Genomic DNA, 56,893 nt, shown 5'->3' with positions numbered 1-56,893 from the left:
ATGATGGAGAAACCGAAGCCCTGCTGGATTTTGGAAATTTTCGCGTTGATCTCAGCGTTGATTTCCGCCGCAGTGCGGCTGCGCTCGCTGAACGGCTTCAGACCGAAGAACACCGTACCGGTATTCGGCGTATTGGTGAACTGCAGCGCATTCAGGCCGGGGAAGGCGACGGAGTAGGCCACGCCTTCGGTGTTCATGCCGATTTCGCTCATCTTACGAATCACTTCATCGGTACGCGCCAGCGATGAGCCTTCCGGCATCTTTACGCCACCAATCAGGTACAGCTTATCCTGCGTCGGAATAAAGCCGCCTGGCACGGTATGGAACATGAAGCCGGCACCGGCCAGCAGCAGCACGTACACGCCAAACACCGCGCCGCGCCGGCGCAGGGTTTTGCCGACCATCGATTCATAGCCGTCCGAGCTGCGCTGGAAGAAGCGGTTAAACGGCCGGAACACCCAGCCCAGCAGGCGATCGATCAGGCGCGTCGGCAGGTCCTTCGGCGCACCGTGCGCCTTCAGCAGTTTCGCCGCCAGCGCCGGAGAGAGCGTCAGCGAGTTAATCGCCGAAATCACCGTCGAAATGGCAATGGTCACGGCAAACTGCTTATAGAACTGACCGGTTACGCCCGAGAGGAAGGCCATCGGCACAAACACTGCACACAGCACCAGCGCGATGGCGATAATCGGCCCGGAAACCTCGCGCATCGCCTGGTGAGCCGCCGCCACCGGTGTTAAGCCCTGTTCAATGTTACGCTCGACGTTCTCCACCACCACGATGGCGTCATCGACCACGATCCCAATCGCCAGCACCAGCCCGAACAGGCTCAGGGTATTGAGCGAAAAGCCCAGCAGGTAGAGCACGCTGAAGGTACCGACCACCGACACCGGCACGGCCAGCAGCGGGATGATCGAGGCGCGCCACGTCTGCAGGAACAGAATCACTACTAACACCACCAGCACGATGGCTTCGAACAGCGTCTGAACCACGGCGCGGATTGAGTCACGCACAAACACCGTTGGGTCGTACGGCGCGGCCCACTGCACGTCATCCGGGAAGCGCGTTGCCAGCTCGGCCATCTTGGCGCGTACCGCATTCGACAGGTCGATGGCGTTTGCACCCGGCGACTGGAAGATACCGATACCAACCGCATCCTTGTTGTTCAGCTGCGAACGCAGGGCATAGCTGCCGGAGCCCATCTCGATGCGCGCCACGTCACGCAGGCGCACCAGCGTGCCGTCATCGGCGGTTTTCAGGATGATGTTGCCAAACTGCGCCTCATCTTCCAGCCGCCCCTGGGTGTTGATCGACAGCAGGAAATCGCTCTCTTTCTTCGTCGGCTCAGCGCCCAGCTGGCCGGCAGAAACCTGCACGTTCTGCTCCTGCATGGCGCTGACCACGTCGCCGGCGGTCATGCCGCGCGCCGCCACTTTGTTCGGGTCGAGCCAGACGCGCATCGCGTAGTCACCGGCACCGAAGATCTGAATCTGGCCGACGCCCGGCAGGCGCGCCAGCTCATCTTTCACCTTCAGCGTGGCGTAGTTACGCAGATAGAGCGAATCGTACTTGCCGTGGGGCGAGAACAGATGCACCACCAGCGTCAGGGTAGGTGACTGCTTCTGGGTGGTCAGGCCGAGCTGACGCACCTCTTCCGGCAGACGCGCTTCAGCCTGCGCCACGCGGTTTTGCACCTGGACCTGCGCCTGGTCGGGATCGGTCCCCGGGCGGAAGGTCACGGTGGTAACCAGCACGCCATCTGAGCCGGCCACCGACTTCATGTACATCATGTTTTCCACCCCGTTGATCGCTTCTTCCAGCGGCGTTGCCACCGAATCAGCAATCACTTTGGGGTTGGCACCGGGATATTCTGCGCGCACCTGCACGCTGGGTGGTACCACGTTGGGGTATTCACTGATCGGCAAGAGTGGAATGGCGATCAGTCCGGTGGTAAATATCAAAATCGACAGCACCGCGGCGAAAATCGGTCGGTCGATAAAAAAGCGGGAGAAATCCATAACGGGCAGTCTCGATTATTATTGAGCGGAGCGCATGGCCACCGGCTGCGCTTTTACCGGCATACCGGGCATGAACACTTTCTGCAGACCGTTGACAATGACCTTGTCACCTGGCTTCAGACCCTGCTGCACAATACGCAGGCCGTTAGCCAGATCGCCCAGCTGAACATCGCGGCGTTCGGCTTTGCCCTGCGCATCAACCACGTAAACGTATTTACGATCCTGGTCGGTTAGTACCGCGCGGTCGTCGACCAGCAGCGCGTTGAATTCTGCGCTGCCCGGCAGCCGCACGCGGGCAAACAGGCCTGGGGTAAACTGACGCTGCTGATTGTCGAGCGTGGCGCGCATGCGAATGGTGCCGGTGCTGGCGGTCAGCTGGTTATCGAGAAAATCGACGGTGCCGCGGTGCGGATAGCCCTGTTCGCCGGTCAGCGCAATCTCTACCGGCAGCGAACCGCGGTTCTGGCCCTGACGCGCCATCGCCTGGTACTGCAGATAAATCGCTTCGTCGACGTCAAAGTAGACATACATGCGGTCCTGCGAAACCAGCGTGGTGAGAACGCTGGCGCTGTCGCCGGCGGTCACCAGGTTACCGGTGGTGATCATCGCCCGGCTGGCGCGACCATCAATTGGCGCGGTGACGCGGGTAAAGTCGAGGTTCAGCTGCGCCATATCGACTGCCGCCTGGGCGGCCAGCACGCTGGCCTGCGCCTGACTGGCGGTCGAACGCCGCTGTTCCCACTCTTCGCGCGACACCACCTGGGTGCCGATCAGCTTGTCGGTACGGGCCGACTCGCTGCGGGCCAGCGCCGCCTGGCTACGCGCGCTGGCCAGTTCGGCCTGCGCCTGCTCCAGCGTGGCGCGGTAGGTGCGGTCATCAATGGTAAACAGCACCTGACCTTTCTTCACCTCATCGCCTTCGCGATAGTTAACCTGATCGATGTAGCCCGAAACGCGCGGACGCAGCTGCACGCTTTGCACCGCTTCAATGCGGCCATTGAAGCTATCCCACTGGCTGACTTTTTGTTGCACCACCTGCGCGACACTCACTTCGGGCGGAGGCGGCGGCGCATTTTGCGCCACACCGCGATCACAACCGGCCAGCAGGCTTCCCAGCAACATCACTCCTGACAGGCTTACGGCCCGACGAACCCCATATGTTTGCAGATGCATTGTTGTTATTCCGCGTTGGTGAAAAAGAAAGGAGACGTACGAAAAATCTGCAACTTTTAAGATTGCATTAAAACCACAGGAGTGTAGGCTTGGGCGAACTGCATCTGCAAGAATATCTGATACACTTTATGTGCGGTTTTGATCAATTCGTAACAGGTAGCGAAAGCCCCTACGGCGAGTGCGGCATTTAATGCAATAATAAAACTTGCATTAAGTGCGATAGTCAGTCACCCTTAAAGTGTAATTGCAACTGATACTGATACTGTTCGCCATGGCGACGGGAGAGAATGGGATGATGAGCGACGCTTTTATTCACGATCTGATCGACTGGATTGATAACAACATTGAAGCACGTCTGGATCTGGACACCGTAGCGGGGCGCGCCGGCTATTCGAAGTGGCACCTGCAGCGTATGTTCAAAGAGCACACCGGCTATCCGCTTGGTGAGTACATCCGGGCTAAGAAGCTGAAAAAATCGGCCGACCGCCTGACCACCACCAACGAACCGATCCTCAACGTGGCGATTTCGCTGGGCTTCGATTCACAGCAGTCGTTTAACCGCAGCTTCAAGCGCCAGTATGGCGTGGCACCGGGCGCATGGCGTCGTCACGCCGCGCACACCCCGAGCGCGATGCAGCAGTAAACCTCCGCCAGGGCCAGCCATGCTGGCCCGCGTTTTTCCCCGCCTGAAACCTGCTATTATCGGCGTCCTGCTTTTCAGGATGTCACTATGTCGAAAAAACTCTGGATTGGATTACTGTTTGCGCTGGTGGTTTGCTGGATCGGGCTGAAGCCCCATCTGAGCGGTACTGCGCCAGAAAAACAGACGGATATTGCGCAACTGACCGATGCAAAGCGCGTGGCGCGCTGGCTGCAACAGCATCACCGTTTGCCTGATTTTTATCTCACCAAAAGCGCGGCACGTCGTCAGGGCTGGAACCCGGCGCAGGGCAACCTGTGTGAAGTGTTGCCGGGGCGCGTGATTGGCGGCGATCGCTTCAGTAACCGCGAACGGCGACTGCCGATGCAGGCGGGACGCCAGTGGTATGAAGCGGACGTCAATTATGACTGCGGCCACCGCGATGCCGATCGTCTGCTTTACTCTTCCGATGGGCTGATCTTTCTCACCACCGATCACTATCGCAGCTTCACGCCGGTACCCTGACTATGCTGACACTCCATTTTGATTTTCGCACGCTGGGCACGCGCCAGGCCTTTTATCAGGCGCTGGTCGAACAGAGCGGCTGCGGTGAATGCTTTGGCTACAATCTGGATGCGCTGTGGGACTGGCTGACCGGCGGCATGGCGCTGCCGGCAACGCTGCATCTGCAGCATGTCGCCGAGGTCAGCACCAGCGCGGAGTTTGCCCCGGTGCTGGCGCTGCTGGAAGAGGCGGCGCAGCAGCTGGCGGGTGAGCTGCGCCTGATTACTCACTGACTACGCGTGCAGCGGCAGCAGCATAATCGCCAGCGTCTGGCGTGCGCTGGCCGACAAATCGCCGCCGCCGGTGTAGCCGTTATTCTCGACGATCAGCGAATTTAACCCCACCAGCCAGTCATAAATGTAATAGGCGGTGTGGTTAGCCGGCGCGGCAGACAGCCGCGTCAGACGCTGGCCTGACGAAAAGCTGACGCTGGGCGCCGGCGGGCGGGCGAAAATCGGGCTGCCGCGATTGACGCGACTCTGCGGCCGTTCACGTTCATCCCGCTGCAGGAAGCCGAGCCAGGCGACAAAGTCACCCAGCACCGTCATGGCACGCGACACCTGGCGATCGGTGCGCGCTTCATGGGCACTGGCCTGCGTCTCCGTTTCGTTCAGCGCGCTTTGCAGTTTGCTCAGCACCTGCAGACGGAAGCTGGCGGTGATGAGCTCCTCCACCAGCAGTTCCAGCGTCGGCTTATCAACGTTGAGCAGCGCCAGCAGGCTCTGGCTCTCCGGCAGCTGACGCAGGTGCGCCAGCCACAGCGCGAACACCTGCTGAGGAAACTGCTGATCGCGCTGGCCGCTGCTGCTGCGCGGTTCGGCGGTGGTTACCGGCTCATCGTTAAACAGGTCAAACTCAAAACCAATACCAAAATAGCTCTGCTCCACCGCGGCTGGCTGGCCGCCGGTGGACGGCGTGCTGCCGTGGCTCTGACTCAGCCACAGCTGGCGCACCGCCTCGCGCGACGGCTGCAGACGCTCAAGCAGCTCGCCGTGCAGGCCGGTGCGATGCTGTAAACACTTCAGCAGCGTATCGGCGATGGCCTGTTTCCGCGCGGCCTGTTCCGGCGTGGCGCTGGCTTCGGTCCACGGCTGCAGACGCTCCACCAGTTTCTGCTGCAGCGTGCTGAGCTGCAGCGCCAGCCGGTCGCGCCGTGCCTCTGGCTGCATCTCATCCTGCAGCCAGCTGCTCATGCGGTCGACGCCGGCGCGATCGCGCGCCAGCATTGAGCCCCAGCTCTGGCCCGGCTGACCAATCTGCCGCTGTACCGCTTCATCGACGTTAATTTGCGACTGCTGATAGCGCGCATCGTGCGGCGTAATCGCCCAAATCAGGCGCGGCTTGTCTGCGCTGGCCGTCGCACTCTGCTGCAGTTGCCACTCGCGCAGCGCGCTGGCGGCGAGATCCGCATCCTGACGCTGGCTGGCGGCGGTACAAATCAGCATTAAATCGATGCCCTGACGCGCGGCATAGAAGCCCGGCAGCAGGGCACGTTTCTGTTCCAGCAGACTGGCGCGCAGCGCATCACGCGCCTGCAGCCTTGCGCGCTCATCCTGCTGATCGCGGTCGGCGGGCGTGCCCGGTGCGGGCAGTTCCAGCATATCGGCTTCGTCATACAGCGCCTGACGCGGCGTCGAACTGAGCGGGAGGGTGATTTCCAGCGTCAGCAGCGCCAGCCAGCCGAGCGGTACTGACTGCGGTTTGCCCACGCGGTTGGCGACAACCGGACACACTTCAATCAATTCGTTCAGGTCGGCGTCATGGCCGATGAGCTTTTCAGCGGGCAGCGAGGCGTCATCCACCAGCAGGCTGAGCGGTGCCAGCACGCGCGGCGCGTGCCGCAGCTGATGGCGCAGATGCAGCAGGCTGCGCAGGGTTTCATTCAGCGCCGGACGCTGCGGCCACAGCAGCGCAAACAGCTGCACGCGGTCGTCTACGTTGAGCCACGGTGCCAGCTCAATCGCCTGCGGCCAGAAATGACGGTCCAGCACCTCGGCGTGGTCGGGCTGGCGGCGATGCCACGCCCACAGCGTCACCAGCGCGTCGCTGTCGAGGCCGGGCTGCATCTCGCTCTGGCGATGGCGCTGCAGGCGCTGCAGCGCGGCATCAATCGCCGCGCTGTCCGGCTGGGTGTCCGCGCTGGCACCGGCCAGCATCAGACGAATCAGCTCGGCTTCGCTCAGCAGCGTCATCTCCAGCGGCCACGCGCCTGACTGCGCTTCACGCTGATGGCTGAAACGGGTGGCGATGGCAAAATCGAGATTGCCGGGATTGATGTGCTGAAAATAGTTCAGGGTTTTGTCGCCGAGACGGGCGATCAGCTGGCCCTGCGCGTCGCCGACCATTTCACTCAGCAGCCAGGCTTTACCCGCCTGCGACTGACCAAACAGCGCCAGGGTGACCGGCCGCGCCAGCTGTCGCGCCAGCGCGTGGCTTTCAACGCGGGCGCGCCGCAGCTGGAGCCGCAGCGTATCGGCTTCCAGCGCCAGACGCGGCGAGTGCGCCTGGTGGCTCTCCACCCAGTTCAGCGCGCCGTCAACCGTCTCCTGCAGCAGACCCAGGCGTTTAGCAGGCGTCGCCGGCGTGGCTTTTTTGGCAGTTCTCATCGTTTACACACGCTCCCGCTGTCGATCCAGTATTGCGCATTGGCGTTGCCGGTGGCCGACAGCGTATTCAGTTTCAGACTCAGTTGCTCCAGCGGCACGCGCGTGCCATCGTCCATGCGCGCCTCGCTCAGCACCAGCCGCTCCGGGCCGAGGTTATCCGGGCCCGGTTGTACCGCCAGCCTGATGCGCAGCACGCTTTCGCCCGCTACCTGGCGCGCCAGCTGCGGATCGGTAATGCTCAGGCTGTAGAGCGGTGTCGCCGGCCAGCGGTCGTTCTCCAGCTGGCGGAAACCGAGGCAGACGTTACCGCGAATGCGGAAGCTGCTTTTACGGTCCAGCGCGAAGCTGTGGCTATCGAGATCAATCTCGCTGTAGCACAGATTGTCATCGCTCAGCGTGGCGTTTTCATCCAGTACGCCAAGATAGCGAATGGTCGAGTAGGGTTCAAAATCGCCGGCGCGGAACCAGAAGCTGCTGAGACGCAGATCGAGTGCCAGCAGACACAGCATGGCACCGACCGCCGCGGTGGATTTCGGGTTATCAATGCGTCCCTGTTTGTTGAACGGATACCAGTCGCTGGTGTGATACCCCTCCAGCGACAAAATGCGGCTGCCCGGCAGCGGCTGCAAATGACGCACAAGCGCCTGAATGCCCGGGAAGCGCGACGGGCGACCGGTCAGCAGCAGCACATCGCACTGATAGAGGGAAACCACTTCGCACATGGCGCGCAGCGCCGGGATAATCGCCATCCGGTGCTGCAGGAACTCAGCATGCAACTGCGCCATGCTCACCACCAGCGGCACGTCAAGCAGATCGAAACGGCTGTCGCCGCCGAGCGTGCGCTGAATCTCTCCGTTGACAAACGCCAGCACGCTACTGGCTGGCTTCTGCGGCACCAGCTCGCCAAACAGCGCGTTAATTTCGCTGTGGCTGTCGAGTGGATTCCAGTTTTCATAGCGTTCCAGCACCGCCTGCGCCAGCGGAATAAACAGCTGCAGGGTGACCTGCTGGCGCAACGTGGCCTGACCGTCCATACGGCTGTCGTGCCCAAACAGCTTGTTCATCAGTGGTTCCGCCAGCGCCAGGCCGGCTTTTTGCAGGCTCTGCTGTAGCGCCGGCAGGATCCACAGCTGAATCACGTCCAGCAGAATGTCATCGCCGGCCACTTTAAACCCTTCCCGGAACAGCAGGCGCGGGGTGATTTTCACGTTGTTGCCCTGACCATCATCCAGACGATACTGGGTGATGGCGAGGTCGGTGGTGCCGCCGCCGATATCAATCGAGGCGATGCGCAGGCTTTTGCCCGGCAGCTCATCCGCTTCGCGCGGGCGATCCGGGCGCGCCATGCTGCTGAAGAAATCTTCCGCGCGACCGGCAAAATTCACCTGGGTTTCGTTAAACAGCCACACCATCTGACCGCAGGTGGCTTCATCCCACTCCATCTGCACATCCGGTACCGGCCGCAGGCTGTGTGCCTGGCTGGCGGCGTCAAACGCGGCGTCGGCCGGATGCCAGCCTTCGGCTTTCCACACCAGCGCGATGGCTTCCTGCATGCGGCGACGGAAAATTTCCCGCTCCGGCTTCGGCATGGCCGACGGCAGCGTCAGGATCACATGACGCAGCTGGCGCGGCGCCTGGCTTTGCGGCATACGCTGGCGCTGGGCCACGCTGTTCATCTGCATCATGGCCTGCGCCAGCAGTTCACACAGCATAAAGGTCATCAGCGAGCTGCGGCTGTAGCTGGCAGAAAACACCGGCAGGCGGTCATCTTCCGGCAGGGCATGCAGCGGCTGCCCCTCATCGTTGAGCAACAGGGTAAACGGCAGCGCGGTGGCCTGCGGCTCGTCGCTGCCGCCGCTGGCGTTGAAGCGCCAGCCTGGCTGATAACGCGCTTCGTCCCATAAGTAGCGGCGCGGGCTGGAGAGGCCGGTGCTGCCCTCAGTGCCGGCGCGCTGCAGCGCCAGGCGGCTGGCTTCGCGACCGACGCGGGTCAGCGAGGGCCACATAAACGCGTTTTCGCGGCCGCTCTCCAGCGAGAAGTTGGCTTTGCCAAAGTGCGTTTCGGCAAACTCCAGTCGGCTATCGAACAGCTCGTTGTAGACCTGGTGCGGCTGCGACAGATCGCGCAGCTGCAGCTCATAGGTCTGGCGCAGGCCGTTGCTCTCTTCAGGGTGATCTTCCACCAGAATGCCGCAGGTGTGCGAGTTGCCGACGTCGAGAATGATATCCACGTTGACCGCCGGCGTTTGCGGTGAGGCCGCCTGGATAGTGATTTCTGCCAGATCGAGCTGTTCGCCCAGCAGTTCCAGCACGTTGAGATAGTGCGCCTGATATTCAAATTCGCGCAGCGCCTGGTTCACTTCCTGCTCGCGGCGTGATTCCAGCGCATACACCTGCTGGCTGAACGTCTCGCGCAGCCAGCCGTCAACCCAGGTGAGATCGAGGAACTCGCCCAGTTCATAGTTGTGCCACGCCAGCGCGAAGCTGACGCCGTTCTGCGCATCGGCTTTGCTCAACCCCAACTGCTCACCGCCGTCCGCGTCGGCCACCAGGCGCGTATCGAAGGCGAGGGTGATGCGATGGGTATTGCCCGCCGCGTCGGGCTGGCTAAGCGGCGCAAGGCGCAGACGCGCCCAGTTATCCGGGCCACCGATGAAACGACGGCCGCTGGAACAGCGCAGCACCGGCAGCGGCAGCCACTGCCCGGCCAGCAGCGTCAGGGAATCGGCCAGCGCGATATCGGTTTCCGGACGCACCACCTCAGCGGCACCGCCATCCAGCGGATAGAGCAGAAACTTGCCGCTGTTGCCATCAACGTTGAGGCGCAGCAACGGACCATTGGCGGTCTGGCGCACAAACTGCCGCCGCGCCTGAAGCGCGGGCAGGCGCAAACCAAAATCAAGAAACTGCACACCGCTGTCTTCGATCAGCGTGATTTTCTGTTTGTCATCAATCAGGGGAGCCAACATGGTTACTTACTCTCACGCTTAATCGTCAACGGGAACACCTGATCGGCGCCATACTGCGCCGTACAGCTGGCAATGCCATCACCGGCTTTGCACACCAGCTCCGGCATGCGATAGCGTGATTTATCGCTGCAGCTGGCAGTATAGCGGCTGCGCACTACCATGGTGCCGGCGCTGGTCATGGCGGCAGTGACATCGGCTTTACAGCGAATATTGTCGCCCTGGGTAATCACTGCGCTGCCTTTACCGTTGCGGATCTGATAGCGCAGGCTCGGCGGCTTGCCGGTCGGCAGATTGGTCTGACGCAGCGTCACGCGCCAGGTACCATTGATAAATTTCACCGAGCCGAGGCGCGCGTCATCGGCCGTCATCACCAGATCGTCCGCTTTGGCCGGTTCGGTATGTTCCGCTACGACCTCCGGCGTTGCCGGTGGGGCAGCCGGTGCCGGCGCAGGCGTCACCGTCGCACTGCTGTGTGGCAGCGTGGCGGCCAGCGTCTGTGCTTTCGCCAGCATCGCCGGGGCCAGCGCGGGCGCGGCGCTGACCACAGGCGCGGTTTCGGTTTCTGCCGGCTGGACCGGCGCGTCGTGTAACCAGAAGGCCACGCCCGCTGCGGCGACAGCGGCCAGAGGCAGCACCAGCAGCAGCGGGCGCAGTGCGGATTTCTTCCGCGCGGGCGTGTCGGCGACAACGCTCAGCGGTGCGGGTTCGGGCTGTGGTTCGGGTTCCGCCAGCCGTTCCGGCTCGGGCTCCGCCACAACGGGGGCCGCAACCGGTTCAGGCGCGGCAGCCCTTTCTGGCTCCGGCGCGGGCACCACCAGCGGCGGCAGTTCTTCATCAAGGCTGTCGCGCAGGCAGGCCAGCGCATCATCACGCGTGCGCGCCTGCGGGTCGACAAAGCCCCAGAAGGTGATCACCGGCTTGCCATCCACCAGATAGACGTATTGCTGATCGGGAAACTGCAGCGTCTTTGCCAGCAGCGCCCCAAACAGGCGCATCGCCGGATTGTCGGCATCCCGGGCGCGCAGGCTGAGCGCCTGCAAATCCTGCTGATTAAGGGTGAGCTGATCCAGCGCCTGACGCTTTTCGCGATCGCTGGCCGCCAGCCAGGATTTCACTTTGCCGCTGAATGGCGCGTACCAGTCAAGGCGGTCACCGCGCTCGTTGGCCTGCGGGATCGCGAGGCAGTTGGCCAGAGTCGTCTGGCGGCGCAAACGTAATGTTTCGCGAATTTGCAGGGCAGAAGCCCAGACCGGCTGGCCGTTCTCCCCCAGAGCCAGTAACGCGTCGAGATTGCCGCTGCGCAGAAAAGTTTTTGCCACTCGTTGGGCCCTTATCGGTGGTTATCTGAAGCCAAACATCGGGTGTGATGGGCGATGGTAGTGATCTTAAGCCAAATGCGCCGCAATCAAACGGGGGAAAAAGGGGGGAAAACAGGGCGTTATTCCCCCCACGGTACGCGGGGGGGTGAAATGTTAACCGTTCCGGCGCGGGCTGAGCAGCAAATGGCTGAGGACGCCCCCGATCAGGCCCCAGAACGCCGAACCGACGCCGAGCAGGGAGATGCCGCTGGCGGTGATCAGGAATGCCACGATGGCGCTGTCGCGCTGCGCCGGTTCCGCCAGCGCGCGCTGCAGGCTGCCCGCCAGCGTGGCCAGCAGTGCCAGACCGGCCAGCGTGGCGATCAGCACCGGCGGCAATGCGCTGAGCATCACGGCGATCAGCGCGCCGGTAAAGCCGGTCAGCAGATAGAACACGCCCGCCAGCGCGGAAGCCACCCAGCGGCGCGCCGGGTCCGGATCGACATCATCGCCCATGCAGATCGCGGCGGTGATCGCCGCAATACACACCGAGAAGCCGCCGAACGGCGACAGCAGCAGCGCGATCAGGCCGGTCCAGCCGGTGAGCGCGGAGACCGGCGGCCGGTAGCCATGCGCCTGCAGCGTGGCAATACCGGGCGCATTCTGCGACGCCATGGTCACCAGGAAGTAGGGCAAGCCGACGCCAATCAGCGCGGCAGGATTAAAGTGCGGCATGATAAATTCCGGCACGCTTAGCGTTAGCGCATGAGGCGGAAAGTGGATGGCGCGCTGACCCAGCGCCACCAGCACGCCCGTCACCAGCGCCAGCAGAATGGCATAACGTGGCAGCCAGCGGCGGCCCAGCAGCCACACCAGACACATGCTGCCGCACAGGGCAAAATGATCCTGTAAGCCGCTGAAGGTGCCGATGCCAAAACGCAGCAGAATCCCCGCCAGCATCGCGGCCGCCAGCGACTGGGGAATGTGGTTCATCAGCCGGGCAAACAGGCCGGTCACGCCGCTCAGCACAATCAGCAGATTGGTCGCGACAAACACCCCGACCACTTCATTCAGCGTCAGACCGTGCACGCTGGTGGCCAGCAGCGCGGCACCCGGCGTCGACCAGGCGGCGAGCACCGGCATCCGCGTCCACAGCGACAGACCGAGTGACGCCAGCCCCATGCCCACGCCCAGCATCGACAGCCAGCCGCCAATCTGCGCCGGTGAGGCGCCTGCAGCCTGCGCCGCCTGGAAGATCAGCGCCGCGGTGCTGCTGTAGCCGACCAGCACGGCGATCAGGCCGGAAATCAGCATCGGAAAGGAAAAAGCCGGACGAACAGTTGCAGTGGTCATGGAATCACATCCTGTTGTGCGTTATAACGCACATTGTGGCACGCACGGTATGGCGCGCACAAGTGGTACACTGCGCGCCCGCTTTTCAGGAGAATTCATGGAAAATCTGCATCAACATCTCAGCCAGGCGCTGAAGCAGCTGCGTCAGGCCAATGGCTGGAGCCTGACGCTGGCGGCGGCGCGCACCGGCGTGAGTAAAGCCATGCTCGGTCAGATTGAGCGCGGCGAGTCGAGTCCAACGATCGCCACGCTATGGAAAATCGCCACCGGCTTTAATGTGCCGTTCTCCTTTTTTGTGCAGAGCGGGGCGCAGCCGTCGGGCGACGTGGCGACCTTCAGCCAGCCCAATGCACAAATGCAGGTGAAGCCGCTGCTGCCGTATGACGCGCGTTTGCGCTTCGATCTGCTGGAAGTGACGCTGGCGGCGGGCGCGCAAAGCGATTCGTCAGCGCACGAAAGCGGGGTGATTGAGCAGGTGGTGGTGCTGGAAGGTGAGCTGTTGCTGGGCATGGCGGGCAGCTGGCGTCGCCTGCAGGCCGGAGAAGCCAGCCAGTTCGCCGCCGATCAGCCGCACAGCTACCGCAATCCGCTGGCCAGCCCGTTGCGCTTTCATAGCCTGATTCACTATTTGCAGCGCAGCTGAGCGGCGGGATGTGCAATTACAAATTGATACGAAGGCAAACTACACAGTTTGCCTGCGTATTTATATACTGCGGTCTCATCAGTAAAGGAGAAGGGCGATGAGCGAGCTGATTAGCGCCGCTGCCGCGTTACGCAGCATCAATGGCAAACTGATGCGCCGCCTGCGTGAATCGGCCCCGCCGGGCGATCTCACCTGGCCGCAGGTTTCCGTGCTGGGATATCTGGTGCGCGACGGCGCAATGACGGTGACCGAGCTGGCCGCGCGCGAAGGGGTGCGCAGCCAGTCAATGAGTGCCACGGTCGCCAGCCTGCAGACGCTGGGCCTGGTACAGGGCGTGGCCGATGCGCAGGATGGCCGCAAAACCCGTTATCAGCCTACCGCTGCCTGCCTGCAGCTCATCGCCAGCAATCGCGCCCAGCGTGACGACTGGCTGCTGCACAGTATCAGCAGCCTGCTCAGTCCGCAGGAGCAGCAAACGCTGCTGGCCGCCATTCCCTTACTGCAACGACTCGCTGACCACTAATTTGAGAGGACTCACCATGGCTGTCACCACGTTAGATGCCCAAACCGCCCTGATTGTCATCGACCTGCAGCACGGCATCGTCCGCCTGCCGGTTACGCCGCACCATCCGGATGAAGTGATTGCACGCGCCACGCAGCTGACGCAGGCGTTTCGCGCGAAACAGCTGCCGGTGGTGCTGGTGAACGTGGCGGGCGGCGCCCCGGGCCGCAATCAGCAGCCGCGCCACGATGCTGCTCTGCCGGCAGACTGGGCGGTGCTGGTGCCGGAAATGACACCGCAGCCGGGCGATATCAGCGTAACGAAAAAAACCTGGGGCGCGTTCCACAATACCGATCTGCACCAGCAGCTGCAGCAGCGTGGCGTGACGCAGGTGGTGGTGTGCGGGATTGCCACCAGTATCGGCGTGGAATCCACGGCGCGTCAGGCATACGAGCTGGGCTACAACGTTACGCTGGCGACTGATGCGATGAGCTGCCTGAACGCTGAAACCCACCACAACAGCATTGAGCGCATCTTCCCGCGCCTCGGCGAAACCGGCACCACTGACGAAATCCTCGCGCTGCTGAACTGATCTTTTCCCTCCAGGGCTGGTGCTGCCGGCCCTTATCTTTGCGGCTCCCTGAAGGCTGTCTGGCGATGCTGGATGTTAGGCTGGCGATGAATAGTTTATTTAATAAAAAATCAGCCCAAAATGTGAGCTTTAAAGTTGCACAGTAACCATTTTTATCAGGCTCATTACCACAAAAACCGCATATAAAAGTAATGAAAATATTGACAGGTAATAATAAGTGTCAAGCCACTTTGTTACGTTTACATCGATAGCATTAAGAAAGGTAGAAATAGCCGCCTGCTCTTTGGGTTGAAAAATAATTTTCTGGCCTTTTTTAAGCCTGGAGAAGAAGTAGGACATGCCAAAAGAGCCAAAAAAACCCATGGAGCCGTAGAATCTATACAGTGGTGGTAATTCGAATGCGCTGTCGAGATATCGCGATAACAAAGTGTTATATTTGCGTTTGTTGATTAAATAAATAATAAACTGTAGCGTAGTTATAAAAAAAGGGATGATCGCGCATCCGAGAGCAACATAAGAAAGAGTCGTGTTCATGCTATTTCAACCATAGATCCATAAGATAATCACTTGCTGAGCTGGCAGCAGTCCCAGCCACTAATGAACCTACAGCGGCGCAAGCAACCCCTCCGGCTCCTGCAGTGGCTATGCCTATAGCAAAACAGATACCGATACCAGCAGATGCACCCAGCGTCCCTCCAGTCATACCAGCAAATGTACCGCTGGCGAATTTACTATATTCTTTAAAGGCAGAGAAGCGGATAAAAATTTTTCAGGTAAGACATCCATTGCAAGAGTGCGGATGAGAAATCAGAAACTCTCTTTGGTTCCAGATTCAGTTAGCAAAGGCCATGCCAAATTCGCTCGCCAGGGTCGTATGAACGGGCCTCTTTCATTCGTGCTGATGTGGTTGTGTGGCAGAGCGCCTATCTTTTAAGCAACACGTTAGTAAAGCAATCCCTTTCCTGGCACTTAATCATAAAAACAAACGTTTAACGATTGAGTGAGGTCATAGTTATATGAGTATCTACTTCACGTTTTTCAAACTCAGTTATAAGATTCCCTACACAATAATTATCTGAGGATGGTGAATGAAGAGTGGATTGGCGATTTTGATATTGGCGGCATTGCTTGTAGGCTGCGCCTCTGATGACATAGAGGATATGCCGAGGGATGCAAGGGTAAAGTTTGCCAATATGGAAGGTTACTCCAACAATCCTTATCCAAAAGCCAGAATTCTTGGTGAGGTTATGGGGATGAGTTGCGCTCGTCGTGCCGGTAGTTCAACAATGGTGACCGAGATGAGCGGAAATATTTTCGCAACCACCACTGGACCAGATGTCGCGACCGGTTCTGAAGCACTGGAGAATATGCGTTATAAAGCTGCCATTATGGGTGGCGATGCAGTTGTCAATGCCGTATGTAAATCTGGAGGAGTTGATTGGGCTCATAACTGCTGGTCGACTGTAAAATGCGTCGGCGATGTAGTATCTAAAAACTAAAGTTGGATACATCAAATAAAACAAATGGGTCACTTCTTCGGGTGCCCTATTTGTTTTCGTCCCTGCACATCTGATTATTGACAAACATGGCACCGGCTACTCTTATGCACTTTATGCACTAAAAATCCGCATTCAGGAAAAATTTTTCTCATTAAATAACTAATTGCAACAGGGCTTTAGTGTCTTGATGACTTAAAAAGCTAAACGAACTAGCCCGGTTCAGAAAGTAGACAATTCCTTATTGGATAAGTCTCCTATTCGGATGGATATGTTTCTCATGAATCAACAAGCAGACACCGCAATTAGCGGAGGACCTGGGTGAAATGGTTGCACTTGCCATACAGTTGACGCAGGCGTTTCGCGCGAACAACTGCCGGGTATGTTGGTCCCGAAATGACACCGCAGCCGGGCGAAATCAACGTGGAGTAACTCAGGTGGTGGTGTGCGGGATTGCCACCAGTATTGGCGTGGAATCCACGGCGCGTCAGGCGTACGAGCTGGGCTACAACGTTACGCTGGCGACCGATGCGATGAGCTGCCTGAACGCCGAAACCCACCACAACAGCATTGAGCGCATCTTCCCGCGCCTCGGCGAAACCGGCACCACTGACGAAATTCTCGCGCTGCTGAACTGATCTTTTCCCTCCAGGGCTGGTGCTGCCGGCCCTGTTCTCAATATTTTCCTGCCGCAGCCAACCGTCTTCTGGCAGATGTCATCCTGCTGTTAAGCATTTTCCTGTTACGGGAATGCTGCGTCAGGTCTGAATCAGAAATCGGTCCTGTTATGGAAAAAATCTCGCTTTTAACTCAAGTGCAGCACCCAGAAGGGCTATCAATACACCACAGATGAAACTGGTGATATGTGCGTAATAAAGTGCAGATATCCATCCGATAGATTTGCCCTTGTTATCATCAAAAAAATCATATGCGCTGCTATCGCGGTTAAGGAAAAAAACTTTCTTTTTTTTCATAATGCCCATAAAAAAATATGACATGGGCGCAGCGCCAAAAAATCCCACAAGGCAATGAAATGAGTAGGGGGCCGGGAATACGTGTTTTTTTTGAAACTCTTCCAAAAGCGTGTAATATTTCTTTCTGTTATAAGCATAAATCAATATGGATAATAAGAAGCTGGCTAAACATAGCCCAATGATAAATATGCCAAGAAATTTAATTGTCATTTATAAGCCCATATGATTATAAAAAGCGTCGACACCCCAGTTCATAAACTCCCCGGCTGCATAACCCGCAGCAACTGAACCGACCGCTGCGCAGGCAACGCCTCCCACTCCTGCCGTGGCTATCCCGATAGCCGTGCAAAAACCCAGGCCAATCGCCGATCCTGCAGCGCCAGCGCCAATACCCGCAGTGGTTGAGAGTCCAAATTTCGAATACTCCCTAAACGCAGATCTACTGCACTCACCCTCACGTCCAACCGTACAGGCCTTCATAACATCATTCGTCGCCCCGGCAAAAGAAAACGCAATACCCACATAGCCGCCCATCTTAAGAAAACGTGCCGCTTTGGCGGCATTGCCGACATAGGTTGAATAGCCTGGTATGCCTCCCAAACCCACAGTCGACCACTCATGTACTATTGAGCGGCTTGAAAGATTTAGCGCTCGTTTCATATTTTCGTACTGCTGGAATTTAATGGTATAGCGGGAGAGGTTTTTGAGTACAGGCTTATTGACTAGTTCTTTTAATTGATTCAGCAATTGATTACGCTCAACAAAGAACTGCTGGCTAATGAGGGTTCCCTGTGCGCGAAACTGATTCTGATAACTGGCCTCTATTTTTATTAACGTCTGCTCTATTGCACTGAAATATTTTGCTCCGGCATCCCCTGTGATACCAAAAATCTGATTGCCGGCACTCGTTAATGCAGCAATGGTGGCATAATGTTTTTGCATAAAATCCGCTTCATTAACACTGACGCCAATTAATGCATTGTTAATTCTGTGCTTAGCCTGTCTCAAAGCTGTCAAGGCATGCAGCGTCAGAGGAGCCTGAGTTTCAGGATCGGCGACGATTAATATCTGTCCCGGCCTTAACCAGGGCGTGTCAGCGTTCAACTGCATAAACATGGTAACTGCTGGAGCACGGGTGTCGCGAAACAATTCTCTGGCCTGGTACTCCAGCGATCCAGCGCGTTCGACAACACAATATCCCGGGGCGATGTTACGTGTCATGAATCCTTTCTCCCTTACCTGACTAACATCCTGCATGCCTGACTGCAGCAAACAATATAAGTAATTCTATTGCGCGGCGCAAAATGTGTTGGCTAACAAATGAGGTGTGAGCACTCAGATGCGTAAACGCGAAACCGGCACCACTGACGAAATTCTCGCGCTGCTGAACTGATCTTTTCCCTCCAGGGCTGGTACTGCCGGCCCTTGTCTTTGCCGCTCCCTGACACTGGTTATTCTGCTGCGCCTCGCTTTCGCTGCTGCCGTTGAGAATTGGTTGTAACAGCGCTGGTTACTGTCACAGTATGCACAGCAACACGATAACCAATATTTAGCCTGACTTTACGATTTTATTAACACCAGTGAGCAGCAGGATCGGGCAGAGCAGTACAGCGCTATTCTGCTGCAGGGAGGTAGGGATGCTAAAAAAATTAAACGTGCTTTATCTCATCGCCAGCCTGTTTTTTCTGGGCACCGGTATTACCTTAGGTCTGGTGCTGTCACCGTTAATTACCGCGGAAGTGAATGCCACGCAAAAGGAGGTTGATCTGGTGAAACAGCAGGCGCTATATAGCGGTGAGTTTGATCGCCATCAGCCGGGCAGTGATGCGCTTTACTGGGCCAGCGGTAAGGTCTATCTCAATGAAAATGTCATCGCCTTTGAGGGGGAAATTGCCCCCGGTCCACACTATAAAATTTACCTCACCAAAACTCAGGCGTTTGATCAGCATTCATTTCTGCAAATAAAGCATCAGTCGGCGTTGATTGGCGATTTAAATAACTTTGGTGATTTTATTAAATCGCTGCCGGAAGGCATCGATCCGCAGGAATATTGTGCCGTGCAAATCTGGAGTGAGCAATTTTCGAAATTTGTCGGCTCAGCGCGTTATCGCACCTGAATAAGGCACCGACGTGCGCCGGTGCCCGCTTTAGATTACTGGAAAGCGTAGCTTAGTGTCAGGCCGACGCTGTAATTACGCCCCGGTGCGGGTTCGTAATACCGGCCATTGCTCTCATTAACGATGACCGAGCCGATATAGTGGCGATCGAGCAGATTATCCACGCGGCCAAACAGATCCAGCGTCCAGTTCTGCACCAGCCATTTATAGCCGCTGTTCAGTCCCACCACCGTATACGCCGGCGCTTTGACATCATTCTGGTCGTTGGCCGCAATGTCGCTCAGGTAGCGCAGGTCGCCGCCGGCATACCAGCCTTGCTCCGGCGCGTATGCCAGTCCGGCGTAGGCCATATTGCGTGCAATACCGGGGATGCGCTTGCCGTCACAGCTGTCGCTGCCGCAGGCGTTACTGCGGTAGCGTGCGTCGAGCAGCGTCCACGCGGCTTTCAGGTGCCAGTCATAGCCAAACTGCTGATCGAGCCCAAGTTCCAGGCCTCGGCGGCGCGTCTCACCGGCATTTTTGTAGCTGGTGCGGCCTTCGTAACTGCTGTCTGACACGATCTCGTTTTTGGTATCGGTCTGAAACAGCGCGGCGGTCAGCAGACCGTTGCCGAGGCGTTTTTTGCTGCCGAGCTCCACGGTATTGCTGGTGGCCGGCTGCAGGTTGAGATTGAGCCCGGCCTGATCCGCCGCGCGGTAGGAGAGTTCATTGAGCGTCGGCGTTTCGAAGCCGCGACCGGCGGAAACATAGGCATTCCAGCCATCATCAATCGCGTATTTCAGCGAGGCCGCAGGCAGCCAGCGGTGGTAGCGGCGATTGCCGCTGTCATCCGGATCGCTGGCGGTCACGTAATAGTCGTTAGCATCGAAATTGACCGTGCTAAAGCGCACGCCGGCGTCCAGCGACCAGCGATCGCTCAGCTGCCACGCGGTCTGCAGATAGGGATCGAGGTTCCACATCAGGTTGCGCTCGTTGCGGCGCAGATCACCCTGCACGCCGTAGTCGGTGGCGCCGTCATTGCGGGTGAAGTTCTGATAGCCTTTGCGCTTCTCGCTCATGGTTTCATAGTCGAGGCCGCCGGTCAGGGTCACCGGCAGCGTCAACAGCGTCGCGCGGTGCGTCCAGCGCGTATCGATGCCCTGATAGTGGCGCGCCAGTGAAATGACACCACCGGGATAGCCGGCTTTCAGCTGGGTCGCCATCGGGATGGACTGATACTGGGTGGTTTCCCGTTCACCGGCATAGAGCATCACGCTGAGGTCGTCGTTATCGCTCATCTGGCGCTGGTAGTGCAGGCCCGCCTGGGTCTGGTCGACCGTTTTGCGCGCGTTGTACAGCGCGACGTTGCTGGCCACCTGGCGCGGATTATCATGCCACTGTGCTGGCGTCAGGCCGCCCGGATCCTGCGCCTCAACGTGAACGCTGTTGAACAGCAGCGTCAGGGTGCTGTCATCGTCAATGCGCACGCCAAGCCTGGCATTGCCGAGGTTCTTCTGCGCGGCGCTGTGGTCGCGATAGCCGTGCGTGGTGAAGCGCGAAGCCGACACCGTATAGTCAACATCGCCGGCGTGGCTGCCATCACCGGTGGCACCGCTCGCTTTCACGCTGTTGCGCCAGCTGCCGTAGCTGCCGTACCAGCTGCTGGCTTCCAGCGTGGTCGGCTGCTGGCCGCGCTGGGTTTCCACATTGATCACGCCGCCCGATGCGTTACCGTACAGCGCGGAGAACGGACCGCGCAGCACCTCCACGCGATCGATGGAACCGATATCGATATTCGAGGTTTGCCCCTGGCCATCCGGCATGCTGGCCGGAATGCCGTCAACGTAGAGGCGAATGCCGCGCAGGCCGAAGGTGGAACGCGAACCAAAGCCGCGCACCGAAATCTGCAGGTCCTGCGCATAATTTTGCCGGTTCTGGATTTGCAGACCCGGTACGCTGGTGAGGTTTTCAGACAGGTTAACGCGCGGTGCGGCGTGGCGCATATCGTCGCCGCTGACAACGCTGACCGCCGCCGGAGTATCCAGCTCAGAAAGTCCACTGGCCGCAGGCGCGGCGCTCACCACCAGGGTATTGCTGGCATTGTCCGCCGCCAGGAGCGGCAGCGGCAGGAGTGCAGGCAGCATCAGCAACGGCGCCTGTCGCAAAAGAGCAATTTTCATTTTAATAACCGTAAAAGACGTGAAATGAACCAATCGGGACATTTATCGCGCGTATGTTAATCGTTTTAGCGCGGGTTTGAAAAGCGTTAATAGTAGGGCGGTACCCTGTTGAGTGTGGCATGAAAAATGTCCTTTCACCGCACCTCTGGCCTGGCTGTCAGCCCCAATTTCTGTCAGTGTGATCGTTTTGCCTGTGGTAAGAAGAAGGAGAAAACATGAGTCAGCAACCCGTAGTGGCGGTACTGGGATTAGGCGCGATGGGACACGCATTTGCCGCCAATTTGTTGAAGAAGGGCTTTACCGTGCGCGGCTGGAACCGCACGCGTGCCAAAGGCGAAGATCTGGTGGCCGCAGGCCTGACGCTGAGCGACAGCGCCGCGCAGGCTGTGGAAGGCGCAGACGTGGTGATTGCCATGCTGGCGGACGGCGCTACCACGCGCACCACGCTAAACCAGGTGCAGAACGCACTGCAGCAGGGGGCTACCGTGGCGCAGATGGGCACCATCGGTGTTGAAGCGACCGACGCGCTGATCGCCGAGCTGGCGGCCGCACGGCCGGACGTGGTGTTTATTGATGCGCCGGTCTCCGGTACCAAAGCGCCGGCTGAAAACGCGCAGATTCTGGTGATGGCCAGCGGCGACCGGCAGCGCGCCCAGGCGGCGGAGCAGGTGTTTGCCGCAATTGGTAAAGGGACGCAGTGGCTGGGTGCCGCCGGCGCCAGCTCGCGCATGAAGCTGGTGGTGAACAGCTGGCTGATTGGCCTGATGCAGAGTCTTGCCGAAAGCACCCGGCTGGCAGAGCAGTTCGGTTTCACTACCGACGATCTCTGGCAGGTGCTGGAAGGCGGTCCGCTGGCAGCGCCGTACGCCAAAATGAAACTCGGCATGATTGCCAGCGGCGACTTTACCCCGCAGATGCATCTGATCTGGGCGCTGAAGGATGCGCGGCTGGCGCTGGACGCCGCCGGCGACGCTTCTCTGCCGGCGCTGGAAAACATCGTCGATGTCTGGCAGCAGGCGGTCGATGCCGGTTACGGCGAGCAGGATCTGGCGGCGGTTTATCAGTACCTGAAACGCTAAATGAGTCAGCGGCTCGACTTTGACTTCTCTCAGCGTCCGCTGGTGCCGTATGCGCATGATTACGCGCACGGCGATGCGGAGCCGTGGCACTATCACCACTGCGCGCAGCTGATACATACTTTGAGCGGCGTGGTCAAAGTGGAAACGCAACACGGCAGCTGGATTGTGCCGCCCAGCCGCGGCGTGTGGCTGCCGGCCGGCACGCGTCATGCGCTGCACATCGTTGGCAGCGTGGCGGCGCGCACGCTGTTTGTCGACCCGCTGGCGCGCGCAGATCTGCCTGCCAGCTGTCAGGTGGTGCAGATATCGCCGCTGCTGCGGGAGCTGATTGTCAGCGCGCTCACGCTGCCGGAGCATTACGCGTCTGGCAGTCGCGCCGAGCGCATTTACGAGCTGATTCTCGATGAGATTCGCGTGATGGACGTGCTGCCGTTTGGCCTGCCACTGCCGTACAGCGACCGGCTGCTGGCGCTGTGCCAGCAGATTCAGCAGGCACCGGGCGAGAGCTGGACGCTGGCGCGCGCGGCGGCGCAGCTGTGTGTGGCGGAGCGGACACTGGCGCGCCATTTCAGTCGCGAAACCGGTTTGCAGTTTAGCGACTGGCTGCGGCGTGCCCGGCTGAGCGTGGCGCTGACCCGGCTGGCACAGGGCGATACGGTGCTGGCCGTGGCGCTCGATCTCGGTTATGACAGCCCGAGCGCCTTCAGCGCCATGTTTCGTCGCGTGCTGGGCGTTACGCCAGCGAACTACTTTCCGGCGGCAGAAAAGCGCCCGCCGCGTTAAGCAATGCCTGCAGCGAGGCGCGCGTTACGTCATTATCAATACCCACCCCCCACGCACGCTCGCCACGCGGCGTGATGCAGCTGATATAGCACACCGAACGACTGTCGCTGCGTTTGCCCAGTGTGTGTTCATGATAATCCTCAATGGTTACGGCCAGATCGAAGCGCTGACGCAGCGCGGCGACCGCCGCTGACAGCAGACCGTTGCCGCGCCCTTCCAGGGTTAGCTGCTGCGGACCCTGCTGCAGGCGCGCTTTAATCCGCGTCTCGCCCTGATCATCGCTATGGCTCTCCGCCTGCAGCAGGCGACACCGCGGCTGTTGCAGGCCGTACTGCTGACAGAACAGCTGCCACAGCGCGTGGTGCGTCATCTCCTGGCCGTGAGCATCGGTCTGCTGCTGCACGCAGCGGCTGAAATCCTGCTGCAGGCCGCGCGGCAGTTGCAGGCCGTGATTTTGTTCCAGCAGCCAGGCGGCACCGCCTTTACCGGACTGGCTATTCACGCGGATCACCGCTTCATAGCTGCAGCCGATGTCCAGCGGGTCGAGTGGCAGGTAGGGCATTTGCCATACCACTTCATGACGCGCGCTGCGTTCGGCAAAGCCTTTGCGAATGGCATCCTGATGCGAGCCGGAGAAGGCGGTAAACACCAGTTCGCCGGCGTAAGGATGGCGCGGATGGACTGGCAGCTGGTTACAGCGCGTCACCACTTCCAGCACCTCGCGCATATCGCTAAAGTCCAGCTCAGGCGTCACGCCCTGGGTATAGAGATTCAGCGCCAGCGTCACCAGATCGACGTTACCGGTGCGCTCGCCGTTACCAAACAGACAGCCTTCAACGCGATCGGCCCCGGCCAGCAGCGCCAGCTCGGCGCAGGCGATGCCGGTGCCGCGATCGTTATGCGGATGGACGCTGATGGCCACCTGCGAGCGCTGGCTGAAGTGGCGACAGAAATACTCGATCTGGTCGGCATACACGTTAGGCGTATTGACTTCCACCGTGGCGGGCAGGTTGATGATCATCGGCCGCTGCGGTCCCGGCTGCCAGATGGCGGCGACCGCTTCACAGATTTCCAGCGCAAACACCGGCTCGGTAAAGCAGAAGGTTTCCGGCGAGTACTGAAAGGTCCAGCGCGTGGCGGGCTGCGCCGCACAGCGTGCGCGGATTTGCCGCGCGGCGGCGCAGGCCAGCTCGACGATCTCAGCTTTGCTCTGACGAAATACGCGCTCACGGAACAGCGGGGCGGTGGCGTTATACAGATGGACAATCGCCTGCGGCGCACCACGCAGCGCTGCAAAGGTGCGATCGATTAAATCGCCGCGCGCCTGGGTTAATACCTGAATAGTGACGTCGTGAGGGATGTGCTGCTGTTCAATCAGCAGGCGCACAAAGTCAAAATCGGTTTGCGAGGCGGCGGGAAACGCCACTTCAATCTCTTTAAAGCCGCAGCGCAGCAGCAGTTGCCAGAATGCTAATTTGCGCGCGCTGTCCATCGGCGTAGCCAGCGCCTGATTGCCATCACGCAAATCGGTTGAGAGCCAGCGCGGCGTGCGGGTGATCTGGCGTGACGGCCACTGGCGATCCGCCAGATTGATGACAGGCCACGGGCGATATTTTTCAGCAGGTTGAGTCAGCATGAGGGTCTCCTTGAGGTCTGCCTGTAGTCTGCAGTAACCTGCCGGACGCGGCTCACGCATAGCTGACAACCCGGCGTGCAAAACTGACAGCTGCCGCAGCGATACCCGTCAGTTAAACCCTACTGTGCTTCGATCCCGTGTTTTTTCATCATCGCGCGCAGCTGATGATAAGTGACGCGCAACAGTTCAGCGGCGCGGCGCTGGTTGTATCGCGCCTGTTGCAGACTGGCTTCGACCAGGGCGCACTCCTGCTGGTTTTGCCACTGGCGTAAATCCAGCGGCAGCGCCGGCAGGGCATTTTCACGCTGTTCTGCTTCCGCTTCGGTTACCGCAGGAGCACTGCGTGGCGCAAACGGATTGATGATGATGGTGTCGAGCGCCTGTTCGGTGCTGTGATGACGGTACACCGAGCGCTCCACCACGTTTTTCAGTTCACGCACGTTGCCCGGCCAGCTGTGCTGCAACAGGGTGAGCTGAGCGTGCTCGCTAAAGCCGGGAAACAGCGCCAGGCCCAGCTCGCGGCACATCTGAATGGCAAAATGCTCGGCCATCACCAGGATATCGCTGCGGCGCTCGCGCAGCGGCGGCAGCTGGACAACATCGAACGCCAGGCGATCGAGCAGGTCGGCGCGAAAACGGCCGGCGGCGGCCAATGCGGGCAGATCCTCGTTGGTGGCGCACACCAGCCGCACGTTAACCTGCAGCGACTGATTGCCGCCAACGCGTTCCAGCTGGCCATACTCAATCACGCGCAGCAGTTTCTCCTGCACCAGCATTGGCGCAGTGGCAAGCTCATCCAGAAACAGCGTGCCGCCATCGGCGCGCTCAAAGCGGCCAAGGTGGCGCTTCTGGGCGCCGGTAAAGGCTCCGGCTTCATGGCCGAACAGCTCGGAATCCAGCAGGTTTTCATTCAGCGCGGCGCAGTTGAGCGAAATAAACGGCCCCTGCCAGCGGTCGGAGAGGTAGTGCAGGCGGCTGGCAATCAGCTCTTTACCGGTACCGCGTTCGCCAGTCACCAGCACCGGTTTCTCCAGCGGTGCCAGTTTCGATACCTGTTCCAGCACCTCTAAAAAGTTATTCGACTCGCCCAGCAGATTGTCTTTACCGTTTGCCATGATGAAATTCACCACTGATTAATTAATTTCACTACCTTAACGGATTGCGCGGCGCGTGTAAAATACTCAAATTCATTAAAATCAATACGTTAAAAACTGGCACGCATCTTGTATTAGATATGGGCGTAAAGACATGACAACCAGAGGAACATCATTATGGGTATTTTTTCTCGTTTCGCCGATATCGTGAACGCTAACATCAACTCGCTGCTGGAGCGTGCCGAAGATCCGCAGAAACTGGTACGCCTGATGATTCAGGAAATGGAAGACACGCTGGTGGAAGTGCGCTCCACCTCGGCCCGCGCGCTGGCAGAAAAGAAACAGTTGCTGCGCCGTATTGAGCAGGCCGAAATTCAGCAGGCGGAATGGCAGGAAAAAGCTGAGCTGGCGCTGAGTAAAGAGAAAGAAGACTTAGCCCGTTCGGCGCTGATTGAGAAACAGAAGCTGACCGACCTGATCGCTGCGCTGCAGCAGGAAGCCAGCCACGTTGAAGAGACGCTGGATCGCATGAAAGGCGAGATTGGCGAGCTGGAGAAAAAACTCAGCGAAACCCGCGCCCGTCAGCAGGCCCTGACGCTGCGTCACCAGGCGGCTTCATCGTCACGCGATGTGCGTCGTCAGCTCGACAGCGGCAAGCTGGATGAGGCGATGGCACGCTTCGAATCTTTTGAGCGCCGCATCGATCACATGGAAGCAGAAGCGGAAAGCCAGCGCTTCGGTAAAAGCAAAACGCTGGACCAGCAGTTTGCCGATCTGAAAGCCGATGACGAAATCAGCCAGCAGCTGGCTGCGCTGAAAGCCAAAATGAACCGCAGCGAGTGATCGCCCCGGGCCTGCTAACGGGCCCGGATTGCCGGGTGTACTGAAAAAGGAGAGTCAATGAGCGCACTATTTCTGGCCATACCGTTAACGATCTTCGTGCTGTTTGTGGCACCGATCTGGTTATGGCTGCACTACAGCAACAAACGCAACGGCGGGACGCTTTCGTCCGGTGACCTGCAGCGCCTGCAGCAGCTGACGCAGGAAGCGCGCCGCATGCGTGACCGGGTCGAGGCGCTGGAAGCGATCCTCGATGCCGAACACCCGAACTGGAGGCAGCCATGATGAACGGACGCAAACTGTGGCGTATTCCGCAGCAGGGCAAAGTGCGCGGCGTGTGTGCCGGGCTGGCCGAGTACCTGGATATTCCGGTGCGGCTGCTGCGTGTGATTGTGGTGCTGTCACTGTTTTTCGGTCTGTTTATGATCACCGTGACCGCCTACTTTATCCTCGGCTACGTGCTGGATGAAAAACCGCTGGACGCACCCTCTGAGCGCACACCAACGGCGCGCGAACTGCTGGATGAGCTGGAAAATACGCTCACCGCGGATGAGCGTAACGTACGCGATATTGAGCGTTATGTGACCTCAGAAACCTTCAGCGTACGCAGCCGTTTCCGCCAGATTTAATTCCTGTCGCGGGCCCGTCAGCGGGTCCGCTGCTCTAAGAGAGGCGCTATGCATACGCAACGTTTTACTGCTCTGCGCCGCCGCGCAACGCCTGCGTTGAAGTCGGCGGGAAAATTCATCATCATCAGTGCAGTAACCTATGCGCCCGGCGGCCTGGCCGGCTGGGCAGTGAAATCGGTGGCGCGCCGTCCGCTGCGCCTGTTGCTGGCGGCCGCCCTGGAACCGTTGCTGAGTAAGGCGTTTAACCGCCTGTCGGCACGTTTCATCAGGGAGAGCGATGAAAAGACTGCAAAATGAGTTGATGGGGCTGATGAACCGCGGTGTGGATCGCCATCTGCGCCTCGCCGTCACCGGCCTGAGCCGCAGCGGCAAAACCGCCTTTATCACCTCGCTGGTTAACCAGCTGCTCAATGTCCACAGCGGCGCGCGTCTGCCGCTGTTTTCCGTGGTACGCGAAGAGCGGCTGCTGGGCGTGAAGCGCGTGCCCCAGCGTGAGCTGGGTACGCCGCGCTTTACCTATGACGAAGGGCTGGCCCAGCTGTACGGCACGCCGCCGATGTGGCCGACCCCGACGCGTGGCGTCAGCGAAATGCGCCTGGCGCTGCGCTACCGGCCGGATCAGTCTCTGCTGCGTCATTTCAAAGATACCGCCACCCTTTACCTCGAAATTGTCGATTATCCCGGCGAGTGGCTGCTCGATCTGCCGATGCTGGCGCAGGATTATCTCAGCTGGTCACGCCAGATGGTCGGCCTGCTGCAGGGCGATCGTCAGCAATGGGCCGCGCGCTGGCACAGCCTGAGCGCCGATCTCGACCCGTTCGCGCCCGCCGATGAAAACCGCCTGGCGGAGATCGCCGCCGCCTGGACCGACTACCTGCATCAGTGCAAAACCGAAGGATTGCACTTCATCCAGCCGGGACGTTTTGTGTTGCCGGGTGACATGGCTGGCGCGCCGGCACTGCAGTTTTTCCCGTGGCCCAACGTCGATGAACAGCAGGCCGGCAAGCTGTTACAGGCGCCGGCCGGCAGCAATTTCGCCATGCTGCAGCAGCGTTTCCACTACTACTGTCAGCATGTGGTGAAAGGGTTTTATAAAAATCACTTCCTGCGCTTCGATCGCCAGATCGTGCTGGTCGATTGCCTGCAGCCGCTCAACAGTGGACCGCAGGCGTTCAATGATATGCGGCTGGCGCTGACCCAGCTGATGCAAAGTTTTCACTATGGTCAGCGCACGCTGTTCCGCCGTTTGTTCTCGCCGGTCATCGATAAGTTGCTGTTTGCCGCCACCAAGACCGATCACATTACCGCCGATCAGCACGCCAATATGGTGTCGCTGCTGCAGCAGCTGGTACAGGACGCGTGGCAGAACGCCGCGTTTGAAGGCATCAGCATGGATTGTCTGGGGCTGGCGTCGGTGCAGGCGACCGAGAGCGGGCTGGTGGATCATCGCGGAGAAAAATTACCGGCGCTGCGCGGTCATCGCCTCGCCGACGGTGAACCGCTGACCATTTACCCGGGCGAAGTACCGCCGCGCCTGCCGGGCAATAGCTTCTGGCAGCAGCAGGGGTTTCAGTTTGAACAGTTCCGGCCGCAGCAGCTGGATGTCGATCGGCCGTTGCCGCATATCCGCATGGATGCTGCGCTGGAATTTTTACTGGGAGATAAGTTGCGATGAGCGATGAAACGCCACTCAAACCACGGATAGATTTTGCCCGCCCGTTGCAGGAGCCTGTGGAGACGACCCTGCGCGCGGCCCACACCTTTAGCAGCGACGCGCAACAGGGGTTTCTGGTGACGCCTGACGCGGAGCCGCTGGAAGAGGGCGCCGGCGAGAAAGTGGTGGAAGCCGCGCTGCGGCCAAAGCGCAGCCTGTGGCGCAAAATGGTGGGCGTCGGGCTGGGTATTTTTGGCATCAGCGTGGTGGCGCAGGGCGCCCAGTGGCTGCACGATGCCTGGCTGACGCGCGACTGGTTTGCACTGGGCAGCGGCGTGGCCGGTGGGCTGATTGTCGCCGCTGGCGCGGGCGCGCTGATTGGCGAATGGCGTCGGCTGTATCGTCTGCGTCAGCGGGCGGAAGAGCGGGACGTTGGCCGTGAGCTGTTGGCCAGCCACGGCATCGGCAAAGGCCGGGCGTTCTGTGAAAAGCTTGCGCGCCAGGCGCAGCTGGATCAGGCGCATCCGGCACTGCAGCGCTGGCACGCGGCACTGCACGAAACCCATAACGACCGCGAAATTGTCACGCTGTATGCCCAGCTGGTGCAGCCGGTGCTGGACCGTCAGGCGCGGCGCGAAATCAGCCGCCACGCGGCAGAATCGACGCTGATGATTGCCGTCAGTCCGCTGGCGCTGGTGGACATGGCGTTTATCGCCTGGCGTAACCTGCGGCTGGTGAACCGCATCGCGGCCATCTACGGCATTGAACTCGGCTACTTCAGCCGCATCCGGCTGTTCCGGCTGGTATTGCTGAATATGGCGTTTGCCGGTGCGTCAGAGCTGGTGCGTGAGGTCGGCATGGACTGGATGTCGCAGGACATCGCTGCCCGTCTCTCGGCGCGTGCGGCGCAGGGCATCGGTGCCGGGCTGCTCACCGCCCGGCTGGGGATCAAAGCGATGGAATTATGCCGTCCGCTGCCGTGGCTGGCGGAGGACAAACCGCGGCTCGGCGATTTCCGTCGTGAACTGGTGGGTCAGCTTAAAGAATCGCTGGCCAAAAGTGGTGAGAAAGCAGGTCAGGCTGCTAAATAATCTCACCTTGCCTGCCTTTCACGCTGCTGATGGCGTGAAAGGTGAAATTATCTGTGCTCAGGGTGATTTCTGGCGGGATTATTGTTGGTTGTTCCGCTACACTTCTCTTCGTCACCTGCCTCAGAGTGTCAACTTTTCATGACAGAACCCTTCTGAGGCGCTGCAAGTTAGCGTATTATCTCTAAAATCAAAACCTGACTAAGGCTCATCGCAATGCGTTTGGAAGTTTTCTGCCAGGACCGTATCGGTCTGGCGCGCGAGCTACTCGACCTGCTGGTTGCCCGTAATATTGACCTGCGCGGCATTGAAATTGCCTCGCTGGGCCGCATCTATCTCAACTTTTCTGCGCTGGAATTTGACGCATTCAGTAACTTGATGGCGGAGATTCGCCGTACACCGGGCGTGACAGATGTCCGCACCGTGTCATTCATGCCGTCTGAGCGTGAACATCGCGCGCTGAGCGCGCTGCTGGTGGCGATGCCCGAGCCGGTGTTCTCCCTCGACCTGAAAGGTAAAGTCGAACTGGCGAATCCGGCGGCGCAGAACCTGTTTAACCTCGACGAACAGAAGATCCGTAATCAGAACGCCGGCACGCTGATTGCCGGTTTTAATTTCCAGCGCTGGCTGGAGAGTGAACGTGTTGACGCGCAGGCGCAGCATGTGGTGATCCAGGGGCGTGATTTTCTCATGGAAGCGCGCCCGATCTATCTGGCGCAGGAAGATGAGCAGAACGACCAGCCGGTAGGCGCGATGATCACTCTGAAATCCACCGCACGCATGGGGCGGCAGTTGCAGAATCTCAGCGTTACCGATGACTCCGAATTCGATCACATCGTGGCGGTGACGCCGAAAATGCGTCAGGTGATCGACCAGGCGCGCAAGCTGGCGATGCACGATGCGCCGCTGCTGATTGTCGGCGACACCGGCACCGGTAAAGATATGCTGGCGCGCGCCTGCCATCTGCGCAGCGCACGCGGTAAAAAACCGTTCCTTGCGCTCAACTGCGGCTCGATTCCGGATGACGTCGCTGAGAGCGAGCTGTTTGGTCACGCGGCGGGCGCGTATCCCAACGCGCTGGAAGGGAAGAAGGGCTTCTTTGAGCAGGCGAACGGCGGCTCGGTGCTGCTGGATGAAATCGGCGAGATGTCGCCGCGCATGCAGACCAAACTGCTGCGCTTCCTGAACGATGGCACCTTCCGCCGCGTCGGCGAAGATCATGAAGTGCATGTGGATGTGCGCGTGATCTGCGCCACGCAAAAGAACCTGATTGAGCTGGTGCAGCGCGGTGAGTTCCGCGAAGACCTGTTCTATCGTCTGAACGTGCTGACGCTGAATCTGCCGCCGCTGCGCGAACGTCCGCTGGATATTCTGCCGCTTACCGAAATGTTTGTGGCGCGCTTTGCGGATGAGCAGGGACTGCCGCGCCCGCGTTTGTCACCGCAGCTGACGCCGTTCCTGACGCGCTATAACTGGCCGGGCAACGTGCGCCAGTTAAAAAATGCGCTGTATCGCGCGCTCACGCAGCTGGAAGATTATGAACTGCGTCCGCAGGATATCGTACTGCCGGAGCAGGCGCTGGATGTGTCGCTGGGCGAAGAGGCAATGGAAGGGTCGCTGGATGAAATAACCAGCCGTTTCGAGCGTTCAGTGCTGACTCGTCTCTATCTGTCGTATCCCAGCACGCGTAAACTGGCGAAACGCCTTGGGGTGTCACACACCGCGATCGCCAACAAGCTGCGCGAATATGGCCTCGGCCAGAAACGCAGCGAAGGCGAATAATCCGCGTTCTGCATCAACAAGCCGTCTGTGACAGACGGCTTTTTTATCAGCAGTGACCTTACTTCAGCGCTGCCAGTGCCGCTTCATAGTTCGGCTCTTCGGTGATTTCATTCACCAGCTCGCTGTACAGCACCTTGTCGTTCTCATCCAGCACCACCACCGCGCGGGCGGTCAGGCCTTTCAGCGGGCCATCGGCGATCGCGACGCCGTAATTTTCAATAAATTCTGCACCGCGCAGCGTAGACAGCGTCACTACGTTGTTAACGTTCTCGGCGCCGCAGAAGCGCGACTGCGCAAACGGCAGATCGGCAGAGATGCACAGCACCACGGTGTTGTCAGCTTCGCCAGAACGCTCGTTGAATTTGCGCACCGACGCGGCGCACACGCCGGTATCAATGCTTGGGAAAATGTTCAGAACTTTGCGTTTGCCTGCATACTGAGAAAGGGACACATCACTGAGATCTTTCGCTACCAGGTTGAACGGTTTTGCCTGCTCGCCAGCCTGCGGGAAGTGGCCGGCAACCGGCACCGGATTGCCCTGAAAGTGAACATTCTGCGACATACAATTTCCTTTTAACGATGAAATATCTGGCGTTAACCCCACCAGAACAGGTATAGCGTTTGTTTATGACATAAATTTTAAGGGTTTACGAGCCTAATTCAACGTGGAGCTGCACCAGCACGTTATGACGTCATGGATTTGAGGAGTCAGTATGAGAACAGTGAAAAGTTATCCGGAAGCCTGGCCGCTGCACTCGCCGTTTGTGATTTCGCGCGGCAGCCGCACCGAGGCGCACGTGGTGGTGGTGGAGATTGAGCAGGATGGCCTCAAAGGGATTGGCGAGGCCACGCCCTATGCGCGCTATGGCGAAAGTGAGGCTTCGGTGCTGCAGCAGATTGCTTCACAGCTCGGTGCGTTACAAAACGGCATGACGCGGGCAGCGCTGCAACAGGCGTTGCCGGCCGGTGCCGCGCGCAACGCGATTGATTGCGCGCTGTGGGATCTGGAGCGCCAGCAGCAGCGCACCAGCCTGGCGGCGCTGTGTGAGGCGGTGCCGGCACAGGAGATCGTCACGGCGCATACCGTCAGCATTGATACGCCAGAAGCGATGGCCAGCAGCGCGCTGGCGCTATGGCAGCACGGCGCGCGCCTGCTGAAAATTAAGCTGGATAACCATCTGATCAGCGAACGACTGGTGGCGATCCGCAGTGCGGTGCCGGACGCCACGCTGATCGTCGATGCCAATGAGTCCTGGCAGGCAGAAGGGCTGGCGGCGCGTTGCCAGCTGCTGGCGGATTTGCAGGTGGCGATGCTGGAGCAGCCGCTGCCTGCCGCGCAGGATGCGGCGCTGGCCCATTTTATCCATCCGCTACCGATCTGTGCGGATGAGAGCTGCCACACGCGCGACAGCCTGGCAGCCCTGCACGGGCGCTACGACATGGTGAATATCAAACTGGATAAAACCGGTGGGCTGACCGAAGCGCTGGCGCTGGCCACGGCCGCGCGCGCGCAGGGATTTGCCATCATGCTGGGCTGTATGTTGTGTACCTCACGCGCCATTCGCGCCGCGCTACCGTTAACGCCGCAGGCCACGTTTGCTGACCTCGACGGTCCGACGTGGCTGGCGGCCGATGTGGAACCGTCGCTGCACTTCTCGCACGGCGTGCTTAAGACGACGGCTGCCAGCGCAGCAGGTTGATCATCGCATCAAGATACACCTCGGTGGCTTCATCCACCGAGATGGCGGGCATTTCGGCGGTGATGCAGGGCAGACGGAGATCAGCGCACCAGCTGCCAAACGAGCCCGGCGTGGCGTAGCCGACGCTGCTCACCACCGGCAGACCGGTTTGTTCCGCCAGCCAGCTGGCCAGCGGGCTATGGTGCGGATCGTCAATACAGGCCAGCGGTTCGTGCCAGGAGACGACCCAGCGCGGCCGGATGCGATGAATCAGCTGGCACAGTGCGGCGGTTTCCGGCTCTGACGCTGGTGCGTTTCCGGTGGAGAGCAGCACATCGCGCGCGTCGGCCACGCTGTTCCAGCGATAGACAGTATCGCCCGCTTGCCAGTTGGCGGCAGGGAAGTTGCGGTTGAGATCGACACCGTTGACATTGGCGCGCAGCCCGAGCTGGCAGCCATCCGGATTGACTGCCAGAATCACATGATGACGCCGCAGCGTGTCCGGCAGCGTGCGCATGGCGGCAGAGAGCGTGGCCACCGCCGCGTTTTCATCGCCGTGGGTGCCGGCAATAATCAGTCCGCTGTCCTCGTCAGCCGCCGGTGCCGGAAACCACAGCAGCGGCGCACCCAGCACCGAATGTCCATACTGTTGCCAGACGGCGTCCAGCTTACCGCGCAGCGGGCGCGGGTGGTGTGTCGACATAACCTTCCTCTCTGTCATGCATCGCGTTCAGCCGCAAAAATTGTGAGCTGCAATCCAGCCTCAACATAACGGTAAACAGCAGACGGGGAAATAGCTATTTATCAATCAGCGATTTGCGATAAAGTGCGAAAAGTTGCTGGCGACGCATTGGTTTGGCCGTCGCCCTTTTTTCGGGTCAAGGAGTCGTGATGAAACTAACTTTCTGCACCACGCTGGCCGCGCTCATCATCAGCAGCGCTCTCTCATCCGCCTATGCCGCCAGTGTGCCAGCCGGCGCGCAACTGGCCAGCAGCCAGGAAATCGTCCGCCATATCAAAGATGAACCGGCCTCGCTTGATCCGCTCAAAGCAGTCGGTCTGCCGGAGATTCAGGTGCTGCGCGATCTGTTTGAAGGACTGACCAACCAGGATGCACAGGGCAAAATCGTGCCGGGCGTTGCGCAGAGCTGGAGCAGCAATGACAACAAAACCTGGCTGTTTACGCTGCGCAAAGATGCGCGCTGGTCCAGCGGTGAACCGGTGACCGCACAGGATTTTGTCTATAGCTGGCAACGTCTGGTGGATCCGAAAAATAGCTCGCCTTTCGCCTGGTTTGCCGCGCTGAGCGGCATTGAGAATGCTGAAGCCATCACCAAAGGGCAGATGAGCCCGGACAAGCTGGGCGTAGTAGCGACCGATGAGACGCACCTCAAAGTGACGTTGTCACGTCCGCTACCGTGGTTCCCCAGCATGGTGGCTAACGTGGCGATGTTCCCGGTGCCGCAAAAGGTCATCGCGCAAAACGGCGATGGCTGGACTGCGCCGGGTAAACTGGTGGGCAACGGCGCTTATCAATTGCAGGAGCGCGTAGTTAACGAAAAGATTGTGCTGGTGCGCAACCCGCACTACTGGGATAACGTCCATTCGGTGCTGACGAAAGTGACCTTTATTCCCATCAATGAAGAATCCAGCGCCACCAAGCGTTACCGCGCCGGGGACATCGATATCACGGAATCCTTCCCGAAAAATATGTACGGCCTGCTGAAAAAAGAGCTGCCGGGGCAGGTGTATACGCCGGATCAGCTTGGCACCTACTATTACGCGTTTAATACCCAGAAAGGGCCGACGGCGGATGTGCGGGTGCGTAAGGCGCTGTCATGGAGCATTGACCGCCGCATTATCGCGGAAAAAGTACTGGGCACCGGCGAGAAACCGGCATGGCACTTCACACCGGACGTCACCGCCGGCTTCACGCCGCAGCAGAGCTATCTGCAGCAGCACAGCCAGCAGGAACTGAATGCGCAGGCCAAAGCCCTGCTGACCGCCGCCGGTTACGGCCCGGCTAAACCGCTGCACCTGACGCTGCTGTATAACACCTCTGAAAGTCACCAGAAGATTGCGATTGCGGTGGCCTCGATGTGGAAAAAGAATCTCGGCGTTGACGTGACATTGCAGAACCAGGAGTGGAAAACCTATATCGACAGCCGCAACAGCGGTAATTTCGATGTGATTCGCGCTTCCTGGGTGGGCGATTACAATGAGCCGTCGACCTTCCTCAGCCTGCTGACCGCCAGCCACAGCGGCAATATTTCCCGCTTCAGTAACGCGGAATATGATGCGGTGTTGAGTAAGGCCAGCAATGAAACCAGCGTGGCGGCGCGTAATGCCGATTACAACAAAGCCGAGCAGATCATCGCTGACCAGGCGCCGATTGCGCCGATCTACCAGTACACCAACGGGCGGCTGATCAAGCCGTGGGTTAAGGGCTATCCCATCACTAATCCGGAAGACGTTGCCTACAGCCGGGAATTGTGGATTGAGAAGCACTGACGCTGAACCGCCAGGGAGGGCGGTAAACGGCCCGGTTGCGCTGTCATTTTTACTCACACCCTGGTAATTGCAACTGTCCCGCGCCGCGCTAGACTGTATCGTATTGTTTTTGCTAGTGAGGCGAGTACGTGAACGTCATTGAAGGAAAAGCGCTGCAGGTGTCGGATGCGATTGTCGCCTGCCAGTTCGACGGCAAGGGTGGCGTTATCGCCATTGAAGATAAAGATGTCATCAACTGCGAGCGTCACTGCTGGCTACACCTGAACTATACCCAGCGGCAAAGCGCCGACTGGTTGCAGCACACGCCGCTGATCCCTGATGCGGTGCGGGATGCGCTGGCCGGTGACAGCATGCGACCGCGCGTGACGCGTCTCGGTGACGGCTTTATGATCGTGCTGCGCAGCGTGAATCATAACGCCGATTCGCGCCCGGACCAGCTGGTGGCGATGCGGGTATTTATCAATGACAAGCTGATCGTTTCTACCCGCCGTCGCAAAGTGTATGCCATCGATGAAGTGCTGACCGATCTGCAAAATGGCAACGGCCCGGTGGACGGCGGCAGCTGGCTGGTGGACGTCTGCGATGCGCTCACCGATCACGCCAGCGAATTCATTGAAGAGATGCACGATAAAATTATCGCGCTGGAAGATGCGCTGATGGACCAGCAGGTCCCGGCGCGCGGTGAGCTGGCGCTGCTGCGTAAACAGCTGATCGTGATGCGCCGCTATATGGCGCCGCAGCGTGATGTCTATGCGCGGCTGGCAAGCGAGAAACTGCCGTGGATGAGCGATGACGATCGCCGCCGCATGCAGGATGTCGCGGACCGGCTGGGGCGCGGACTGGATGACCTCAATGCGGGCGTGGCGCGTACCGGTATTCTGGCGGATGAAGTGGCCTCGCTGCTGGCTGAATCCATGAACCGGCGCACTTACACCATGTCGCTGATGGCGATGATTTTCCTGCCCGCCACGTTTCTCACCGGGCTGTTTGGCGTCAATCTCGGTGGCATTCCCGGTGGCAGCTGGCCGCACGGCTTTATCATGTTCTGCGGGTTGTTACTGGTGATGGTGCTGGGGGTCGCGCTGTGGCTGAAACGCCGCAACTGGCTGTGATGTTACTACGGGGTTATCAGCAGGTCATGAACGGGTAATTGTGGCGGTGCAGGGGAGAAAAGCGGAAAAAACCTGATCGACATCAATAAGCGCATAGCCCAACCGGGGCAAACTCTCTCCCGCAGGTGAATGCAACGTCAAGCGATGGGCGTTGCGCTCCATATTGTCTTACTTCCTTTTTTTGAATTACTGCATAGCACATTTGATTCGTACGACGCCGGCTTATCCGCCGGCTTTTTTTTTGCCGTTTGGCTTGCTGCCGCATCCTTTCCTATGCTTAACAGACATTCAGCGAACAGGAGAACGGCATGCGCATGATTCACGCCAGCGAACCTATCCCGACCGATCCGCCACCGATTCCCGAACCCGTGCCGCAACCGCAGCCGATTCCCGAGCCTGAGCCGCCGCACGATCCTGAGTTTCCGCCGATTAGCGATCCTCCACCGCACCGCTAATAAAAAAGGCGCGTTGCCGGAGCGACGCGCCTCTATGTTGCAAAGTCACCGCGTTATTTAATTTCCAGCACGTCGAGGCGAGCGCTCAGGTCCGGCTGATCGTCCTCGTCAGCCTGCCAGCCGACTGGCTGCGCTGGCAGCGATTCGCGATCAAAACCAATGTCCCCGCCGTCAACCACCGCATCACCATGCTTAATGCCTTTAAAATCAAACAGATTAATATCAGCCATATGTGATGGCACGATGTTCTGCATGGCACTGAACATGGTTTCAATGCGGCCCGGATAGCGCTTGTCCCAGTCACGCAGCATATCGGCAACCACCTGGCGTTGCAGGTTCGGCTGTGAACCACACAGGTTGCACGGAATGATAGGGTACTGGCGCGCTTCGGCGAATCGCACGATATCTTTTTCGCGGCAGTAGGCCAGCGGGCGAATCACGATATGTTTACCGTCATCGCTCATCAGTTTTGGCGGCATGCCTTTCATCTTGCCGCCGTAAAACATGTTGAGGAACAGCGTTTGCAGGATGTCATCGCGATGGTGACCTAAGGCAATCTTGGTGCAGCCCAGTTCAGTGGCGGTACGGTAAAGAATGCCGCGACGCAGGCGTGAACAGAGCGAGCAGGTGGTTTTGCCCTCCGGAATTTTTTCTTTAACGATGGAGTAAGTGTCTTCGTTGACGATCTGATACTCCACGCCCAGCGTGTCGAGGTAAGCCGGCAGCACGTGTGCCGGGAATCCCGGCTGTTTCTGGTCAAGATTCACCGCTACCAGCGAAAAGCTGACCGGCGCGCTCTGCTGCAGGTTACGCAGAATTTCCAGCATGGTGTAGCTGTCTTTACCGCCGGACAGGCACACCATGATGCGATCGCCTTCCTCAATCATGTTGAAATCTGCAATCGCTTCACCGACGTTACGGCGCAGGCGCTTCTGCAGTTTGTTCAGGTTGTACTGCTCTTTTTTATTAACTTCTTGATGTTCAGACATGAATTTCGGTCTCGGTGATCGCTGGTCAGCTGCGGATGTCGCGTTGATGCGGCCCTCGCCAGGCCTGCATTAACCGTGTCCGCGCACGCTGCGGGTCGCTGCGCTGGCCTTTATGGGTGCCGGCTGACCGCAGTCAGCAGGAAAAGTCTGTGGCGTATGGTACGGATTACAGCGCCAAATTCCAGCACGATTTATGGGTTTGCCAGTGATGCGCTCTGTGCGCCGCGCGATCGCGGTCAGAGACCTGTTGCGCTATTCACAATTTTTAGTTTGTCGCGGATTTGGCAAGCGGTACACTGCCTGCTTCCCCAGGGAGGAATAAGCGATGAAAAATGTTGTGTTAAGCATGCTGGCGAAGATTTCACAAATTGATGCCACCACCAAGCAGTTGACCGCGCGCGTTGAGGCTCAGTCGCTGCTGATCGGTGCGCTGGTACTGGCCGTCAGTAAGAAAGGCGGTGTCACTGAAGTTATTGAAAGCGCCAACAAAGCCATCAACATGGTGATTGAGTCAGCCGAGGCTGACGATATGCTTAAGTCGGACGCCGCTATTCTGCTGAGCGAGTTCCAGGATCTGTTGACGATTTCGCGTGCGGTTGACAGCGCCGATGATGTCATCAACCAGCAGGCGCTGGAAGGTATTACCGGTGTGAGCAGCGCCAGCGATGACGACAAAAAGGATCCGTCTTAATCACGCAGCGCCGCAGTCGGCTACCATTGCGCACATTTTGCCAGCGGTAACTGCATATTTATTGATCTGGGTAAAGATTTCTTCTCACTGCGCTGACAGGATGGATTCAGCGCTTTTTTTAGTTTTTAAAGGTGAGGAGAGGAATAATGCAAACGTACGATATGGTGTTTGAGGAGGCGTGCCGGCTGGTGGGGCAATGCTATCTGGAACTGGCGCAGCGCGGTGCCGCTACCGAAAAAGAGGTGCTGGCCAGCGAGTTGCGGAACCTGCAACTGCGCTATCGGGAATTAACCGGCGCGCCCAATCGCGCCGTTGAAATGGCGATTGGACAACTCAAACCCTGCTAACCCAGCCGCCCGGCCTTCAGCGCCGGGCTTTTTATCTCGCCTCCACCGCAGCGATTAACCCGCCAGCGGCAGCGCAGTCAAACCATTTCCAGCGACTGCACGCCTTTGATTTCCATCACTTTGTCATAAATGCTGTGCATAGGAAATCTGCGTGACAACGTCACCTCAACGCTCAGCTCGCACAGGCCGCTCTCTTCGTTACGATTGACCACAGCGATGTGGCCATAGCGCAAATTTTCGCGCTGCAGTACCAGCAACACCAGCGGTACGCTTTTGGCTTTGAGATGGACGATAAGAGTGTGATGGCGGCCAATCAGCCAGTGGCTGATACGGCGGAACGTTTCCAGCACCATCAGCGCCAGCACCGTACCGTAAATACCGATTTCGTACATACCGCTACCGATCACCAGGCCAATCGCGGCGGTCACCCACAGGCCGGCGGCGGTTGTCAGGCCTTTCACAATCTGCTTTTGAATGATGATGGTGCCAGCGCCAAGGAAGCCCATGCCGCTGACCACCTGCGCCGCAATACGGCTGGGATCCAGCGCCACATGGTCGTTAGTCAGCATATCGGCAAAGCCATATTTTGACACCAGCATGAACATGGCGCTGCCAATACCGACCAGAATGTGGGTGCGCAGGCCGGCTTCTTTAGCGCGCATCTGGCGCTCCAGGCCAATCAGTCCGCCCAGTATTCCGGCTAACGCGATGCGGATGAGCATGTCGGCTAACATCCTTCCTCCTTATTGATTGATGTTGCGTATGAACAGGCTGAGAAAGAGGGAAAACGCTGCAATCAGGATAATTCTGCTTGCCAACGACGATATTAAATTTTGTAAAAAGCTGTGTCGCCTATCGATCGCGCACCGCTGCTGACATATGCTGGTGCGACTTTTCCGCTCACACTCCCGGAGCCCGACCGATGAAAGCCGCAACTTTACTGCTGGCCGGCGCAGCGCTGTTACTCTCTGCCTGCAGCAGCAACAGCGACAATGAACCGCCGCAACAGGCCACCGCCGCGCACGTGCAGCCGCACGTCGTGATGTCGTCCATGGCAGAAGCCAACTGCAACAGCGCAGGTGGCACGCTGGCGTTCTCGCGTCAGTTAGACGGTTCACGCATCGGGATGTGTCAGCTGGCAAATGGTCGTCGCTGCGACGAACAGGCGCTGATTGGCGGTGCCTGCGCCCGCTAACGCAGGCGCAGAGCGTTACGCCTTAACCTGATTTGAACAGGTTTCCCCGCGCGCCAGCTGCTGTAAATTGCTGAGCGTGGTTTCTGAAATCGCCGTCAGCGCTTCGGCGGTGAGAAAGGCCTGATGGCCGGTAAACAACACGTTGTGACAGGCCGACAGGCGGCGGAACACGTCGTCCTGAATCACGTCATTTGACTTGTCTTCAAAAAACAGGTCGCGTTCGTTCTCATACACATCCATGCCGAGCGAGCCGATTTTCTGCTGTTTCAGCGCCTCAATCGCCGCCTGTGAATCAATCAGCCCACCGCGGCTGGTATTGATAATCATCACCCCATCTTTCATCTGACTGAACGCCTGTGCGTTGAGCAGATGATGGTTTTCCGGCGTCAGCGGACAGTGCAGGGTGATGACATCGGACTCCGCCAGCAGCGTTTTCAAATCAACATACTCCGCCCCGAGCGCCAGCGCGGCGTCACTGGGATACGGATCGTACGCCAGCAGACGCATGCCAAAACCTTTCAGGATGCGCATCGTCGCCACACCAATCTTGCCGGTGCCGACCACGCCAGCGGTTTTGTTATGCATGTTGAAACCGGTCAGGCCGTCCAGCGAGAAGTTGGCATCGCGCGTGCGCTGGTAAGCGCGGTGAATGCGGCGGTTGAGCGTCATCATCAGACCTACCGCGTGTTCCGCTACCGCTTCCGGCGAGTAAGCGGGCACGCGCACCACCTGCAGTCCCAGCGCGGCTGCGGCGTCGAGGTCGACGTTATTGAAACCGGCACAGCGCAGCGCGATATATTTCACGCCCAGCGCCGCCAGCTCCGCCAGCACCGCTTTGCTCCCGTCATCGTTAACGAAGATACAGACCGCATCACAGCCAGCGGCGTTTTTCGCCGTGGTTTCGCTCAGCAGGAAGTCAAAAAACTGCAGCTCAAATCCGTAGCTTTCGTTAACGTGCTCGAGGTATTTCTGGTCGTAATGCTTGGTGCTGTAAACCGCAACTTTCATTGTTTCGCTCCTGAAAAATGTTACGTCGGTATCACATCAGGATAACGTTTTCCGCGTCATTTTGCTGTTCTTCAGCCAGACTAAAGCGGTAACGCCTTCATTTGCCGGGCGTAACATGCCATCATCTCTGTCAGGATTGGGTAAAGAACAGGAACGTTAACAGCCATGACGCGGGGCCTCCGTCGACTACTTGCTGCGCTACTGGCGCTGATACTGCTGCTGCTGGGATTGCTGCTGACGCTGACGCACTGGCTGCCGCGGCTGGCAGGTATCTGGCTGCCGGAAAATACCCGCGTCGAGCTACACGGCGCGCCGCACTGGCAGCAGGGCCGGCTGGTGTTTCCTGATGTGCGCTATCTGGCCGGTGACTGCCTGCTGGCGCAGGTCGCCGACGTGGGGCTTGGCCGGACGCAACAGCGCTGGCAGCTTGATGCGCGCGAGGTGGCGCTCAACAGCGATTGTCTGCAGGCACTGCCGCACAGTGCCACGCGCGATGCGCCGCGCAGCCTCGCAGAGTGGCAGCAGATGCTGCCCGGCGCGGATATCCATCTGCAACAGCTCAGTATTTTGCCATGGCAGCAATATGCCGGCCGCTTCGATCTGACCTTAGACAAAGACCTTCAGCAACTGCGTTATCAGGGCGACAACCTGCGCATCGCCGCGCGCCTGCAGGGGCAGCAGCTGCACATTGATCAGCTGCAGCTCAGCCATCCCATACTGCCGCAACCGGTCGAACTGCATGGCAATCTGACGCTGCCAACGTTTGCCGATGGCCTGCCGGTGGCGGGTGAGTTCAGCGGTGCGCTTAACCTGACGCAGTGGCCGCAGCCGCTGGCGCTGACGCTCAACTGGCAGCAGCAGCAGGGCGAACTGGTGGTGCGCCAGCAACAGGAACCACAGCCGTTGTTACAGCTGCCGTGGCAGGTCGATGCACAGCAAATCCGCATCACTGCCGGTCACTGGCGCTGGCCGTTCGGGTCGCAGCCGCTGTCGGGCGGCGTGGCGCTGACACTGGATGACTGGCAGCAGGGGCTGGAACAGACGCAGATCCGCGGCCGCTTCAATTTACTGACCGCTGGACGCGGCGGGAAAGGCAACCTGGTACTGAGCGTTGGGCCGGGCAAGCTGAGCCTGACTGACAGCGCACTGCCGTTCCAGTTAACCGGCGAAAGCAAGTTTGCCGACCTGCAGCTGTACGGCACCATTCCCGGACAATTACATGGCATGCTCAGCGATCCGCAGCTCAGCCTGCAGCCGGGCGCACTGCTGCGCCTGCGCGGACGCTTACTCTCGACGCTGGAAGTGGATGAAGCGCGCTGGCCGCTGGCCGGCGTCAGCGTGGCCTCGCGCGGCATCAACGGCCGGTTACAGGCGATTCTCAACGCGCACGACCCCAGTTTCGGCCGCTTCAGGCTGCATCTCGACGGCCGCGCCAGCGACTTCTGGCCAGACAGCGGACGCTGGAACTGGCGTTACTGGGGCGAAGGCGTGATGGCGCCGCTTAGCGCCAAATGGGATGTGAAGGGCACCGGCAGCTGGCACGACACCCTGATCAGCCTCGATACGCTGAACACCGGGTTTGATCAGCTGGCGTACGGCATGGTGCAGGTGGATAAGCCGCGCCTGACGCTGACCGCGCCGGTGCGCTGGCAGCGCGATGTGGCACAGCCAGCGTTTAACGGCGGGTTTGCGCTGCGCTCCGGCCAGACGCGCTTCAGCTACGGTGGCTGGCTGCCGCCGTCCGAACTGCGTTTCGATGCCAAAGGCCGCGATCCAGGGCATTTTCTGTGGCGCGGTCAGCTCACCGCGGAAGACATCGGACCGCTGCGCGTGCATGGCCGCTGGGACGGCGAGCGGCTGCGCGGCGAAGCCTGGTGGCCGGCACAGTCGCTCAGCGTATTTCAGCCGCTGCTGAGCAGCGATCTGAAGATGCGTATCCAGTCTGGCGAGCTGCGCGCGCAGATGGCCTTTTCCGCCGCCAGCGGCCAGGGGTTTGAGGCGGGCGGGTTCTGGGCGGTGAAACAGGGCAGCGTGTGGATGCCGGACAGCGAAATCAACGGCATCGATTTTACCCTGCCGTTCCGCCTGAAAGATCATCAGTGGCAGCTGGGGCGCCGCGGGCCGGTGTCGCTGCGCATCGCCGAAGTGAAAAACCAGTTTGCGCTGCAGAACATTACCGCGGATCTGCAGGGCCACTATCCGTGGCAGGAGCGCCAGCCGCTGACGCTCAGTAACGTCAATCTCGATCTGCTGGGCGGGCACGTCAGCATGCCAGCATTGCGTTTACCGCAGCACCAGCCGGCGCGGATTTCGCTGCGTGACATTGATCTCAGCCGGCTGGTGACGGCGCTCAAGCCGAAGCAGTTTGCCATGTCCGGTAAAGTGAATGGCGAATTGCCGCTGTGGGTGAACAATCCGCACTGGCTGATTGAAAAGGGCTGGATCGCCAACAGCGGCCCGCTGACGTTCCGCATGGACAAAGACATGGCGGATGCGATTGTCAGCAATAACGTGGCCGCCGGGGCGGCGATGGACTGGCTGCGCTACATGGAGATTGCCCGTTCGTGGGCGACGCTGGATCTGGATAACTTCGGTAACCTGATTCTGCAAAGCGAGGTGAAAGGCACCAGCCAGTTCAGTAACCGCCGCCAGTCCGTCAATCTTAATTACCATCATCAGGAAAACCTGTTCCAGCTGTGGCGCAGCCTGCGCTTTGGCGATAATTTGCAATCCTGGGTGGAGCAAAACGCCACCCTGCCATTCAACAAGGACCCGAAACCATGAGCCTGAGGGCATTACTGGTGCTGACAGCGGGACTGCCGCTGCTGGGCTGTGTGCCGCGTATCGAAGTCGCCGCACCCAAAGAGCCAATCACCATCAACATGAACGTAAAAATCGAACATGAAATCCACATCAAGGTGGATAAAGACGTCGAAGCGCTGCTGAAGAATCAGAGCGGACTGTTTTGAGGAGAGGCTCGATGAAACGCAAGGGGATAGCGCTGTTGCTGGCGTTTTTGCTGGCACCGTCGGCCTGGGCGCTGACGCTGGATCAGGCGCGCCAGCAGGGGCGCGTGGGCGAAACGCTGAGCGGTTACATCGCCTCTCGTCAGCAGGATGACGAGACGCTGGCGCTGGTTAAGCGCATCAATGACGGCCGCAGCCAGCAGTATCAGCGCGTGGCGCAGCAGAACAATCTCACCACCGCCGAGGTGGCGCGCATCGCCGGCGAGAAGCTGGTTAACCGTGCCGGCAGCGGCGAATATGTGCGCGGGATAAATGGCCAGTGGGTGCAGAAATAGCCGCTTCCACGATAGCGCAGGCATAAAAAAGCCGGGCACTCAGGCCCGGCAAGATAGATAGCATTGTTTTAATGATGATTACGCAGCAACAATCTGTTTGATGGCGTCTTTGGCATCGCTGGCGGCTTTGGTTGCCACTTCCGGACCGTAGGCAATGCCTTCGGCAAACACGAAGTCAACGTCGGTGATGCCGATGAAGCCGAGGAACAGTTTCACGTACGGGGTCAGCAGATCAGTCGGGGTGTCTTTGTGAATGCCGCCACGGCTGGAGAGGATCACCGCACGTTTGCCTTTCACCAGTCCTTCCGGGCCTGCTTCGGTGTAGCGGAAGGTGACGCCGGCACGGGCAATCAGGTCAAAGTAGTTTTTCAGCTGAGTAGGAATGTTGAAGTTGTACATCGGGGCGGCGATAACCACGGTATCGTGCGCCTGCAGTTCAGCAATCAGTTCATCGGACAGGGCCAGCGCGTCCTGCTGACGTGGCGACAGCGGCGCGTCTGAAGGACGCAGGGCGCCAACCAGTTCACCGTCCAGTACCGGAATCGGCTGGGCAGCCAGATCGCGTACCGTGACCTCATCGCCTTTGGCGCGGGCTTCATCAGCGTAGAAGTCTGCCAGCTGGTTAGACTGTGAGTAACCGGCAAGGATGCTTGATTTCAGAACTAAAACTTTGCTCATGGTATTTTCCTGTACGTTACGCGGTTGGCTTACCGCTCAATGCGTTACACTCTACGGAGTTCGTCCGGCAGGTAAAAGCGCAATATTTCGAGGCCTATGTTCGAAATTATTGAATAAGGTGGCACGTCCGGTCAGGTGAGATGTTCCAATCTGTGCTAAGATGGCGGGCATTAATCGATTGAATCCGCCGGAAAATTCTGCCCGGCGCCGAGCCGCAAGTGCCGGCTCACTGCAACAACAGGTAATTCATCACTATGTCATCATCCGTTACGTCACCTCTGGCCCCCCTCTGGTCGCGGCTCGATAACCTGATGCTGCGCGACCGCAAAGCGCTGCAGCGTCGTCTGCACGGGGCGGCAAAGGTGAAAAATCCCGCTGCACAGCAGGAAATTATGGCTGAGCTGGAGCCGGTGTTCGCCGCGGCAGAACAGCGCGTGGCGCAGCGCGCCGCCGCGACGCCGCGCATTACGTTTCCGGACAATCTGCCGGTCAGCCAGAAGCAGCAGGACATCGCCGACGCGATTCGCGATCATCAGGTAGTGATTGTCGCCGGTGAGACCGGCTCAGGTAAAACCACCCAGCTGCCAAAGATCTGTCTGGCGCTCGGGCGCGGTGTGAAAGGGCTGATTGGGCATACGCAGCCGCGTCGCCTGGCGGCACGCACCGTGGCGAACCGCATTGCCGAAGAGCTGGAAACCACGCCCGGCGGCACCGTCGGTTACAAGGTGCGGTTTAACGATCAGGTCAGCGAAACCACTCAGGTCAAACTGATGACCGACGGTATTCTGCTTGCGGAAATTCAGCAGGATCGTCTGCTGCTGCAGTATGACACCATCATCATCGATGAAGCGCATGAACGCAGTCTGAACATCGATTTCCTGCTGGGTTACCTGCGCGAGCTGCTGCCGCGTCGTCCCGATCTGAAAGTGATCATCACCTCCGCGACCATCGATCCACAGCGCTTTTCGCGCCACTTCAATAATGCCCCGGTAATCGAGGTTTCGGGCCGCACTTATCCGGTCGATGTACGCTATCGTCCGGTGGTAGAAGATGCCGAAGACACCGAGCGCGATCAGCTGCAGGCAATTTTCGATGCGGTTGACGAACTGAGCAGCGAAGGGCGCGGCGATATCCTAATCTTCATGAGCGGTGAGCGCGAAATTCGCGATACCGCCGATGCGCTGATGAAGCGCGATTTACCGCACACCGAGATTCTGCCGCTCTATGCGCGCCTGTCCAACGCCGAACAGAACCGGGTGTTCCAGGCGCACAGCGGCCGCCGCATTGTGCTGGCGACCAACGTCGCTGAGACCTCGCTCACCGTGCCGGGCATTAAATATGTCATCGATCCCGGCACCGCGCGCATTAGCCGTTACAGCTACCGCACCAAAGTGCAGCGACTGCCGATCGAGCCGATCTCGCAGGCGTCGGCTAACCAGCGCAAAGGGCGCTGCGGCCGCGTGTCGGAAGGGATCTGTATCCGCCTTTATTCAGAGGATGATTTCCTCAGCCGCCCGGCGTTTACTGACCCGGAAATTCTGCGTACCAACCTGGCGTCGGTAATTTTGCAGATGACGGCGCTTGGACTGGGCGACATCGCCGCATTCCCGTTCGTCGAAGCGCCGGATAAGCGCAATATTCAGGACGGCGTGCGCCTGCTGGAGGAGCTCGGCGCGATCACCCTGAGCGAGGAAGGTGCGTACAAACTGACGCCGTCCGGGCGCAGCCTGGCGCAGCTGCCGGTCGATCCGCGGCTGGCGCGCATGGTGCTGGAAGCGCAGAAATTTGGCTGCGTGCGCGAAGTGATGATTATTGCCGCTGCGCTGTCGATTCAGGATCCGCGCGAGCGTCCGGTGGAGAAACAGCAGGCATCTGACGAGAAACACCGGCGTTTTGCCGACAAAGAGTCAGACTTTCTCGCTTTCGTTAATCTGTGGAACTACCTGCAGGAACAGCAGAAAGCGCTGTCCGGCAATCAGTTCCGCCGCCAGTGTAAAAGCGATTATCTCAATTACCTGCGCGTGCGCGAATGGCAGGACATCTACACCCAGCTGCGTCAGGTGGTGCGGGAACTGGGCATGCCGCTCAACAGCGAGCCGGCACCGTACCGTGAAGTACACTGCGCGCTGCTCACCGGTTTACTGTCACACATCGGTCAGAAAGATGCGGAAAAGCAGGAGTTTACCGGCGCACGCAACGCGCGTTTCGCTATTTTCCCCGGTTCCGGGCTGTTTAAGAAGCCGCCTAAATGGACCGTGGTGGCGGAACTGGTGGAAACCAGCCGCCTGTGGGGCCGCGTTGCGGCGCGCATCGACCCGGAGTGGATCGAACCGCTGGCCCAGCATCTGCTGAAGCGCAGCTACAGTGAACCGCACTGGGAGAAAGCGCAGGGCGCAGTCATGGCCACCGAGAAAGTTACGCTGTACGGGCTGCCGATTGTGCAGGCGCGTAAGGTCAATTACAGCCGCATCGATCCGCAGCTCAGCCGGGAGCTGTTTATTCGTCATGCGCTGGTGGAGGGCGACTGGCAGACGCGTCACGCCTTCTTCCGCAACAACCTGAAACTGCGCAGTGAAATCGAGGATCTGGAGCACAAATCGCGGCGGCGCGACATTTTAGTCGATGACGAGACGCTGTTTGCGTTTTACGATCGCCGCATTGGCAGCGAGGTGGTCTCAGCGCGGCACTTTGACAGCTGGTGGAAGCAGGCGAGTAAGGACAATCCGGACCTGCTGAGCTTTGATAAGCAGATGCTGATCAAAGACGGGGCGGAGAAGGTCAGCCAGCTGGATTACCCAAACTTCTGGCACCAGGGCAACCTGAAACTGAAGCTGAGCTACCAGTTCGAACCGGGGGCCGATGCGGATGGTGTGACGGTGCACATCCCGCTGCCGCTGCTCAACCAGGTCGACGAAGCCGGCTTCGAGTGGCAGATCCCCGGCGTGCGCCGCGAGCTGATCATCGCACTAATTAAGTCGCTGCCCAAGCCGGTGCGACGCAACTTTGTGCCGGCACCCAACTACGCCGAAGCCTTCCTTGCCCGCGTGACGGCGCTGGAGCAGCCGCTGCTGGATGCGCTGGAGCGTGAGTTCCGCCGCATGTCTGGCGTCACCATTGAGCGCGACGCCTGGCAGTGGGATCAGGTGCCCGATCACCTGAAAATGACCTTCCGCGTGGTGGATGAGCACAACCGGAAGCTGCAGGAAGGCAAAGACCTGCATCAGCTGAAGCAGGTGCTGAAGGGCAAGGTGCAGGAGACGCTGTCCAACGTGGCGGATGACGGGCTTGAACAGCGCGGATTACACCTTTGGAGCTTCGGTGATTTGCCGCAAAGCTACGAGCAGAAGCGCGGCAATTATCAGGTCAAAGCCTGGCCGGCGCTGGTGGATGAAAAAGACAGCGTCGCGATTCGCCTGTTTGACAGTCAACGCGAGCAGCAGAAGATGATGTGGCGCGGCCAGCGGCGGTTATTGCTGCTGAACATCCCTTCGCCGATCAAGTATCTGCACGAGAAGCTGCCAAACAAAGCCAAGCTCGGACTCTATTTCAATCCGTACGGCAAAGTGCTGGAGCTGATTGATGACTGTATCGCCTGCGGCGTGGATAAGCTGATGGCGGACGCCGGTGGGCCGGCGTGGCAGCAGCAAAACTTCGAGCAACTGCGCGATAAAGTACGCGCCGAACTCAACGACACGGTGGTGACCATCGCCAGCCAGGTCGAGCAGATTCTCACCAGCGTGTTCAACATCAACAAGTTCCTTAAGGGACGGGTGGACATGACGCTGGCATTGGCGCTGGCGGATATCAAAACGCAGCTGAGCGGCCTGGTGTATCGCGGTTTTGTCACCGGCAACGGCTATCAGCGGCTGGGCGACACACTGCGCTATCTGCACGGTATTGAGCGCCGGCTGGAGAAGCTGCCGGTCGATCCACACAGCGATCGGGCGCGGATGCTGAAAGTGCAGGCGGTAGAGCAGGCGTGGCAAAGCTGGCGCAACAAGCTGCCGCCGCAGCGTCAGGACGATGAAGAGGTACAGGCGATCCGCTGGATGCTGGAGGAGCTGCGCATCAGTTATTTTGCGCAGCAGCTGGGCACGCCGTATCCCATCTCCGACAAACGTATCCTGCAGGCGATGGAGCAGCTGGGCTGACTTATTGCGCCAGCGCTTCCAGCTTGTCTTTAAAGGATGTTACGGCAATGGCGCGGTTATCGGCGCGATAGCGATCGGCCGGTGCCGGTGCCGAGCTCTGTACCGCAATCAGTTGCCACTCGCCGTCGCGCTTCAGCAGCAGCGGTGAACCGCTGTCGCCGGGCAGGGTGTCGCACTGGTGCGACAGCACGGCACGCTGCGCCCAGCCGGTGATCAGGCAATCGCTGTGCGAGTAGAGTGTATCCAGATGGTCTGCGGGATAACCGGCCTGTGTCACTTTGCGGTCGGTGGTTTTCAGCGCAGCGGTTAAATCGCTGCGCGAACCGTCAAACAGCGGAATCGGCACGATACCGGACGGCGGATTGTGCAGAATCACCAGGCCGTAATCGTAAGGTGCCGCGTCTGGCGGCACGATCCAGCCTTCACCATCCGCCTGCAGACGCCGCGCCAGCGAAGGCTCCACGCGCGCGTCAATATCATGAATTTCGTAACGCCAGCCTTTGGCACCCGCCATAAAGCGCAGCGCGACCGGCTTGTCGAATTTGCCTGGGGGCGTCAGTAAGCAGTGTCCGGCCGTCAGCGCCAGATGGGCCGAAATCAACGTGGCACTGCACAGATTGCCGCTTTCCGTCTCTAACTGACCAATGGCATCCCACGGCGCCGCACTGACGTCGGTAATGGCTTTACGATGATCTTTGCCGAAGAACAGGGTCTTAATCTCTTCCGGGCTGGGGCCGTCTTCATCATCGGCATGGGCTGTGAGGTTAAAGCTAAAAAGACCTACAAATAACAAGATAGCCAGGCGCATAGTTCTCTCAATGGCGAGAATAAATAGAGGTTGTGGTCATCACGCTTGAGCGATAACTATAGTCGGTGAGCGGTAAAAAAGGGAGAAATATTGGAGTAATCAGCACGCTACAACGACTAGATAAAAAAGCTGGCCGCAATAATGCCGCACAGAATCATGACAATCAGGATAATTTCGAAGCGATAGCGACGCACCATTTTTCGCTACTCCAGTAAATAAACACCCGGCAGAACCGGGTGTTTTCAATCATTAATGCGGTGTTGGCGCGCAAGGCAACCTTATTTAGCAGCTTTTTTCGCTTTGTGGTGCTTTTTAGCAGCCTGAGCTTTCTGAGCAGCAGGTTTGGTTACTTTTTTGTGGTGCTTTTTAGCTGCCTGAGCTTTCTGTGCAGCTGGCTTGGTGGCTTTATGGTGTTTTTTAGCAGCCTGGGCTTTCTGGGCCGCTGGCTTGGTGGCTTTCTTGTGGTGCTTTTTAGCGGCCTGGGCTTTCTGAGCAGCTGGTTTGGTGGCTTTCTTGTGGTGCTTTTTAGCCGCCTGCGCTTTCTGAGCCGCTGGTGCTTTCTTCTCTACTTTCTTGTGCTTTTTGGCAGCCTGCGCTTTCTGAGCAGCGGCTTTTTTGTGGTGAACAGCTTTGTGCTTAGCCGGTGCAGCGGTAGTTGCAGCAGCAGGAGCAGCAGTTGTTGTCTCAGCAGCGAAGGCTACAGAAGACAGACCCATAGCAGCGGCGATCACCAGCGCAAATAATTTTTTCATTGCAAAACCCTCGAACTATTTTTTCATGTGTAGCCCACTGCGGGGCCGGTGAATGCACTATATGTAAAACAATTCGCGCCTTCAGTGAGGGAATGGTATCGGCGTGTAACGGATTGTACAAAGCAGGAAAACCGGGCAGGACGGGGATAAGTGCGGATCACTCTCCGCGCAAAAAACGGCGGCCGGGCAGGCCGCCGCACGGATCAGGCAGAGAGATAACGCTGTTCCAGATACTGACGGAAATAGTGTGGATTGAGCGCTTCGCCAGTGGCATTGATCAGCAGCTGCTGCGTCGGGAAGCGGCTGCCGTGCTGCCAGATGTTCTGCTGCAGCCAGTCAAACACCGGTTGCAGTTCGCCCTGCTGAATCAATTCGTCCACCTGCGGAATGGCGCGTTTTACCGCCTGGAACAGCTGAGCAGCGTACATCGCGCCCAGCGTGTAGGTCGGGAAGTAGCCGAAGGCGCCGTCGGTCCAGTGAATATCCTGCATACAGCCGTCGCGGTAGTTGCCGCGCGTATCGATCCCCAGCGACTGCTGCATTTTTTCATTCCACAGCGCCGGAATATCCTCGACTTCAATCTCGCCTTCAATCAGCGCTCGCTCGATTTCGTAACGTAAAATCACATGGGCCGGATAGCTCAGCTCATCGGCATCGACGCGAATAAAGCCCGGCTTCACGCGCTGGGTCAGCCGAATAAAGTTGTTGCGCTCCAGTGCCGGCTGGTCGCCCATCAGCGCCACCACCTGGGGATGAATATGCTGCAGGAAGGCGTGACTGCGACCCAGCTGCATCTCCATAAACAGGCTCTGCGATTCATGCATCGCGGTCGAGCGCGCCAGCGCCACCGGCTGTCCGCGCCACTGCTGTGGCAGATTCTGTTCATAGCGCGCATGGCCGGTTTCGTGGATCACGCCCATCAGCGCGCTGAGAAAATCGTTTTCGTTGTAGCGTGTGGTGATACGCACATCTTCCGGTACGCCGCCGCAGAACGGGTGCGCGCTCACGTCCAGCCGGCCGTGATTAAAATCAAACCCTAACGTCGCCATCACGCTCAGTCCGAGCTGCTTCTGCGATTCAATGGCGAAGGGGCCGACCGGCTGGGCAATCGGCGTTGCCTGCTGGCGGGCTACCGCTTTTTGCAGCAGATCCGGCAGCCAGCTTTTCAGATCGCCAAAGGTGCTGTCGAGCTGCGCGCTGGTCATGCCTGGTTCAAACACATCCAGCAGCGCATCGTAGCGTGATACGCCGAGCGCATCGGCGCGCAGCTGTGCCTCTTCGCGGCTCAGCTTCACCACTTCTTTCAGGTTAGCGCTGAAGCCCTGCCAGTCGTTGGCCGGACGCTGACTGCGCCACGCGTGTTCACAGCGCGAGCCGGCCAGCGATTTGGCTTCCACCAGCGAGGCCGGCAGCAGCGTTGCCTGGCGCCACGCGCGCTGCATTTCGCCCAGGTTGGCCTGCTCCACATCGTTCAGCGACTCCTGCGCGGCGGCGTCAAACAGCCCGCCGAGGCGCTTGTCGGTCAGCAGCTCGTGCATAAATACGCTCAGCTCTGCCATCGCTTCTCCACGCGCCTGGCTGCCGCCCGGCGGCATGGTGGTTTGCATATCCACGCCGGCAATCGCGCCCAGATGGCCAAAACGCGCCAGGCGCTGAAAAGTGCGGCTAAGTTCCTGATAAGCTGCAGTCATGTAACAAGCTCCTTATGAAGGTAAGCGCGGCGTCACGTCGCGCAGGGGGAGATCAACCGGCCAGCAGAAGCGCACGCAGGCGCCGCCCAGCGGACTGCTCTCAATCGAGACCTGGCCCTGCAGCGCCTGCGCAATAGAGTGCACAATCGCCAGACCGAGGCCGCAGCCGCCGGTGGCGCGATCGCGGCTGGGATCGAGCCGTACGAAAGGCTCGAATACCCGCTGGCGTTCATCCGGCGGAATGCCCGGACCATCATCTTCAACCTGCAGATTGCCGATGGCGCCGTCAAACCACAGGCTGACGCGCAGCCGCTGCTGCGCATAGCGCAGGGCGTTATTCACGAGGTTATCCAGCACGCGCTCCATCAGGCGCGTATCTGCCGCGCCAATGTTTTCCAGCTGCGGAATATCCAGCGTAATGTGCGTTTGCGGATTCATGGTCTGCACGTCAGCGATGTGCACGCGCAGCCACTGGGCCAGATCGAAAGATTGCAGATTGAGGTCAACGCGCGGCCGGTCGAGGCGCGCATAGGTCAGCAGCTCCTCAATCAGGCTCTCCAGCTGGCCGACGTCACGGTTCAGCGCCGCCGACTCTGCCGCACTGAGGTTTTCACTCATCTCCAGCCGGTATCGCAACCGGACCAGCGGCGTGCGCAGCTCGTGCGCGATACCGTCAATCAGCTGTTTTTTACTCGCCACCAGCGTATTGATGTTGTCCGCCATCTGGTTGAACGCCACGCCAAGGCTGTGCAGGCTGGAGGTATTTTCAAAATGGGTGCGCACGTCAAGCTCGCCGCGACCAAAGCGCTGAGCCGCTTTCTCCAGCCGCTGCATCTCCTGCCAGTGCGGGCGCAGCCAGATGAACACCGGCAGCGCCAGCGACATACCAATAAACGCCAGCAGGGCGATATCAAGGATGCGCATCTGGTGCAGATAAAACAGGTAAGGAATCGGTCCGACCGACAGCACATAGTGGCTGCGCGGGATGTGCTGCAGGAAGGTGTACTGATCGTCGAGGGCGACGATTTCACCGGCGCGCAGCCGCTTCATGTCGGCTTCGTCCAGCTGATACTTGCTCATCGGTTCGATGTGCAGCTCAAAGGATAAATCGAGATCGAGATTGCGGATGGTTTTGTTCCAGTCGCGCGGCGGGATCTCACGCAGTTCGCTGCGCATCAGAAACAGCGAGCTGGCCATCAGGTCGTTCATCGACTGGCGTCCGGCGCGCTCGGCGGTGAATTTGTACACCAGACCCACCAGCAGCGTCATCACCAGGAAGCAGACGAACAGCAGCAGATAGAACTGAATGAAGAGCTTTCTCATCAGGAGCGGGTATCCCAGGCCTGCGGCGCGAACAGATAGCCTTTGTTACGGATGGTTTTGATGCGGAACGGCTCGGTGGCGCTGTCGTACAGTTTCTTGCGCAGGCGTGAAATGGCGACGTCGATGCTGCGATCCATGCCGTCATAGCTCACGCCGCGCAGGGTTTTCAGCAGCGCGTCACGGTCGAGAATTTCTCCCGCGTGGCTCGCCAGCTCCCACAGCAGATCAAAATCGGCGGTCGAAAGGGTGATCGGTTCATCGAACAGGATCACCTGGCGGTTGAGCGCATCAATGGTGAGCGAACCAAACCGCAGCACCTTTTGCGAGCTCTGCACGGCGGGTGCGGCTTCCGGTTTGGCCACGTGCGCCTGGCGCAGATGCAGTCGCAGACGCGCCAGCAGCACCGCCGGCGGCGTGGTTTTCAGAATATAGTCATTGGCGCCCATCTCCAGCGCCAGAATGTGGTTCATGTCGCTGTCGAGCGAGGTCAGCAGCACAATCGGCCCCTGCCAGTGCGCACGCAAATCGCGGCACAGCGTCATGCCATCTTTGCCCGGCAGCATGATATCCAGTAACACCAGATCCGGATCGGCGGCGAGAATGGTCGCTTCCGCGCGATCGCCGCGCGTCTCAACCAGCACCTCAATATCGTGGCGGCCAAGATAAGCCGCAATCAGTTCGCCGACTTCCGGCTCATCTTCCACATAGACAATTTTGTTCATAATGCTCTGTCATGGCTGAGAATGTCAGCAGCATAGCTTTTCCTGGTCCTGAGCTCTACGCTACCGCACGAATTATCCTTGTCTTACTGGTATGTACACCGTGAAATGTGCCATTATTACCGGCGCGTTCTGGCGCAAGGTTCGGAATCGTACTGAAAACAGGAGGAGTGCGAGGGTGTCTGATAAAGAGCTGGCTTCAGCCGGATACAGTGACCGCATCTGCTTCAACTACAGTGACTTCCTTTCCGCTTCCTGCAAAAAACGCTGGAGCTTTGTCGATGCCATTTACGGCGTGATGCCAATTTTTGGCATGGTGACGCGCAAGTCCGGGCACAGTTTACAGGCCAGCGACGACCATCTGAAAGAATTAGCATTACAAATCATTTCAACCCAGGTCAGCGACGAAATTAACATCGCCCGACTGATCACTCTGGCCGAACAGCAGCACATCAGCCGCTTCGATATCCAGCTGCCTTATCCGCTGTCCGCTGAGCAGCTTGACGCCATCCATCTGGAATACCGCAAGCCGCTCAATCTGACACAGCAGAACGATCTGCTGTGCGTTTCCATTCCTTTACAACCACACTGATTAGCGCGTCAGCTGCCACAGCGCGGGCAGTGAGGCGGCAATTAACAGCACGATGGCGATGCGCTCCAGCGCAAACAGCGGTTGATCGCCGCGGCCACCGCGTCGTGCATACAGGAACAGCAGCAGACCCGGCGCGTAAAGCACCACTGACAACAGCAGATGCAGCGGCCCCGAGGCGTAGAGCAGCCAGAGTCCATAGGCGCTGGCACCGAGACCGGTCAACAGGGCCAGCGGTTTGTGCTGACCGCGTACCACTTTGACCAGATACAGACCGACCAGCAAATAGGGCACGAGGATCATTTCTGAGGCGATAGTCAGCAGCGTATTGTAATCCGCGCCGGTAACCGCAATCAGAATCAGGCACACCTGCACGCTGCCGTTAGTCAGCCACAGCGACGCCGCCGGCGCATTATGACGGTTCTGCCGGGCAATGCTGCGCGGAAACGCGCCCTGCTGCGCGGCAAGGAACGGGACTTCCGCCGCCATAATGGTCCAGCTGAGATAGGCCCCGCACACCGAGATAATCAGGCCAACCGCAATCACTGCATCGCCCCAGTGACCGAGCAGCCGTTCCATCAGACCGGCCATTGACGGATTGCGCATCTGCGCCAGTTCCGCACGCGGCACCACGCCAAGCGACAGCAACGTCACCAGCAGATAGACCAGCAGCGCGGCCAGCACCGCCAGCAGCGTGGCGCGCCCGACATCTTTCTTGTGGCGCGCGCGGGCAGAGACCACCACCGCGCCTTCCACGCCAATAAATACCCACAGGGTGATCAGCATGGTCTGTTTAACCTGCTGCCACAGCGGCTGGCCGAGCGCCGCGCCGTCAAAGTCAAAACGGAAGCGATCGTAATTAAACGCCAGCAGCGCCAGCACCACGAACAGCAACAGCGGCACCAGTTTGCCCAGCGTCGCCAGCAGGTTGATGCTGGCCGCCGTCTGTACGCCGCGCAGCACCAGCCAGTGCACCAGCCACAGCAGCACGGAAGCGCCAAGCATCGCCTGCCAGGTGTTGCCATCGCCAAACACGATGCGATCCGGCGTATCGGTAAAGAAGCTCAGCGCTGAAAACACAATCACCAGATACGAGACGTTGGCAATCACCGCACACAGCCAGTAACCCCATGCCGAGCAGAAGCCGGTCAGCTCGCCGAAGCCGGCGCGCGCGTAGGTGAAGATGCCGCCATCCAGTTCCGGGCGCA

The 56,893-nt window shown here is 59.1% G+C and carries 53 protein-coding genes and 1 pseudogene (2 of these 54 cut by a window edge); 30 read left to right on the top strand and 24 right to left on the bottom strand.

Translation table 11 applies throughout. The features are described from left to right. Together oqxB and ABVR31_RS10280 are read right to left on the bottom strand one after the other, a co-directional pair. A protein-coding gene (gene oqxB / locus ABVR31_RS10285; RefSeq protein WP_058758475.1) for a multidrug efflux RND transporter permease subunit OqxB crosses the window boundary here: on the bottom strand, positions 1-2,015 show its 5' portion. Its footprint begins 1,141 nt before the window's first position; 2,015 of the gene's 3,156 nt are visible here — the first part of the coding sequence; it begins with the start codon at positions 2,013-2,015; the stop codon falls past the left edge of the window. An 18-nt stretch (positions 2,016-2,033) separates the two neighbouring features. Next, positions 2,034-3,188 (bottom strand): efflux RND transporter periplasmic adaptor subunit, encoded by a 1,155-nt coding sequence (locus ABVR31_RS10280; RefSeq protein ID WP_031279145.1) that lies wholly within the window; start codon positions 3,186-3,188, stop codon positions 2,034-2,036. A 292-nt stretch (positions 3,189-3,480) separates the two neighbouring features. Here ABVR31_RS10280 and ABVR31_RS10275 point away from each other — a divergent pair, with 292 nt between their 5' ends. The 3 genes from ABVR31_RS10275 (at position 3,481) to ABVR31_RS10265 (ending at position 4,625) form a co-directional block, all read left to right on the top strand. Continuing rightward, on the top strand, positions 3,481-3,831 hold the full coding sequence (locus ABVR31_RS10275) for a helix-turn-helix domain-containing protein (RefSeq protein ID WP_021506154.1): 351 nt from the start codon (positions 3,481-3,483) through the stop codon (positions 3,829-3,831). An 87-nt stretch (positions 3,832-3,918) separates the two neighbouring features. Next, positions 3,919-4,353 (top strand): ribonuclease domain-containing protein, encoded by a 435-nt coding sequence (locus ABVR31_RS10270; protein WP_372772650.1) that lies wholly within the window; start codon positions 3,919-3,921, stop codon positions 4,351-4,353. Positions 4,354-4,355: 2 nt separating this feature from the next. After that, positions 4,356-4,625: a barstar family protein gene (locus tag ABVR31_RS10265; RefSeq protein WP_058758476.1), complete on the top strand. Its 270-nt coding sequence runs from the start codon at positions 4,356-4,358 to the stop codon at positions 4,623-4,625. Here ABVR31_RS10265 and ABVR31_RS10260 read toward each other — a convergent pair whose 3' ends face one another. The 4 genes from ABVR31_RS10260 to ABVR31_RS10245 all read right to left on the bottom strand — a co-directional run bounded on the left by ABVR31_RS10260 (position 4,626) and on the right by ABVR31_RS10245 (position 12,618). Beyond that, on the bottom strand, positions 4,626-6,998 hold the full coding sequence (locus ABVR31_RS10260) for a virulence factor SrfC family protein (RefSeq protein ID WP_215800149.1): 2,373 nt from the start codon (positions 6,996-6,998) through the stop codon (positions 4,626-4,628). After that, the gene (locus ABVR31_RS10255) at positions 6,995-9,967 is read right to left on the bottom strand and encodes a virulence factor SrfB (RefSeq protein WP_372772647.1); all 2,973 of its coding nucleotides are present in this window, start codon (positions 9,965-9,967) and stop codon (positions 6,995-6,997) included. Before ABVR31_RS10255 ends, ABVR31_RS10260 begins: the two co-directional genes overlap by 4 nt. A 2-nt stretch (positions 9,968-9,969) precedes the next feature. Then, positions 9,970-11,286: an SrfA family protein gene (locus ABVR31_RS10250; RefSeq protein ID WP_288422606.1), complete on the bottom strand. Its 1,317-nt coding sequence runs from the start codon at positions 11,284-11,286 to the stop codon at positions 9,970-9,972. 153 nt (positions 11,287-11,439) lie between these two features. Further along, a complete protein-coding gene (locus tag ABVR31_RS10245) occupies positions 11,440-12,618 on the bottom strand; it encodes a benzoate/H(+) symporter BenE family transporter (protein ID WP_372772645.1) in 1,179 nt (392 codons plus the stop codon). Positions 12,619-12,715: 97 nt separating this feature from the next. Here ABVR31_RS10245 and ABVR31_RS10240 point away from each other — a divergent pair, with 97 nt between their 5' ends. From ABVR31_RS10240 to ABVR31_RS10230, 3 genes are all read left to right on the top strand, one after another. Then, a complete protein-coding gene (locus ABVR31_RS10240) occupies positions 12,716-13,261 on the top strand; it encodes a helix-turn-helix domain-containing protein (RefSeq protein ID WP_021506147.1) in 546 nt (181 codons plus the stop codon). Positions 13,262-13,358: 97 nt separating this feature from the next. After that, positions 13,359-13,784 carry a MarR family winged helix-turn-helix transcriptional regulator gene (locus ABVR31_RS10235; RefSeq protein WP_021506146.1) on the top strand — a complete coding sequence of 142 codons (426 nt, stop codon included), beginning with the start codon at positions 13,359-13,361 and terminating at the stop codon, positions 13,782-13,784. A gap of 16 nt (positions 13,785-13,800) precedes the next feature. Continuing rightward, the gene (locus ABVR31_RS10230) at positions 13,801-14,355 is read left to right on the top strand and encodes an isochorismatase family protein (RefSeq protein WP_288422607.1); all 555 of its coding nucleotides are present in this window, start codon (positions 13,801-13,803) and stop codon (positions 14,353-14,355) included. Between the two features lie 129 nt (positions 14,356-14,484). On the opposite strand, the gene ABVR31_RS10225 is transcribed toward ABVR31_RS10230, so the two are convergent. Further along, a complete protein-coding gene (locus ABVR31_RS10225) occupies positions 14,485-14,889 on the bottom strand; it encodes a hypothetical protein (protein WP_288422608.1) in 405 nt (134 codons plus the stop codon). Positions 14,890-15,443: 554 nt separating this feature from the next. Between ABVR31_RS10225 and ABVR31_RS10220 the strand changes: the two genes are divergently transcribed. Further along, on the top strand, positions 15,444-15,854 hold the full coding sequence (locus tag ABVR31_RS10220; RefSeq protein ID WP_288422609.1) for a hypothetical protein: 411 nt from the start codon (positions 15,444-15,446) through the stop codon (positions 15,852-15,854). Between the two features lie 416 nt (positions 15,855-16,270). After that, a pseudogene (locus tag ABVR31_RS10215) lies at positions 16,271-16,489 on the top strand (isochorismatase family protein); the annotation flags it as partial. A 147-nt stretch (positions 16,490-16,636) separates the two neighbouring features. On the opposite strand, the gene ABVR31_RS10210 reads toward ABVR31_RS10215, so the two are convergent. Then, the gene (locus tag ABVR31_RS10210) at positions 16,637-17,035 is read right to left on the bottom strand and encodes a hypothetical protein (RefSeq protein ID WP_288422610.1); all 399 of its coding nucleotides are present in this window, start codon (positions 17,033-17,035) and stop codon (positions 16,637-16,639) included. Beyond that, positions 17,036-18,046 (bottom strand): hypothetical protein, encoded by a 1,011-nt coding sequence (locus ABVR31_RS10205; protein ID WP_288422611.1) that lies wholly within the window; start codon positions 18,044-18,046, stop codon positions 17,036-17,038. Positions 18,047-18,462: 416 nt separating this feature from the next. Here ABVR31_RS10205 and ABVR31_RS10200 point away from each other — a divergent pair, with 416 nt between their 5' ends. Continuing rightward, complete coding sequence (locus ABVR31_RS10200; RefSeq protein WP_222985331.1) at positions 18,463-18,942, top strand: DM13 domain-containing protein; 480 nt, start codon at positions 18,463-18,465, stop codon at positions 18,940-18,942. Between the two features lie 35 nt (positions 18,943-18,977). Here the strand turns inward: ABVR31_RS10200 and pqqU are convergent, their stop codons facing one another. Next, a complete protein-coding gene (pqqU, locus tag ABVR31_RS10195; protein ID WP_372772641.1) occupies positions 18,978-21,101 on the bottom strand; it encodes a TonB-dependent receptor PqqU in 2,124 nt (707 codons plus the stop codon). 215 nt (positions 21,102-21,316) lie between these two features. Between pqqU and ABVR31_RS10190 the strand changes: the two genes are divergently transcribed. Beyond that, entirely contained in the window at positions 21,317-22,180 is an 864-nt protein-coding gene (locus ABVR31_RS10190) for an NAD(P)-dependent oxidoreductase (protein WP_372772639.1), read from the top strand. Beyond that, a complete protein-coding gene (locus ABVR31_RS10185; protein ID WP_058780609.1) occupies positions 22,181-22,963 on the top strand; it encodes a helix-turn-helix transcriptional regulator in 783 nt (260 codons plus the stop codon). It begins immediately after the preceding gene. On the opposite strand, the gene leuA is transcribed toward ABVR31_RS10185, so the two are convergent. After that, a complete protein-coding gene (gene leuA, locus ABVR31_RS10180) occupies positions 22,914-24,599 on the bottom strand; it encodes a 2-isopropylmalate synthase (protein ID WP_372772637.1) in 1,686 nt (561 codons plus the stop codon). The two genes, ABVR31_RS10185 and leuA, sit on opposite strands and share 50 nt — an antisense overlap. 119 nt (positions 24,600-24,718) lie before the next feature. Further along, entirely contained in the window at positions 24,719-25,714 is a 996-nt protein-coding gene (gene pspF / locus ABVR31_RS10175; RefSeq protein ID WP_282954124.1) for a phage shock protein operon transcriptional activator, read from the bottom strand. A gap of 156 nt (positions 25,715-25,870) precedes the next feature. On the opposite strand from pspF, the gene pspA reads away from it, so the two are divergent. The 7 genes from pspA (at position 25,871) to tyrR (ending at position 31,686) form a co-directional block, all read left to right on the top strand. Further along, on the top strand, positions 25,871-26,536 hold the full coding sequence (gene pspA, locus ABVR31_RS10170; protein WP_058758491.1) for a phage shock protein PspA: 666 nt from the start codon (positions 25,871-25,873) through the stop codon (positions 26,534-26,536). 57 nt (positions 26,537-26,593) lie between these two features. After that, a complete protein-coding gene (gene pspB, locus ABVR31_RS10165; RefSeq protein ID WP_021506138.1) occupies positions 26,594-26,818 on the top strand; it encodes an envelope stress response membrane protein PspB in 225 nt (74 codons plus the stop codon). Continuing rightward, entirely contained in the window at positions 26,815-27,162 is a 348-nt protein-coding gene (pspC, locus tag ABVR31_RS10160) for an envelope stress response membrane protein PspC (protein ID WP_058758492.1), read from the top strand. Before pspB ends, pspC begins: the two co-directional genes overlap by 4 nt. Positions 27,163-27,210: 48 nt before the next feature. Next, a complete protein-coding gene (pspD, locus tag ABVR31_RS10155; RefSeq protein ID WP_058769747.1) occupies positions 27,211-27,459 on the top strand; it encodes a phage shock protein PspD in 249 nt (82 codons plus the stop codon). Then, on the top strand, positions 27,440-28,837 hold the full coding sequence (locus ABVR31_RS10150; RefSeq protein WP_372772634.1) for a YcjX family protein: 1,398 nt from the start codon (positions 27,440-27,442) through the stop codon (positions 28,835-28,837). The genes pspD and ABVR31_RS10150 overlap by 20 nt, the downstream gene beginning before the upstream one ends. Next, positions 28,834-29,907 (top strand): YcjF family protein, encoded by a 1,074-nt coding sequence (locus tag ABVR31_RS10145; protein WP_372772632.1) that lies wholly within the window; start codon positions 28,834-28,836, stop codon positions 29,905-29,907. Before ABVR31_RS10150 ends, ABVR31_RS10145 begins: the two co-directional genes overlap by 4 nt. Before the next feature lie 213 nt (positions 29,908-30,120). Then, positions 30,121-31,686 carry a transcriptional regulator TyrR gene (gene tyrR / locus ABVR31_RS10140; RefSeq protein WP_372772630.1) on the top strand — a complete coding sequence of 522 codons (1,566 nt, stop codon included), beginning with the start codon at positions 30,121-30,123 and terminating at the stop codon, positions 31,684-31,686. A gap of 58 nt (positions 31,687-31,744) precedes the next feature. On the opposite strand, the gene tpx is transcribed toward tyrR, so the two are convergent. Further along, positions 31,745-32,248, bottom strand: a complete 504-nt coding sequence (gene tpx, locus ABVR31_RS10135) for a thiol peroxidase (RefSeq protein ID WP_058780606.1) — start codon at positions 32,246-32,248, stop codon at positions 31,745-31,747. Between the two features lie 151 nt (positions 32,249-32,399). On the opposite strand from tpx, the gene ycjG reads away from it, so the two are divergent. Further along, a complete protein-coding gene (gene ycjG / locus ABVR31_RS10130; RefSeq protein ID WP_021506131.1) occupies positions 32,400-33,386 on the top strand; it encodes an L-Ala-D/L-Glu epimerase in 987 nt (328 codons plus the stop codon). On the opposite strand, the gene mpaA is transcribed toward ycjG, so the two are convergent. After that, positions 33,355-34,068: a murein tripeptide amidase MpaA gene (mpaA, locus tag ABVR31_RS10125; protein WP_088515820.1), complete on the bottom strand. Its 714-nt coding sequence runs from the start codon at positions 34,066-34,068 to the stop codon at positions 33,355-33,357. The two genes, ycjG and mpaA, sit on opposite strands and share 32 nt — an antisense overlap. A 188-nt stretch (positions 34,069-34,256) precedes the next feature. Between mpaA and ABVR31_RS10120 the strand changes: the two genes are divergently transcribed. The 3 genes from ABVR31_RS10120 to ABVR31_RS10110 all read left to right on the top strand — a co-directional run bounded on the left by ABVR31_RS10120 (position 34,257) and on the right by ABVR31_RS10110 (position 37,443). After that, complete coding sequence (locus tag ABVR31_RS10120) at positions 34,257-35,876, top strand: ABC transporter substrate-binding protein (protein ID WP_222950972.1); 1,620 nt, start codon at positions 34,257-34,259, stop codon at positions 35,874-35,876. Between the two features lie 128 nt (positions 35,877-36,004). Next, the gene (gene zntB, locus ABVR31_RS10115) at positions 36,005-36,988 is read left to right on the top strand and encodes a zinc transporter ZntB (RefSeq protein WP_372772628.1); all 984 of its coding nucleotides are present in this window, start codon (positions 36,005-36,007) and stop codon (positions 36,986-36,988) included. 308 nt (positions 36,989-37,296) lie between these two features. Then, positions 37,297-37,443 carry a hypothetical protein gene (locus ABVR31_RS10110; protein WP_021506127.1) on the top strand — a complete coding sequence of 49 codons (147 nt, stop codon included), beginning with the start codon at positions 37,297-37,299 and terminating at the stop codon, positions 37,441-37,443. 53 nt (positions 37,444-37,496) lie between these two features. Here the strand turns inward: ABVR31_RS10110 and ttcA are convergent, their stop codons facing one another. After that, on the bottom strand, positions 37,497-38,432 hold the full coding sequence (gene ttcA, locus ABVR31_RS10105) for a tRNA 2-thiocytidine(32) synthetase TtcA (RefSeq protein ID WP_371221026.1): 936 nt from the start codon (positions 38,430-38,432) through the stop codon (positions 37,497-37,499). A 325-nt stretch (positions 38,433-38,757) separates the two neighbouring features. Between ttcA and iraP the strand changes: the two genes are divergently transcribed. Together iraP and ABVR31_RS10095 are read left to right on the top strand one after the other, a co-directional pair. After that, positions 38,758-39,123 (top strand): anti-adapter protein IraP, encoded by a 366-nt coding sequence (gene iraP / locus ABVR31_RS10100; protein WP_010618425.1) that lies wholly within the window; start codon positions 38,758-38,760, stop codon positions 39,121-39,123. Positions 39,124-39,269: 146 nt separating this feature from the next. Continuing rightward, positions 39,270-39,470 carry a DUF2767 family protein gene (locus tag ABVR31_RS10095; RefSeq protein WP_010618426.1) on the top strand — a complete coding sequence of 67 codons (201 nt, stop codon included), beginning with the start codon at positions 39,270-39,272 and terminating at the stop codon, positions 39,468-39,470. 77 nt (positions 39,471-39,547) lie between these two features. On the opposite strand, the gene ABVR31_RS10090 is transcribed toward ABVR31_RS10095, so the two are convergent. After that, positions 39,548-40,204 carry an MgtC/SapB family protein gene (locus ABVR31_RS10090; protein WP_136546796.1) on the bottom strand — a complete coding sequence of 219 codons (657 nt, stop codon included), beginning with the start codon at positions 40,202-40,204 and terminating at the stop codon, positions 39,548-39,550. 188 nt (positions 40,205-40,392) lie between these two features. Between ABVR31_RS10090 and ABVR31_RS10085 the strand changes: the two genes are divergently transcribed. Further along, positions 40,393-40,665, top strand: a complete 273-nt coding sequence (locus ABVR31_RS10085) for a DUF333 domain-containing protein (protein WP_021506124.1) — start codon at positions 40,393-40,395, stop codon at positions 40,663-40,665. Positions 40,666-40,680: 15 nt separating this feature from the next. On the opposite strand, the gene ABVR31_RS10080 is transcribed toward ABVR31_RS10085, so the two are convergent. Beyond that, positions 40,681-41,673: a 2-hydroxyacid dehydrogenase gene (locus ABVR31_RS10080; protein ID WP_141495469.1), complete on the bottom strand. Its 993-nt coding sequence runs from the start codon at positions 41,671-41,673 to the stop codon at positions 40,681-40,683. A 165-nt stretch (positions 41,674-41,838) separates the two neighbouring features. Here ABVR31_RS10080 and ABVR31_RS10075 point away from each other — a divergent pair, with 165 nt between their 5' ends. From ABVR31_RS10075 to ABVR31_RS10065, 3 genes are read left to right on the top strand one after another with little or no spacing between them, the layout of a single operon-like run. Beyond that, a complete protein-coding gene (locus tag ABVR31_RS10075) occupies positions 41,839-44,457 on the top strand; it encodes a YdbH family protein (RefSeq protein WP_372772624.1) in 2,619 nt (872 codons plus the stop codon). After that, positions 44,454-44,642 carry a YnbE family lipoprotein gene (locus ABVR31_RS10070; RefSeq protein WP_010618431.1) on the top strand — a complete coding sequence of 63 codons (189 nt, stop codon included), beginning with the start codon at positions 44,454-44,456 and terminating at the stop codon, positions 44,640-44,642. The genes ABVR31_RS10075 and ABVR31_RS10070 overlap by 4 nt, the downstream gene beginning before the upstream one ends. A gap of 11 nt (positions 44,643-44,653) precedes the next feature. Next, positions 44,654-44,974 (top strand): YdbL family protein, encoded by a 321-nt coding sequence (locus ABVR31_RS10065; protein ID WP_336698865.1) that lies wholly within the window; start codon positions 44,654-44,656, stop codon positions 44,972-44,974. Between the two features lie 78 nt (positions 44,975-45,052). On the opposite strand, the gene azoR is transcribed toward ABVR31_RS10065, so the two are convergent. Next, on the bottom strand, positions 45,053-45,652 hold the full coding sequence (gene azoR, locus ABVR31_RS10060; protein ID WP_021506120.1) for an FMN-dependent NADH-azoreductase: 600 nt from the start codon (positions 45,650-45,652) through the stop codon (positions 45,053-45,055). A 254-nt stretch (positions 45,653-45,906) separates the two neighbouring features. Here azoR and hrpA point away from each other — a divergent pair, with 254 nt between their 5' ends. Continuing rightward, the gene (gene hrpA, locus ABVR31_RS10055) at positions 45,907-49,803 is read left to right on the top strand and encodes an ATP-dependent RNA helicase HrpA (protein WP_372772621.1); all 3,897 of its coding nucleotides are present in this window, start codon (positions 45,907-45,909) and stop codon (positions 49,801-49,803) included. Position 49,804: 1 nt separating this feature from the next. Here the strand turns inward: hrpA and ABVR31_RS10050 are convergent, their stop codons facing one another. The 5 genes from ABVR31_RS10050 to rstA all read right to left on the bottom strand — a co-directional run bounded on the left by ABVR31_RS10050 (position 49,805) and on the right by rstA (position 55,099). Then, complete coding sequence (locus tag ABVR31_RS10050) at positions 49,805-50,611, bottom strand: serine protease (RefSeq protein WP_021506118.1); 807 nt, start codon at positions 50,609-50,611, stop codon at positions 49,805-49,807. Between the two features lie 278 nt (positions 50,612-50,889). Next, positions 50,890-51,363, bottom strand: a complete 474-nt coding sequence (gene asr, locus ABVR31_RS10045; protein WP_072209965.1) for an acid resistance repetitive basic protein Asr — start codon at positions 51,361-51,363, stop codon at positions 50,890-50,892. Between the two features lie 203 nt (positions 51,364-51,566). After that, complete coding sequence (locus ABVR31_RS10040) at positions 51,567-53,054, bottom strand: carboxypeptidase M32 (protein ID WP_058758501.1); 1,488 nt, start codon at positions 53,052-53,054, stop codon at positions 51,567-51,569. Between the two features lie 12 nt (positions 53,055-53,066). Then, positions 53,067-54,377, bottom strand: a complete 1,311-nt coding sequence (gene rstB, locus ABVR31_RS10035; RefSeq protein ID WP_021506114.1) for a two-component system sensor histidine kinase RstB — start codon at positions 54,375-54,377, stop codon at positions 53,067-53,069. Next, on the bottom strand, positions 54,377-55,099 hold the full coding sequence (gene rstA, locus ABVR31_RS10030) for a two-component system response regulator RstA (protein WP_021506113.1): 723 nt from the start codon (positions 55,097-55,099) through the stop codon (positions 54,377-54,379). The genes rstB and rstA overlap by 1 nt, the downstream gene beginning before the upstream one ends. 175 nt (positions 55,100-55,274) lie before the next feature. Here rstA and ABVR31_RS10025 point away from each other — a divergent pair, with 175 nt between their 5' ends. After that, positions 55,275-55,688, top strand: a complete 414-nt coding sequence (locus tag ABVR31_RS10025) for a hypothetical protein (RefSeq protein ID WP_021506112.1) — start codon at positions 55,275-55,277, stop codon at positions 55,686-55,688. On the opposite strand, the gene ABVR31_RS10020 is transcribed toward ABVR31_RS10025, so the two are convergent. Then, positions 55,689-56,893, bottom strand: the 3' portion of a protein-coding gene (locus ABVR31_RS10020; RefSeq protein WP_021506111.1) for a basic amino acid/polyamine antiporter. Its footprint extends 187 nt past the window's final position; only the last 1,205 of its 1,392 coding nucleotides appear in the window; its start codon lies beyond the right edge, outside the window; it ends in the stop codon at positions 55,689-55,691.

This window comes from Pantoea sp. WEP, assembly GCF_041678305.1.
Classification (GTDB): Bacteria; Pseudomonadota; Gammaproteobacteria; order Enterobacterales; family Enterobacteriaceae; genus Pantoea; species Pantoea dispersa.
This window is presented reverse-complemented; position numbering and strand designations above follow the sequence as displayed.

Coding starts and splice junctions, on each gene's coding strand:
- ABVR31_RS10080 (WP_141495469.1), bottom strand. CDS start 41,673: ATGAAAGTTGCGGTTTACAGCACCAAGCATTACGACCAGAAATACCTC.
- ABVR31_RS10065 (WP_336698865.1), top strand. CDS start 44,654: ATGAAACGCAAGGGGATAGCGCTGTTGCTGGCGTTTTTGCTGGCACCG.
- azoR (WP_021506120.1), bottom strand. CDS start 45,652: ATGAGCAAAGTTTTAGTTCTGAAATCAAGCATCCTTGCCGGTTACTCA.
- ABVR31_RS10190 (WP_372772639.1), top strand. CDS start 21,317: ATGAGTCAGCAACCCGTAGTGGCGGTACTGGGATTAGGCGCGATGGGA.
- pspC (WP_058758492.1), top strand. CDS start 26,815: ATGATGAACGGACGCAAACTGTGGCGTATTCCGCAGCAGGGCAAAGTG.
- ABVR31_RS10120 (WP_222950972.1), top strand. CDS start 34,257: ATGAAACTAACTTTCTGCACCACGCTGGCCGCGCTCATCATCAGCAGC.
- pqqU (WP_372772641.1), bottom strand. CDS start 21,101: ATGAAAATTGCTCTTTTGCGACAGGCGCCGTTGCTGATGCTGCCTGCA.
- ABVR31_RS10185 (WP_058780609.1), top strand. CDS start 22,181: ATGAGTCAGCGGCTCGACTTTGACTTCTCTCAGCGTCCGCTGGTGCCG.
- ABVR31_RS10090 (WP_136546796.1), bottom strand. CDS start 40,204: ATGTTAGCCGACATGCTCATCCGCATCGCGTTAGCCGGAATACTGGGC.
- ABVR31_RS10070 (WP_010618431.1), top strand. CDS start 44,454: ATGAGCCTGAGGGCATTACTGGTGCTGACAGCGGGACTGCCGCTGCTG.
- iraP (WP_010618425.1), top strand. CDS start 38,758: ATGAAAAATGTTGTGTTAAGCATGCTGGCGAAGATTTCACAAATTGAT.
- ABVR31_RS10270 (WP_372772650.1), top strand. CDS start 3,919: ATGTCGAAAAAACTCTGGATTGGATTACTGTTTGCGCTGGTGGTTTGC.
- ABVR31_RS10150 (WP_372772634.1), top strand. CDS start 27,440: ATGAAAAGACTGCAAAATGAGTTGATGGGGCTGATGAACCGCGGTGTG.
- tpx (WP_058780606.1), bottom strand. CDS start 32,248: ATGTCGCAGAATGTTCACTTTCAGGGCAATCCGGTGCCGGTTGCCGGC.
- rstB (WP_021506114.1), bottom strand. CDS start 54,377: ATGAGAAAGCTCTTCATTCAGTTCTATCTGCTGCTGTTCGTCTGCTTC.
- ABVR31_RS10225 (WP_288422608.1), bottom strand. CDS start 14,889: ATGAACACGACTCTTTCTTATGTTGCTCTCGGATGCGCGATCATCCCT.
- asr (WP_072209965.1), bottom strand. CDS start 51,363: ATGAAAAAATTATTTGCGCTGGTGATCGCCGCTGCTATGGGTCTGTCT.
- ABVR31_RS10095 (WP_010618426.1), top strand. CDS start 39,270: ATGCAAACGTACGATATGGTGTTTGAGGAGGCGTGCCGGCTGGTGGGG.
- ABVR31_RS10240 (WP_021506147.1), top strand. CDS start 12,716: ATGGAAAATCTGCATCAACATCTCAGCCAGGCGCTGAAGCAGCTGCGT.
- ABVR31_RS10085 (WP_021506124.1), top strand. CDS start 40,393: ATGAAAGCCGCAACTTTACTGCTGGCCGGCGCAGCGCTGTTACTCTCT.
- ABVR31_RS10275 (WP_021506154.1), top strand. CDS start 3,481: ATGATGAGCGACGCTTTTATTCACGATCTGATCGACTGGATTGATAAC.
- ABVR31_RS10245 (WP_372772645.1), bottom strand. CDS start 12,618: ATGACCACTGCAACTGTTCGTCCGGCTTTTTCCTTTCCGATGCTGATT.
- tyrR (WP_372772630.1), top strand. CDS start 30,121: ATGCGTTTGGAAGTTTTCTGCCAGGACCGTATCGGTCTGGCGCGCGAG.
- ABVR31_RS10200 (WP_222985331.1), top strand. CDS start 18,463: ATGCTAAAAAAATTAAACGTGCTTTATCTCATCGCCAGCCTGTTTTTT.
- ABVR31_RS10145 (WP_372772632.1), top strand. CDS start 28,834: ATGAGCGATGAAACGCCACTCAAACCACGGATAGATTTTGCCCGCCCG.
- ABVR31_RS10280 (WP_031279145.1), bottom strand. CDS start 3,188: ATGCATCTGCAAACATATGGGGTTCGTCGGGCCGTAAGCCTGTCAGGA.
- ABVR31_RS10255 (WP_372772647.1), bottom strand. CDS start 9,967: ATGTTGGCTCCCCTGATTGATGACAAACAGAAAATCACGCTGATCGAA.
- ABVR31_RS10265 (WP_058758476.1), top strand. CDS start 4,356: ATGCTGACACTCCATTTTGATTTTCGCACGCTGGGCACGCGCCAGGCC.
- ABVR31_RS10235 (WP_021506146.1), top strand. CDS start 13,359: ATGAGCGAGCTGATTAGCGCCGCTGCCGCGTTACGCAGCATCAATGGC.
- leuA (WP_372772637.1), bottom strand. CDS start 24,599: ATGCTGACTCAACCTGCTGAAAAATATCGCCCGTGGCCTGTCATCAAT.
- ABVR31_RS10075 (WP_372772624.1), top strand. CDS start 41,839: ATGACGCGGGGCCTCCGTCGACTACTTGCTGCGCTACTGGCGCTGATA.
- ABVR31_RS10110 (WP_021506127.1), top strand. CDS start 37,297: ATGCGCATGATTCACGCCAGCGAACCTATCCCGACCGATCCGCCACCG.
- mpaA (WP_088515820.1), bottom strand. CDS start 34,068: ATGTCGACACACCACCCGCGCCCGCTGCGCGGTAAGCTGGACGCCGTC.
- pspD (WP_058769747.1), top strand. CDS start 27,211: ATGCATACGCAACGTTTTACTGCTCTGCGCCGCCGCGCAACGCCTGCG.
- ABVR31_RS10205 (WP_288422611.1), bottom strand. CDS start 18,046: ATGACACGTAACATCGCCCCGGGATATTGTGTTGTCGAACGCGCTGGA.
- rstA (WP_021506113.1), bottom strand. CDS start 55,099: ATGAACAAAATTGTCTATGTGGAAGATGAGCCGGAAGTCGGCGAACTG.
- ycjG (WP_021506131.1), top strand. CDS start 32,400: ATGAGAACAGTGAAAAGTTATCCGGAAGCCTGGCCGCTGCACTCGCCG.
- ABVR31_RS10040 (WP_058758501.1), bottom strand. CDS start 53,054: ATGACTGCAGCTTATCAGGAACTTAGCCGCACTTTTCAGCGCCTGGCG.
- ABVR31_RS10210 (WP_288422610.1), bottom strand. CDS start 17,035: ATGACAATTAAATTTCTTGGCATATTTATCATTGGGCTATGTTTAGCC.
- pspA (WP_058758491.1), top strand. CDS start 25,871: ATGGGTATTTTTTCTCGTTTCGCCGATATCGTGAACGCTAACATCAAC.
- ttcA (WP_371221026.1), bottom strand. CDS start 38,432: ATGTCTGAACATCAAGAAGTTAATAAAAAAGAGCAGTACAACCTGAAC.
- pspB (WP_021506138.1), top strand. CDS start 26,594: ATGAGCGCACTATTTCTGGCCATACCGTTAACGATCTTCGTGCTGTTT.
- ABVR31_RS10220 (WP_288422609.1), top strand. CDS start 15,444: ATGAAGAGTGGATTGGCGATTTTGATATTGGCGGCATTGCTTGTAGGC.
- pspF (WP_282954124.1), bottom strand. CDS start 25,714: ATGGCAAACGGTAAAGACAATCTGCTGGGCGAGTCGAATAACTTTTTA.
- hrpA (WP_372772621.1), top strand. CDS start 45,907: ATGTCATCATCCGTTACGTCACCTCTGGCCCCCCTCTGGTCGCGGCTC.
- ABVR31_RS10230 (WP_288422607.1), top strand. CDS start 13,801: ATGGCTGTCACCACGTTAGATGCCCAAACCGCCCTGATTGTCATCGAC.
- ABVR31_RS10050 (WP_021506118.1), bottom strand. CDS start 50,611: ATGCGCCTGGCTATCTTGTTATTTGTAGGTCTTTTTAGCTTTAACCTC.
- ABVR31_RS10260 (WP_215800149.1), bottom strand. CDS start 6,998: ATGAGAACTGCCAAAAAAGCCACGCCGGCGACGCCTGCTAAACGCCTG.